This window comes from Paenibacillus sp. FSL K6-1558 (assembly GCF_038002565.1).
In the GTDB taxonomy this organism is placed as follows: Bacteria; Bacillota; Bacilli; order Paenibacillales; family Paenibacillaceae; genus Paenibacillus; species Paenibacillus polysaccharolyticus.
Genome location: NZ_JBBOCV010000001.1, coordinates 2306862 through 2364532, shown reverse-complemented (window position 1 = coordinate 2364532; position 57671 = coordinate 2306862). Strand labels below are relative to the sequence as shown.

The 57671-nt window shown below is 47.0% G+C and carries 49 protein-coding genes, 2 tRNA genes and 2 other annotated features (2 of these 53 cut by a window edge); of the genes, 47 read left to right on the top strand and 4 right to left on the bottom strand.

The window, feature by feature from the left end; genetic code table 11:
* Window positions 1-1068 carry the 5' portion of an asparagine synthase (glutamine-hydrolyzing) gene (gene asnB / locus MHI38_RS10140; protein ID WP_308723108.1) on the bottom strand. It extends 777 nt beyond the left edge of the window, so the window shows 1068 of its 1845 coding nt (coding positions 1-1068); its start codon is at window positions 1066-1068; the stop codon falls past the left edge of the window.
* A 193-nt stretch (window positions 1069-1261) separates the two neighbouring features.
* Here asnB and MHI38_RS10135 point away from each other — a divergent pair, with 193 nt between their 5' ends.
* Both MHI38_RS10135 and MHI38_RS10130 read left to right on the top strand, forming a co-directional pair.
* Window positions 1262-1561: a hypothetical protein gene (locus tag MHI38_RS10135; protein ID WP_341181227.1), complete on the top strand. Its 300-nt coding sequence runs from the start codon at window positions 1262-1264 to the stop codon at window positions 1559-1561.
* A 75-nt stretch (window positions 1562-1636) separates the two neighbouring features.
* On the top strand, window positions 1637-1993 hold the full coding sequence (locus MHI38_RS10130; RefSeq protein ID WP_253491729.1) for a hypothetical protein: 357 nt from the start codon (window positions 1637-1639) through the stop codon (window positions 1991-1993).
* 219 nt (window positions 1994-2212) lie between these two features.
* Here MHI38_RS10130 and MHI38_RS10125 read toward each other — a convergent pair whose 3' ends face one another.
* Window positions 2213-2506 (bottom strand): DUF4870 domain-containing protein, encoded by a 294-nt coding sequence (locus MHI38_RS10125; RefSeq protein ID WP_145335335.1) that lies wholly within the window; start codon window positions 2504-2506, stop codon window positions 2213-2215.
* Window positions 2507-2792: 286 nt separating this feature from the next.
* On the opposite strand from MHI38_RS10125, the gene MHI38_RS10120 reads away from it, so the two are divergent.
* From MHI38_RS10120 to MHI38_RS10110, 3 genes are all read left to right on the top strand, one after another.
* A tRNA-Arg gene (locus MHI38_RS10120) sits at window positions 2793-2866 on the top strand.
* 247 nt (window positions 2867-3113) lie between these two features.
* Window positions 3114-3908, top strand: coding sequence for a class I SAM-dependent methyltransferase (locus MHI38_RS10115; protein ID WP_341181226.1), 795 nt, complete (start codon window positions 3114-3116; stop codon window positions 3906-3908).
* Window positions 3909-4347: 439 nt separating this feature from the next.
* Window positions 4348-8208 carry a S8 family serine peptidase gene (locus tag MHI38_RS10110; protein ID WP_341181225.1) on the top strand — a complete coding sequence of 1287 codons (3861 nt, stop codon included), beginning with the start codon at window positions 4348-4350 and terminating at the stop codon, window positions 8206-8208.
* Between the two features lie 239 nt (window positions 8209-8447).
* Here MHI38_RS10110 and MHI38_RS10105 read toward each other — a convergent pair whose 3' ends face one another.
* Window positions 8448-9683, bottom strand: coding sequence for an MFS transporter (locus tag MHI38_RS10105; RefSeq protein ID WP_154890975.1), 1236 nt, complete (start codon window positions 9681-9683; stop codon window positions 8448-8450).
* Window positions 9684-10013: 330 nt separating this feature from the next.
* Window positions 10014-10087, bottom strand: a tRNA-Arg gene (locus tag MHI38_RS10100).
* A gap of 196 nt (window positions 10088-10283) precedes the next feature.
* Between MHI38_RS10100 and MHI38_RS10095 the strand changes: the two genes are divergently transcribed.
* The 42 genes from MHI38_RS10095 to pheA all read left to right on the top strand — a co-directional run.
* Window positions 10284-11255, top strand: coding sequence for a hypothetical protein (locus tag MHI38_RS10095; RefSeq protein ID WP_373323280.1), 972 nt, complete (start codon window positions 10284-10286; stop codon window positions 11253-11255).
* Between the two features lie 135 nt (window positions 11256-11390).
* Window positions 11391-12731, top strand: coding sequence for a trigger factor (gene tig, locus MHI38_RS10090; RefSeq protein ID WP_154890974.1), 1341 nt, complete (start codon window positions 11391-11393; stop codon window positions 12729-12731).
* Window positions 12732-13116: 385 nt separating this feature from the next.
* Window positions 13117-13707, top strand: coding sequence for an ATP-dependent Clp endopeptidase proteolytic subunit ClpP (gene clpP / locus MHI38_RS10085; protein ID WP_090919143.1), 591 nt, complete (start codon window positions 13117-13119; stop codon window positions 13705-13707).
* A gap of 12 nt (window positions 13708-13719) precedes the next feature.
* Complete coding sequence (clpX, locus tag MHI38_RS10080) at window positions 13720-14973, top strand: ATP-dependent protease ATP-binding subunit ClpX (protein WP_090919142.1); 1254 nt, start codon at window positions 13720-13722, stop codon at window positions 14971-14973.
* Window positions 14974-15092: 119 nt separating this feature from the next.
* On the top strand, window positions 15093-16190 hold the full coding sequence (gene ispG, locus MHI38_RS10075; protein WP_090919140.1) for a flavodoxin-dependent (E)-4-hydroxy-3-methylbut-2-enyl-diphosphate synthase: 1098 nt from the start codon (window positions 15093-15095) through the stop codon (window positions 16188-16190).
* Window positions 16191-16428: 238 nt separating this feature from the next.
* Window positions 16429-18186 (top strand): ATP-dependent protease LonB, encoded by a 1758-nt coding sequence (gene lonB, locus MHI38_RS10070; protein ID WP_090919138.1) that lies wholly within the window; start codon window positions 16429-16431, stop codon window positions 18184-18186.
* An 86-nt stretch (window positions 18187-18272) separates the two neighbouring features.
* Window positions 18273-20612, top strand: coding sequence for an endopeptidase La (gene lon / locus MHI38_RS10065; RefSeq protein ID WP_090919136.1), 2340 nt, complete (start codon window positions 18273-18275; stop codon window positions 20610-20612).
* A gap of 234 nt (window positions 20613-20846) precedes the next feature.
* The gene (gene yihA / locus MHI38_RS10060) at window positions 20847-21512 is read left to right on the top strand and encodes a ribosome biogenesis GTP-binding protein YihA/YsxC (protein ID WP_222592188.1); all 666 of its coding nucleotides are present in this window, start codon (window positions 20847-20849) and stop codon (window positions 21510-21512) included.
* A gap of 341 nt (window positions 21513-21853) precedes the next feature.
* Window positions 21854-23239, top strand: coding sequence for a glutamyl-tRNA reductase (hemA, locus tag MHI38_RS10055; RefSeq protein WP_154890973.1), 1386 nt, complete (start codon window positions 21854-21856; stop codon window positions 23237-23239).
* A gap of 14 nt (window positions 23240-23253) precedes the next feature.
* The gene (gene ccsA, locus MHI38_RS10050) at window positions 23254-24081 is read left to right on the top strand and encodes a cytochrome c biogenesis protein CcsA (protein WP_373323281.1); all 828 of its coding nucleotides are present in this window, start codon (window positions 23254-23256) and stop codon (window positions 24079-24081) included.
* Between the two features lie 5 nt (window positions 24082-24086).
* Window positions 24087-24737 carry a precorrin-2 dehydrogenase/sirohydrochlorin ferrochelatase family protein gene (locus MHI38_RS10045; RefSeq protein ID WP_341181224.1) on the top strand — a complete coding sequence of 217 codons (651 nt, stop codon included), beginning with the start codon at window positions 24087-24089 and terminating at the stop codon, window positions 24735-24737.
* Between the two features lie 2 nt (window positions 24738-24739).
* Window positions 24740-25690, top strand: a complete 951-nt coding sequence (gene hemC / locus MHI38_RS10040; RefSeq protein WP_154890971.1) for a hydroxymethylbilane synthase — start codon at window positions 24740-24742, stop codon at window positions 25688-25690.
* Window positions 25691-25694: 4 nt separating this feature from the next.
* Window positions 25695-27254, top strand: coding sequence for a uroporphyrinogen-III C-methyltransferase (cobA, locus tag MHI38_RS10035; RefSeq protein ID WP_341181223.1), 1560 nt, complete (start codon window positions 25695-25697; stop codon window positions 27252-27254).
* 100 nt (window positions 27255-27354) lie between these two features.
* Window positions 27355-28356, top strand: coding sequence for a porphobilinogen synthase (gene hemB / locus MHI38_RS10030; protein WP_090919123.1), 1002 nt, complete (start codon window positions 27355-27357; stop codon window positions 28354-28356).
* 382 nt (window positions 28357-28738) lie between these two features.
* Entirely contained in the window at window positions 28739-30043 is a 1305-nt protein-coding gene (hemL, locus tag MHI38_RS10025) for a glutamate-1-semialdehyde 2,1-aminomutase (protein ID WP_154890970.1), read from the top strand.
* Entirely contained in the window at window positions 30040-30960 is a 921-nt protein-coding gene (locus tag MHI38_RS10020) for an RluA family pseudouridine synthase (protein WP_154890969.1), read from the top strand. Before hemL ends, MHI38_RS10020 begins: the two co-directional genes overlap by 4 nt.
* Before the next feature lie 193 nt (window positions 30961-31153).
* Entirely contained in the window at window positions 31154-32716 is a 1563-nt protein-coding gene (locus MHI38_RS10015) for a LysM peptidoglycan-binding domain-containing protein (protein ID WP_154890968.1), read from the top strand.
* 166 nt (window positions 32717-32882) lie between these two features.
* Window positions 32883-33167 (top strand) — a binding site (T-box leader).
* Between the two features lie 59 nt (window positions 33168-33226).
* Window positions 33227-35890 carry a valine--tRNA ligase gene (locus MHI38_RS10010; protein ID WP_154890967.1) on the top strand — a complete coding sequence of 888 codons (2664 nt, stop codon included), beginning with the start codon at window positions 33227-33229 and terminating at the stop codon, window positions 35888-35890.
* 88 nt (window positions 35891-35978) lie between these two features.
* The gene (locus tag MHI38_RS10005) at window positions 35979-37355 is read left to right on the top strand and encodes a bifunctional folylpolyglutamate synthase/dihydrofolate synthase (RefSeq protein WP_090919739.1); all 1377 of its coding nucleotides are present in this window, start codon (window positions 35979-35981) and stop codon (window positions 37353-37355) included.
* A 56-nt stretch (window positions 37356-37411) separates the two neighbouring features.
* Entirely contained in the window at window positions 37412-38731 is a 1320-nt protein-coding gene (gene murC / locus MHI38_RS10000) for a UDP-N-acetylmuramate--L-alanine ligase (protein WP_244159299.1), read from the top strand.
* Between the two features lie 274 nt (window positions 38732-39005).
* Window positions 39006-40187, top strand: a complete 1182-nt coding sequence (locus MHI38_RS09995) for an SPOR domain-containing protein (protein WP_154890966.1) — start codon at window positions 39006-39008, stop codon at window positions 40185-40187.
* A gap of 146 nt (window positions 40188-40333) precedes the next feature.
* On the top strand, window positions 40334-40576 hold the full coding sequence (locus MHI38_RS09990; protein ID WP_154960646.1) for a DUF4321 domain-containing protein: 243 nt from the start codon (window positions 40334-40336) through the stop codon (window positions 40574-40576).
* Window positions 40577-40665: 89 nt separating this feature from the next.
* Window positions 40666-41280: a Maf family protein gene (locus tag MHI38_RS09985; RefSeq protein ID WP_123064555.1), complete on the top strand. Its 615-nt coding sequence runs from the start codon at window positions 40666-40668 to the stop codon at window positions 41278-41280.
* Between the two features lie 31 nt (window positions 41281-41311).
* Window positions 41312-42001, top strand: coding sequence for a RadC family protein (radC, locus tag MHI38_RS09980; RefSeq protein WP_154890965.1), 690 nt, complete (start codon window positions 41312-41314; stop codon window positions 41999-42001).
* A gap of 193 nt (window positions 42002-42194) precedes the next feature.
* Entirely contained in the window at window positions 42195-43229 is a 1035-nt protein-coding gene (locus tag MHI38_RS09975; RefSeq protein ID WP_090919103.1) for a rod shape-determining protein, read from the top strand.
* Window positions 43230-43409: 180 nt separating this feature from the next.
* Window positions 43410-44282 carry a rod shape-determining protein MreC gene (gene mreC / locus MHI38_RS09970; RefSeq protein ID WP_090919101.1) on the top strand — a complete coding sequence of 291 codons (873 nt, stop codon included), beginning with the start codon at window positions 43410-43412 and terminating at the stop codon, window positions 44280-44282.
* On the top strand, window positions 44282-44815 hold the full coding sequence (locus tag MHI38_RS09965; protein WP_090919098.1) for a rod shape-determining protein MreD: 534 nt from the start codon (window positions 44282-44284) through the stop codon (window positions 44813-44815). The genes mreC and MHI38_RS09965 overlap by 1 nt, the downstream gene beginning before the upstream one ends.
* A 74-nt stretch (window positions 44816-44889) precedes the next feature.
* On the top strand, window positions 44890-45552 hold the full coding sequence (gene minC, locus MHI38_RS09960; protein ID WP_090919095.1) for a septum site-determining protein MinC: 663 nt from the start codon (window positions 44890-44892) through the stop codon (window positions 45550-45552).
* A 3-nt stretch (window positions 45553-45555) separates the two neighbouring features.
* A complete protein-coding gene (gene minD, locus MHI38_RS09955; protein WP_090919093.1) occupies window positions 45556-46350 on the top strand; it encodes a septum site-determining protein MinD in 795 nt (264 codons plus the stop codon).
* Between the two features lie 304 nt (window positions 46351-46654).
* The gene (locus MHI38_RS09950; RefSeq protein WP_154890964.1) at window positions 46655-47596 is read left to right on the top strand and encodes a M23 family metallopeptidase; all 942 of its coding nucleotides are present in this window, start codon (window positions 46655-46657) and stop codon (window positions 47594-47596) included.
* Window positions 47589-48449: a M50 family metallopeptidase gene (locus MHI38_RS09945; protein ID WP_154890963.1), complete on the top strand. Its 861-nt coding sequence runs from the start codon at window positions 47589-47591 to the stop codon at window positions 48447-48449. Before MHI38_RS09950 ends, MHI38_RS09945 begins: the two co-directional genes overlap by 8 nt.
* A gap of 108 nt (window positions 48450-48557) precedes the next feature.
* Entirely contained in the window at window positions 48558-49808 is a 1251-nt protein-coding gene (locus MHI38_RS09940) for an Rne/Rng family ribonuclease (RefSeq protein WP_090919087.1), read from the top strand.
* Between the two features lie 57 nt (window positions 49809-49865).
* Window positions 49866-49949 (top strand) — a sequence feature (ribosomal protein L21 leader region).
* A 14-nt stretch (window positions 49950-49963) separates the two neighbouring features.
* Window positions 49964-50275 carry a 50S ribosomal protein L21 gene (rplU, locus tag MHI38_RS09935; protein ID WP_090919085.1) on the top strand — a complete coding sequence of 104 codons (312 nt, stop codon included), beginning with the start codon at window positions 49964-49966 and terminating at the stop codon, window positions 50273-50275.
* 13 nt (window positions 50276-50288) lie between these two features.
* Window positions 50289-50618, top strand: a complete 330-nt coding sequence (locus MHI38_RS09930) for a ribosomal-processing cysteine protease Prp (protein ID WP_090919083.1) — start codon at window positions 50289-50291, stop codon at window positions 50616-50618.
* A 23-nt stretch (window positions 50619-50641) separates the two neighbouring features.
* A complete protein-coding gene (gene rpmA, locus MHI38_RS09925; RefSeq protein ID WP_017692622.1) occupies window positions 50642-50953 on the top strand; it encodes a 50S ribosomal protein L27 in 312 nt (103 codons plus the stop codon).
* A 150-nt stretch (window positions 50954-51103) separates the two neighbouring features.
* Window positions 51104-51841, top strand: a complete 738-nt coding sequence (locus MHI38_RS09920) for a Spo0B domain-containing protein (protein WP_154890962.1) — start codon at window positions 51104-51106, stop codon at window positions 51839-51841.
* Window positions 51842-51857: 16 nt separating this feature from the next.
* Window positions 51858-53168 carry a GTPase ObgE gene (gene obgE, locus MHI38_RS09915; RefSeq protein WP_154890961.1) on the top strand — a complete coding sequence of 437 codons (1311 nt, stop codon included), beginning with the start codon at window positions 51858-51860 and terminating at the stop codon, window positions 53166-53168.
* A gap of 251 nt (window positions 53169-53419) precedes the next feature.
* Window positions 53420-53857, top strand: a complete 438-nt coding sequence (locus tag MHI38_RS09910) for an ACT domain-containing protein (RefSeq protein ID WP_110898886.1) — start codon at window positions 53420-53422, stop codon at window positions 53855-53857.
* A gap of 46 nt (window positions 53858-53903) precedes the next feature.
* Entirely contained in the window at window positions 53904-55190 is a 1287-nt protein-coding gene (locus MHI38_RS09905) for a homoserine dehydrogenase (RefSeq protein ID WP_154890960.1), read from the top strand.
* 102 nt (window positions 55191-55292) lie between these two features.
* Entirely contained in the window at window positions 55293-56363 is a 1071-nt protein-coding gene (gene thrC / locus MHI38_RS09900; protein WP_090919073.1) for a threonine synthase, read from the top strand.
* On the top strand, window positions 56360-57328 hold the full coding sequence (gene thrB / locus MHI38_RS09895) for a homoserine kinase (RefSeq protein ID WP_154890958.1): 969 nt from the start codon (window positions 56360-56362) through the stop codon (window positions 57326-57328). Before thrC ends, thrB begins: the two co-directional genes overlap by 4 nt.
* Window positions 57325-57671: the beginning of a prephenate dehydratase gene (pheA, locus tag MHI38_RS09890; RefSeq protein WP_154890957.1), read on the top strand. 529 nt of this gene lie beyond the right edge of the window; only the first 347 of its 876 coding nucleotides appear in the window; it begins with the start codon at window positions 57325-57327; its stop codon lies beyond the right edge, outside the window. Before thrB ends, pheA begins: the two co-directional genes overlap by 4 nt.

The window sequence follows — 57671 nt, the reverse complement described above, 5'->3', positions numbered from 1 at the left end:
ATCTGCCATACCCGGCAAATCTCTTACCAGCATAGCTTGAGTCAGTGCATGAACGAGTTCACCATTTTCAATCTCGATCCAGTGATGATCGGTTTTGAGCTCATCCACCATCCGCTGAATCCATGGGCCATCTGCCCCGGGCTGAAAGGAATGGGCCTGAAAGTGTTTCGCATTATCCACATAATCAACCGAATACGTACTCACTTGACCTTGCCCTGTTCGGTTATAATAATCGACAGCCAAAGCTGATAAAGCACTTGAGTCAAGGCCGCCGGATAAAAGAGAACATACAGGAACATCGGAAGCTAACTGGCGTTCTAGCGTATCCTGCAACAGACGGCGTACTTCAACTGCAGTCTCTTCCAGATTATGTTCGTGTTGCACGGATTCTAACTTCCAATAGGCATAGGTCTTGATCCCATTCCGGCTGTATATCATGGCGTGAGCGGGCTTCAGTTCATGAAGTGAAGAGTATACACCATGTCCTGGTGTTCGTGCAGGTCCTACAATAAATACTTCGGCGAGTCCTTCGGGTCCTACTGCAGCTTCCACATCCGGATGAAGGAGCAACGCTTTGGGTTCTGAACCAAATACAAGTGTATCTTTTGCATTACTGTAAAACAGAGGTTTGACGCCCAGCCGGTCACGGGCTAAGAAGACCTGTTCTCTTCCGCCGTCCCATATTGCAAAAGCAAAGATACCGTTAAACTTTTCAACACATACCGGTCCCCATTCGATATACGAGGCGAGCAGAACTTCTGTGTCACATTGGGTACGGAAATGGTGCCCACGCTGAAGCAACTCCTTTTTTAATTCGGGTGCATTGTATAGTTCTCCGTTATACACAACGGTATAGGAGGTGTCTCCTTGTAACGCATGCATGGGCTGTGCCCCGTTCTCCGGGTCCATTACGCTGAGGCGGCGATGTCCAAAAGCACAGGGATTGGAAATCCATGTACCCGAAGCGTCGGGGCCACGGTTCGTTAAGCTATTCGTCATCCGAACGAGCAACTCCGATTCCTGTGTCAAATCCCGATTCCACTGTACGAAGCCGGTTATACCGCACATGGTTTGTTCATCCTTTCTTGATCGAGTCATTCATCCGTATGCTTCCAAAAATCGAAAGCAGTTAGCAAATGTTGTCTTTTTCGTCAGAGGTCGTAACAAATATATGCCGAATGCAGGCATAAAATGTCTGTCCTCTTCCGAAACTACATGTAGGGATAACAGCTTTAAGCGCCTGTGAAGGGGAGTGCATGCAATGGACAGGACCAACTATTATGTGTCCGTCATGGGCCGCTCTGTCATACCGGATTCGTCTGTAACGTCATATGAATGGGTGATTCAGGCAACGCCGCAGGAAGCCGAACATTTACTGGGATTGCTATATCTTATGCAGGAAAAGGAAGAAGAAGCTTTTCCAGGAATAGTATTTCCTTGGCCGGACACGCCAGAACATGATGTGAATCGTGCTTATGAAACTGTTTTGCAACAGGTATACCGGGAAATTTACCGGTTGGGAACGCCAGAGACCAAGCACCAGATTGAACAAACGACATGAACAGAGTGAGCAACATGATGAAAACGAAGCAATTAATACAATTGCAAATGATCAGAACAAAAGGAGAAGATGACGATGTATGCCATTCAGGACGCTAAAATACGCAGATTAACGGAAGTGGACGGGTTATCTTGTGCAGAGGTTGAAGTACAGCCTGGCAATGCGGGAGATCCATCATTACTTGTATATGTAGCTAGTACTCAGCCCGCCAATGAACTGCAAGTGGTACGTATTGTGCGGAATCACTCGGATGGAGCCATTGACTGGTATAACAACAACATGCATACCGCCTTTGAAGATGCGACGGAAACAGCATTTGAAAATAGCGAGGGCATTACGGCAGAAGAGGATAAAACTCAATTTCAAAGTAATTTGTTTGCTTTTGGATTGCTTGGCCCTACGCTGCAACGGTACCTGATTGGTCAGGGGTAATCAGATAGCACAATTGTACAAGTGATAAGTGTTAGGGTAGTGAAGAAATGGGATGTGAAGTAGAGGAAGTTTCGAGTAACAGAAAACAACGTAGCGTAACGTATGCAGAATAAAGAGTAGTGTTGATAGACAAACAACCCGCCGTAACATCATAGCGGGTTGTTTGTGATAGGGTATATTTTGATATCGATGCGCTAGTATTAGTAACATTCAGTATTATCAGTAATATTCACGTAGAACTTGAATTCCTTTTACCACATTGTATACAAAACTCAAGCCGTATATGACAAAGAACAGAACGACAAACCCGATCGCTGATGCTAAGCTGTGGGCTGTTATGAAGAAATACAGTAGCGGGATCGCCGCAAGGAAAGGGAAGACATGGGAGAAAAGTGCTCGCTTCGCATGTCCTGCAATGTATTCATCTCTCGCCACAATCCATACAATAATGGGAAACAGAAACGGGGCAAAAAAAATGCTGAAATAGGATAGTGATGATAAAAGTTGTCTCATAAATATTCTCTCCTTCAATAGAATTTCATAATGTATGTATGCAACAGATTACCCAGATGGAAGGGCGCTGAATAAGTATACACTTGGTACGGGTACTATTAATAGTTCTCGTTATTACTTCAATATTACCTCAAAAAGATTAGCTTATTCGGCTTTTTGTCTAAGTATACATACTCATACGATACTGGTTGTTATTGGGATGCATTATTAATTTTTAATAAAACTATTGCTAAAAATAGAAATCGGAGTATAATAGAGATCGTGCCGAATTTTATTGTACATATTTGTCTCAGTAGCTCAGCAGGATAGAGCAACGGCCTTCTAAGCCGTCGGTCGGGGGTTCGAATCCCTCCTGGGACGTCAGTAGAAAAGCTTCCTTCGGGAAGCTTTTTGCGTTCTAGGGATGAGAACCTCGGGCGATTCGTCGGAACATCCACATCGATAGGATTCATGTGATGTGCATATTTCTCCTTCATCTTTTTCCTTCATCGAGCTAAGCATTGGTTCTGCTTACAATATTGTTGTTTAATTGGTTTTTCCTATAAGTGAAATAGAATATATATATTTTATCAATAAGAAAATCTGTGCCACAATGAGGATATCAACAGTGAAAGCGACGGTGGAGCAGATGAAATCAATTAATCAGTGGCAGGCGCAAGAGTATGACAATCAACTGGCTTTTGTATCGGAGTATGGAAAAAGTCTCATACCCTGGCTTCGTCCGACAGAAGGAGAATCTATCCTTGACCTTGGCTGTGGAACCGGTGATTTAACGCATGAGATTTCCCAATACGGGGTAGCAGTGACTGGCATAGATGCTTCCTCAGACATGATTGCTCAAGCGAAAAAAAAGTTTCCGGAATTGGAGTTCTGGGAAGCGGATGGTCAGCAGTTCGAAACAGAGCGACAGTACGATGCGGTCTTTTCTAACGCTGCGTTGCACTGGATGCGAAAGCCTCGAAATGTCGTAGACGGTGTGTGGCATGCACTGAAGCCTGGAGGACGATTTGTGGCTGAATTTGGCGGTAAAGGGAATGTGCAGATCATCGTTAACGCACTGGAGGAAGTGCTGGAACGGCATACAGGGATCAAGACTTCCGAACGTAATCCATGGTATTTTCCGACGATTGCACAATACAGCACTCTTTTGGAAGACGGAGGCTTTGTGGTTCGTCAGGCCTATCACTATGACCGTCCTACCAAACTAGCAGATGGGGAAGATGGAATCATAGGCTGGTTGGCTCATTTTGGAGATGACTATTTTGAGGGTTTCAGTTCTGAGCAGGTGAAGGAATGGTGTCAGGAAATTAGCGAGATCGTGATTCCTAAGCTGTGGAAAAACGATGCGATCTATGCCGATTACAAACGTATTCGTATTGAGGCATTCAAACCCGAAGTTTAAACATTGAATCGCTTAAATTTAATGTTATATGAATTTATATCACTCAACTGGTAACGATTCTCTCCCATTCTTACATCGGTGAAAATCGTATAAAACCAATCAAAACTGAAAATCCGCAATGGAAATCATAGAAAACCATGCCTTTCTTTCGTTCAGAAAAGCGTGGTTTTTTCCTGTTTTCATATTGGAAATTTAAAATTTAAATATCCAAACGACAAAAATATACAAATGCGAATATTCACCCTACTAAAGACCCATATAAGTAATTTCTATATCAAAATGTAAGTAATTAGAAGGAATTTGTGATATTTTGGTAGAATAATTTACCAGGGGTCAAACATCTTGCAGATTGGCGGTGAACTTGGTCGAAAGTATTGCAGTGCTTCTGGCAGCAAGATCCCATTGGTGAGGCATCTACACGAAGAAGGAGGGCATAGCCTTGAATAAACGATTGATATCTATGTTAATGAGTGTCCTTATGGTTTTTTCCCTTATCCTGCCTGCAGCTGGAGCTGCTTCTGCAGACTCCGCAATTCAACTGGATAACACATTAAACAGCACCAAAGCAAAGCAAATGAGAGAAGTGCTTGCCAATAGGGAAGCTCGAATTGCTGCCGATCCAGTTTTGGATAAAAGCCTGAATGGTCTCGGCGGAGAGAACACACGAGTCATTGTTGAGCTTTCTAACAAACCTGTTGCTGTAGCTCAAGGCGAATCAACCCTCTCAGGAAGATCATTTACCTCCTCTATGGAAACAAAGGCTGTGACTCAAGTTGAAAACCAACAACAGTCATTTGTACATAGCCTCACTCAGAAAAAAATCAAACACGAAGTGCTGGACAATTATGCATATGCTCTTAATGGTGTAGCCCTTGAAATAAAAGGGAACCAATTGGGACAATTGCTTCAAATACCAGGTGTAGTCAGTGTATATCCTGACTATGAAGTGACGCTTGCGCCTGACACAGGCGAAGTGAATCCGCACATGAAAGATACAGCCCCTTTTATCGGAGCTCCTGAAGTATGGGATCTGGGGTACAAAGGAAAAGGTGTGAAAGTTGGCGTTATTGATACCGGTATTGACTACAATCACCCGAATCTGCGCGATGCTTATAAAGGTGGATGGGATTTTGTAGATAACGATGATGACCCATATGAAGCGACTTATCAGGAATGGAAAGCATCAGGCCAGCCTGAGCTTAATGAAAGAGGAAGCTCTTATTATACTTCTCATGGTACACACGTTTCAGGTACGGTCGCTGCTCGTGAAGCGGGAGACTATGGGGTCGTCGGGATTGCTCCTGAAGCGGATATTTACGCTTACCGTGTTTTAGGACCTTATGGCAGTGGACAGACGTCATGGGTACTCGGCGGAATTGACCGCTCAGTAGCGGACGGAATGGATGTCATCAACCTGTCGCTTGGTGCTGAAGGTAATGATCCGAGCTATGTCACTTCGGTTGCATTGAACAACGCGATGCTGTCTGGTGTAACTGCGGTTGTATCCAGTGGTAACAGCGGGCCTAATCGTTATACCTTGGGTTCACCAGGGGCTTCCGCTATGGCAATTACCGTAGGTAACTCCACAGGGCCTAGTCAGGTCATTACGGCGAATACACATTTCTGGATCGGTGAAGAAGGTGAGGAAACTCCGGAATTGGGGAATGCACCTGAAACGCAGGAACCTGCCGTTACACCAGTAATCGCGCCAGAAGGTGGAGCGGAAGCGACTACATCGGAAGACGGAGTTGAAGATGCTGCATCAGCACAGCCTGAATCTGATCAAGCTGAAGCTCCAGTAGCCAATGCTGACAATGAAACAGCGGACGAAGTGACATCCTTATCTGTTACCGAATCTGTATATCGTCTGGATGTGATGGGATGGAGTCTTGCGGCTGATCCTGAAGCGGTTTTGACAGGTCGATATGATGTTAAATTTGCGGCTTTGGGTAAACCAGCTGACTTTGAAGGTGAAGATTTTACAGGCAAAATCGCGTTGATTCAACGCGGAGAACTTGCTTTTGTTGAGAAAATTGCCAATGCCAAAGCGGCAGGAGCCGTGGCAGTTATTGTGTATAACAATATTCCTGGTCCGATTGGCGTAAGTCTTGGTGATAACTTCGACCTGATTCCGACACTGAGCATGTCGAAGGAAGATGGTGAAGTCATTAAAGCTCAACTGGATGCGGGGCAACCTGTTGAAGTAAGCTTCAGTGATTTTGAACGCAGTCAAACACCTGGGGATGAGATGAGTTCTTCCAGTTCCCGCGGGCCTGCAAAAGTAACGTTGGATATCAAACCGGATGTTGTTGCACCGGGCTCCAACATTCTATCCACCGTCCCTGCTTATGGTAAAGATGAGCCAGGTGCCGATTATGCTCAATCGTACGATCGCAAAAGTGGAACAAGTATGGCTGCACCGCATGTAGCGGGTCTAGCTGCGCTGTTGCTTGAAAAGCACCCGGACTGGACACCTTTTGATGTTAAAGTTGCTTTGATGAATAATGCCAAAATCATGGACACAGCTAAATATGACGTGTTTGATCAAGGTGCAGGCCGCATTCAAGCGGTGAAATCCATTGATCCTGCCGCTTTTGTCAAAGTCATGGATGTGACTCAGTATACCGAGAGTGGATCGGTTGTTGAGAAAGAAAACATCACAGGAAGCATTAACTACGGTAACTTCTTAAGTACGAATGAGAAAACAGTAACCAAAACGATCAAGGTTCAGGCCTTGAACGGAAGCGGTGGCGAGTACACGGTGAATGTCAATCCGACTCGTACCGTGCCTGGGGTATCTGTTGCCGTTGATAAAACTTCATTCACTTTGAATGGGGAAGAAGAACTCGCTGTAACGGTTACGGTTCCTCGTGGTGTCACTGCACTAACCGAGGCACAGGGCTACATTGAAATTACAAATGGAACCAACACGTTTACAGTGCCGTATGTGGCTCACTTTAATGTGACTTCAAGCGGTGTGAAATATATTGAAACGGTAAAAGGAACTGCGAAAAATCCGTTCTATTATCCGTTGAAGGCAGACGGTTCCCTGGATACACTGAACGTTGCAATGGAATTCCATAATCCAATGACGTTTGCACTCATTGAAATTTATAACGGCCTTGATCCTGAAGGCGGTCACTATCAAGATGGATACATTGGCTCGATCTTTGGTAATTACTATAACTTCAACGCAAATGCCAGATACACGCTGGCTTGGGATGGTCAGTATTCGGATTACACAACGGAAGAAGTAACCGAACTTGCAGATGGCTTGTATACCGTAGATATCACGACCATCGGCACGGATGGCAAGACCTACAAAGAAGATACACCTCCGTTTTTGGTTAAAAAGACAGCTCCAGCAGTAACTGCTCCGCAATCATTGGACTTCAAAGCGGAGGATGCTATTGTTATTGGCGGTACGGTGGATGATTTGTATTTCCGCGTTGCGCCTGCACTGGCTAAAGGGTGGAGCATTACATTTGATCCGACGACAGCGCTTAAAGCATCCTATGTGGTGAAAAAAGAAGATGGCTCAACATTGAAAGAAGGCACGTTTAATGTTCAGGCGGACGGTAGCTTCCAATTCCCATTGGAAGGTGTTGAAGGTGGAACGTACACGGTGGAAACAATGGTAAAAGATGAGCAAGGTCTTGTTGGTACGGCTAGCACTACCATTAAAGTGGAATCTGCACAGACTGAACCTGAAACTCCGGCTACGAAAGCGCCTGGAACACCTAGTTTGTCCCACAATAACGGCTTTGTGAATGGTCTGTTAGGGGGCGATTACACGGTGTCCATGAACATGTGGTGGGGTGAGAATGCGACGAGTTACAAACTGTATGAGGATGGCGTGTTGGTTGATTCGCAAAAATTGACTTACAATGCACCTTGGGCTCAGTTCGCTCAAACGAAAATTAAAGGTAAAACCAATGGTACCTACACGTATGTTGCCGAGCTGGCCAATGACAAAGGCGTGACGCGCAGTCAGACGCTGACTGTACGAGTAACCGATGCATTGCCTGGCAAAGCAGTACTCTCCCATGATAACTGGGATGTAGACGGCAATTACAAAGTGATGATGAACTTGTGGTGGGGAACAAACGCAACAGAGTATCGTCTTTACGAGAATGATGAGTTGATCGATACACAGTCACTCAAAGCGACAACACCTCTGCCTCAATTTGCTATAACCGCGGTGAAAGGCAAAGCATCTGGTACGTATACGTACCGTGCCGAGCTGGTTAACGCTGCAGGGGTGACAACCACCAATACCATTACGGTGAAGGTGAAGTAAGGGCAGTACGCATTTATGGTAATGAGGTAAAAGTATCGGTTTTGAGCTAAAGCTTTTACTTCAAGCAGATAGTTTGGGAAAAGTAGTGCCTCGTCCCCTGACCGGCGTAAAGCCGGTAATCGGGACAAAGGATAAGAAACGGGCTCTCCCTGTTAAGCGGACAGGGGGAGCCCGTTTTTTGTTGTTGTTTCCAGGGAAGGATAGCTATCCGATCTCCTGGTGAACTTTTTTTTATAAAACTAAGAAACAGTTCGGTCTTTGCTCGCTTGGAGTCCTGTCATAAGCAGTCCGATCGCAAGAAGAACCTGTACGAGCAGAGGGAGAGACCATCCATGGGTCCAGTCATGCATTAAACCAAACAGTAAAGGGCCTCCTGCAGCAAGCATGTATCCAAAGGATTGAGCCATTCCCGAAAGACTTGCTGCCTCTCGCGCATGACGTGTGCGAAGGACAAAAAACATCGTGACCAGACCAAAGGAGGCCCCGGCACCAATCCCGGCTAGCGCAACCCCGGTGGTGACGAGAACAGGTGCAGTGCTGAATAGTAACGCATATCCGACGATGAGACATAAACACGTTAAGGTGGTGAGTAGCCGTTGATCTCGTGTTTTTCCAGCCAGAATCGGCACGATGAAGGTAGCAGGTACACTAACCATTTGCATCAAAGACAACATCCAGCCAGCTGAGGCAGCGCTAAAACCTTGATCCGCGAGGATCTCGGGAAGCCAAGTTATCGTTGTATAGAAGATTAACGACTGAATGCCCATGAACAACGTCACGAACCAAGCAAGAGAAGAAGTGCGTAGACGTGTGGGTGCCTTCTCGCTCTGGGAAGTGATATAGAGCATCTGTTTGCGCCCCCTCTGTGCCTGCGGAAGCCATAGAAAGACAGCCAGTAGGGATAGAATGGCCCATACCCCTAATGAAGCCCGCCAACCAAGCGAGGAGGCTTCTGCCACGGGTACACTAATACCTGAAGAGATTGAGGCGAACATATTCATCGAAACGGAATACAGTCCAGTGACAATGCCGACTCGTAACGGGAAATCACGTTTGATCAGACTTGGCAGCAGTACATTGCTAAGGGCGATACCGCATCCTAGAAGCGCTGTTCCCGCATAAAGAGACAAAACAGAAGGGAGTAGCCGCAAGGTGATTCCGCTGGTAACAATAATGACAGCAAGCAGTAGTGCAGTCTCCAGCCCAAAACGTTTGGCAAGACGCGGAGCAAAAGGTGAGACAGCTGCAAAAGCGATCAAAGGCAGTGACGTTAGTAATCCAGCCATCGTATGTCCGATACCGGTGTCTGAACGGATTAATTCCACGACAGGACCGGTGGCTGTGATGGGGGACCGCATCGTAGCGGCAATGACAATAATTCCAGCGAGTAACAACCCGAATTTTTGAGGGGTTTGTTGGGACTGTTGTTCTCCCCCGGCAGGGACGGAATGCTGTTGTTGTGTAGGTGAGGACATCATTAATCTCCTGTTTCTATATAAATATTTAAAGCCAGTTATTAAACCGACGAAGTACAGCTTCTATAGGAAGTTGATATGTATGAATTGGCACAATTCATTAAGCAAGCATAACATTCTGTGTCATATGGAGCAATGGAAAGCAAAACTTAACAGATACCTTCTCGTCCTGATAGCTTTAAATTAATGTTACTAGTTGAATTAAGTGTTGTGAAATGGCTTATTAGATTTCAGGGGGATGCTATCGAACTTAATGCTTCAACGAACTGCCCGAGGTTCTCATCCCCAGAACGCAAAAAAAGCTTCCCGGAGGAAGCTTTCCTTTTTTGACGTCCCAGGAGGGATTCGAACCCCCGACCGACGGCTTAGAAGGCCGTTGCTCTATCCTGCTGAGCTACTGAGACATGGAAATTTTTCAAGCAAAAATGATTATATCATAAGTAAAAAAATATATCAAACGTTTTATTTTAAGCTTGTTTTCATATATGATATTTGGCGGCCGCAACGTTTTTTTCTTTCTAATTAAGGTTATGTTAGAATATCAGAAGAAATCAGAAAATAGATCCGTATTTCCTTGATATATATCTATTCACGGTCGATATGGGCCGGAGATTCAGGAAAAGAGGAGGTGCTCCTATCAAGGAATCCACAACCCCGGAAACCGAGCAAAACAACAAAATTGTGCTGTTTCCAAAAACGCTGGACTATTACCAGATACAGCTGACAGTTATGCTTGAAAATGAACGTTACGGTGAAGCAATGGACTTGCTCCGCTTTTTGTTGCAATGCCAAGGACAGGAAGAACGTCACTATGACGAGTGGAGAGCGTTGCTGGAGTGGTTGCAGGCTGCTTTCCCTCAATATGAAGAATCAGAAATGCAGACCATTCGAGAAGAAGAGGAAGAAGACATCAGCGAAGAGGAGATGGCAAGGCAACACGCCAAGTCGAAACTTGCTCAGGACGATGGTTACGCAGATAAGTTGCTCGGGACAGTTATGGAAGGCCCGCTATCTGAACAGACAATGCTGGCTCTCGAACAACTGGCATTTTTGGACGTTCCGAAAGTGGATGAAGAACTGATTAGGTGGCTGCAAACGAAGGTGCTTCATCCACTATTACAGTTCAGAGTCATGCAAACCCTGCGTCGTCGAGGGGTACAAGACATCATTCATTTCACTAGAGGTGACGAAGAAGTAGAGGTTGATATCGCTAACGTTCCACTCAAACCGGAAGAATTCCCACTTCAGATTGTGCAGATTCTGGAACGAGTAGCAGACCAGACGGAGGTTCATGAACCTACGCTCTTTTATTTTGCCCAGGAACTGTGGATACAATATGTTATGGCGGTTTATGGAACCCGGGATTACCAGTCCATGCTCGAGCAAAATGATGATATGGCGGATATTTGGGCGGCCGCGCTACATATGACGGTTGCAGACAGCCTGGGTGGCTCGCACGATGAGGAAAATACGCGCTCGATGTACGCTGTGACAGGTGCAATGAGGTTTCGACTAGAGCAGGCATATCGCTCTATGAAACAGTTTGTTTCCGCCGGTTTGGACGGTCATTAAGAGGCGGAAACGTTTACCTTAAACCGTATCAAGGGATTCCCCTTGAAAAAGAATGTAAACTTGTTTATACTAAAATGGTTATTTTGTACGTGATCGCCTACGTGAACATGTGAATTTTGGAGGGGAAAGTATACAATGAAAGCAACTTGGGAAAAGATAGAGAAGAACCTTGGGGTTCTTGAGGTTGAAGTCGGTGCAGAGCGCGTAACAGAAGCACTCGACAAAGCTTTTAATAAAGTAGTAAAACAAGCAAACGTACCTGGATTCCGTAAAGGTAAAGTGCCACGTCCAATCTTTGAAGCTCGTTTCGGAGTGGAAAGCCTTTATCAAGAAGCAATCGACATCTTGCTTCCAGAAGCTTATACAGAAGCAATCGATCAAACGGATATCTTCCCGGTAGATCGTCCTGATGTGGACATCGAGCAATTCGGTAAAGGACAATCCTTCAAATTTAAAGCGAAAGTAACCGTGAAACCAGAAGTTACCCTGGGTGACTACAAAGGTATCGAAGTTGCTGTAGCTAAAGGTGAAGTAACGGATGCAGAAGTTGCAGAAGAGCTGGAGCGTTTGCAACAGCGTCATGCTGAACTGGTTGTAGTTGACGAAGGTGCTGCAGCGAACGGCGATGTTGCTGTAATCGACTTCGACGGTTCTGTTGATGGTGTACCTTTCGAAGGTGGACAAGCTGAGCGTTATTCCTTGGAACTGGGTTCCAACACATTCATTCCAGGATTTGAAGAGCAAGTAGTGGGCCTGTCCACTGGTGACTTCAAAGACGTTGAAGTGACTTTCCCAGAGAGCTACCATGCAACAGAGCTGGCTGGCAAACAAGCAGTATTCAAAGTGAAAGTTCATGAAATCAAACGCAAACAACTACCAGAACTGGATGATGAGTTTGCTAAAGATGTTAGTGAATTTGATACTCTGGAAGAGTACAAAGCTGACCTCAAAACACAACTGGATTCCCGTAAAGCAGATGAGTTCAAAGCTGCACAGGAAAACGCAGTTGTAGAAAAAGTAGCTGAAAACGCTGAAGTGGACATCCCTGCTGCAATGGTTGACAGCGAAGTACAGAACATGATGCGCGATTTCGACAACCGTCTTCGCAGCCAAGGCATGAACCTTGAAATGTTCATGAGCTTCTCCGGTCAGACTCAAGCTGACCTGAGAGCACAAATGCAAGACGATGCTTCGAAACGTGTTCGCAACAACCTGGTGCTTGAAGCAGTAGGAAAAGCGGAAAATATCGAAGTTTCTGATGAAGAAGTGAACCAAGAACTCGAGAAAATGGCTGAATCTTACAAGCGTCCTGCTGAAGAGATCCGTGGCATCCTCGAAGGTAACGGTTCCCTGGACAGCCTTCGTGATGAAGTTAAATTGCGCAAAACAATCGAAGTTCTCGTTGAGAACAGCAAAGTTGTTGAGCCAGTTGAAGCTCCAGCCGAAGAAGCTGCTGCAGAAGCTGACGAAAAATAAGACAAGCTGTGTGATTTTGACAGCTATATAAACGATAAGGCACGTGAGTCATTGCGTGCCTTATTTTTAAATTGCGACATCCATTTTATAGAAAAATGAGTGTTGATATGGATTCTCATTCATTTTATTGCAAGGTGCCCATTTTCCGTTGATTTCAAACCTTTGTTCTTGGACGGAAATAAAAAAACACCAAGACGGCATAGGATGGATGTAATTTGCACATACATAGAAAACATGGTTAAATATGATCAGGCTAAATCGTAAATATCCCTAAGATAACGTGTTTTCTGAAAAATGACATTGTCACAGGAACATGTTAAAATGATTTTGGGTTTGCTTTACAGTCAGCCTATGTCTAATTACATGTAGAAAAGAGGTTGGTCTCATGAGTCTGGTGCCAATGGTTGTTGAACAAACCAATCGAGGCGAGCGTTCTTACGATATATATTCACGTTTGCTGAAGGATCGCATTATTTTTCTGACCAGTGCGATTGATGACGATGTAGCCAATCTTGTCATAGCTCAGCTTTTGTTTTTGGCAGCCGACGATCCTGAGAAGGATATCAGCTTGTATATTAATTCACCTGGTGGTTCTGTTACGGCAGGGATGGGTATATACGATACGATGCAATTTATCAAGCCGGATGTATCGACCATTTGCGTAGGCATGGCAGCAAGCATGGGCTCTTTATTGCTGACCGCGGGCGCTCCAGGCAAAAGATATGCGCTTACGAACAGTGAAGTCATGATTCACCAGCCGCTTGGCGGCGTTCAAGGACAGGCTGCGGACATTAAAATTCACGCAGAATGGATCATTAAAACTCGTCAGAAACTGAATCAAATATATGTTGATCGTACAGGTCAGCCCCTTGATAAAATTGAGCGGGATACAGACCGTGACTTTTTCATGAGTGCGGAAGAAGCAAAAACGTACGGCATTATTGACCAGGTGCTCAGCAGACCGATCAATTCCTAAAGGGGTGGTTTCATGTTTAAATTTAACGATGAGAAAGGGCAGCTGAAATGCTCTTTTTGCGGTAAATCTCAGGAGCAAGTTCGCAAGCTGGTCGCTGGACCAGGCGTATACATCTGTGATGAATGTATTGAACTTTGCACCGAAATCGTAGAGGAAGAACTCGGTCACGATGAAGAAGTAGACCTGAAAGATATTCCGAAACCAAAAGAAATCCGTGATATTCTTGATCAATATGTTATCGGTCAGGAACAAGCAAAAAAATCTTTGTCTGTAGCTGTATACAACCACTACAAACGGATTAATACTCAAAGCAAGATTGAAGATGTAGAGCTGTCGAAGAGTAACATTTTGCTGTTAGGGCCTACGGGTTCCGGTAAAACGTTGCTTGCACAAACGATGGCGAAAATTCTGAACGTTCCTTTTGCTATTGCGGATGCAACTTCATTGACAGAAGCGGGATACGTGGGTGAGGATGTCGAGAACATTCTGCTTAAGCTGATCCAAGCGGCTGACTATGATGTAGAAAAAGCAGAACGCGGCATTATCTATATTGATGAGATTGATAAAGTAGCACGTAAATCGGAGAACCCGTCCATTACTCGTGACGTGTCCGGTGAAGGTGTTCAGCAAGCTTTGCTGAAAATTCTTGAAGGTACAGTTGCTTCGGTTCCGCCACAAGGTGGTCGCAAGCATCCACATCAAGAGTTCATTCAGATTGATACAACCAACATCTTGTTCATCTGCGGTGGTGCCTTTGATGGTCTGGAGCAAATGATCAAACGCCGGATCGGTAAAAAAGTTATTGGCTTTAACGCCGCAACGGAGCAAAAAGATCTGAAACCGGGTGAGTACCTCGGTATGGTGTTGCCAGAAGATTTGCTGAAATTCGGTTTGATTCCGGAATTCGTAGGTCGTCTGCCAGTAATCTCTACTTTGGAGCCGCTGGATGAGGATACATTGGTACGGATTCTGTCCGAACCGAAAAATGCGCTGACGAAGCAGTACCAAAAACTGCTTGAGCTGGACAATGTGAATCTGGTGTTTGAACCGGGTGCATTGCTGGCGATTGCCAAAGAAGCAATCAAGCGTAACACGGGTGCACGTGGTTTGCGTGCAATCATTGAAGGTATCATGCTGGAAATCATGTATGAAGTTCCTTCACGTGAAGACGTGACCAGCTGTGTCATTACTGAAGAAGTTGTTGAGAAAAAAGTTGTGCCTGAACTTGGCCAATCAAAGGACGATAAGCAGGAAGAGAGTGCCTAATTGGAATTCTTTCAGCTGAGCTTTGAAATAAGACTTGTCAGTTCTCCACTTGGGCAGAAGGCGTATATATGGTCTTTTGTCAGAGTGGAGCTTTGACGTTGTGGGGAGAGAAATCACTCATGTATTTAAGACAGGACACCCGTCCCGTAAAAGTAGGGAACTTGACAATTGGTGGCAGTAACGAAGTGATTATTCAAAGTATGTGTACGACCAAAACAGCAGACGTTGAAGCGACAGTTGCAGAGATTTTGCGATTGGAAGAAGCCGGATGCCAAGTGGTACGTGTAACGGTGAATAATGAGGAAGCTGCGGCAGCGATTAAGGAAATCAAGAAGCGGATTCACATCCCGCTCGTGGCAGATATTCATTTTAACTACAAGCTTGCCTTGCTTGCTATCGAGAATGGCATTGATAAAGTTCGGATCAATCCAGGTAACATCGGTAAACGTGCTAAAGTCGAAGAGGTCGTCAAGGCGTGTAAGGAAAAGGGGATTCCGATTCGAATCGGGGTAAACGCGGGTTCACTAGAGAATCATCTGCTTGAAAAGTATGGCTATCCTACTGCGGATGCTATGGTCGAAAGTGCGCTGTTCCACATTGGTATTTTGGAAGAACTGGATTTCCACGATATCATCGTTTCACTTAAAGCGTCGGATGTACCGATGGCTATTGAAGCTTATACAAAGGCAGCTCAGATTATTCCTTATCCGTTGCACCTCGGCATTACCGAGGCAGGAACTCTGTTTTCAGGCACGATCAAAAGTTCCGCGGGTATGGGCGCACTGCTCTCTATGGGAATTGGTTCAACGATGCGTATTTCGCTTAGTGCCGATCCAGTAGAAGAGATTAAAGTTGCGCGCGATCTGCTCAAAACTTTTGGACTCATCTCCAATGCGGCTACACTGATCTCTTGCCCAACTTGCGGGCGTTTGGATATTGATCTCTTCTCCATCGCCAACGAAGTGGAAGAGTATATCTCCAAGCTTAAGGTGCCGATCAAAGTATCTGTACTGGGCTGTGCGGTAAATGGCCCAGGAGAAGCCAAAGAAGCGGATATTGGCATTGCCGGTGCCCGTGGAGAAGGTCTTTTATTCCGTCATGGACAAATGATCCGTAAAGTGCCGGAAGAGATTATGGTAGAGGAATTGAAAAAAGAAATCGACAAAATTGTTGAAGCTTATGAAGAAACAGGGGTTATCCCTGGGCGTTCGCACTAATTTTTTTGTACAAGTGTTCCCAAAAAGAAATGGCTCCTATCATCCAAGCGATAGTGATACGTTTAAATAGTTGTAATGTGAAAGCCTGCCATACGTGGCGGGCTTTTTGCTTGCTCATGAATAAATTATCAAGCACAAATTCGTCTTGTTCCGTTTACGTCTCGTCGAAAAGGCTATACTACCAAGTATTAGCATGATTACAGATGAGAAGAAGGACAGAACAGGAGGATGTTGAGATATGGGTGAGTTTGGCATGGTATTCATGTTGATACAGTTATTTTTTGGCGTGGTGATCGGATTATACTTCTGGAACTTGCTACGAGGCCAGAAAACGAATCGAACTGCTGTTGAGCGTGAATCGCGAAAAGAACTGGAGAAGCTGCGCAAGCTACGTTCGATATCACTGACGAAGCCACTAGCGGAGAAGACACGTCCAGCCACCATTAACGATATTGTTGGGCAAAAAGACGGACTACGTGCACTCAAGGCCGCTTTATGTAGTGCCAATCCGCAACATGTGATTATATATGGCCCGCCGGGAGTAGGGAAAACAGCAGCCGCAAGGGTAGTGCTGGAAGAAGCGAAGAAAAACCCGACTTCTCCCTTCAAAGCCGATGCTAAATTTACGGAGCTGGATGCCACAACGGCTCGTTTTGATGAGCGAGGTATTGCGGACCCACTCATTGGTTCCGTTCATGATCCGATCTATCAGGGAGCAGGAGCTATGGGCGTGGCGGGAATTCCTCAACCGAAGCCGGGTGCGGTGACCAAGGCACATGGTGGTATGCTTTTTATTGATGAAATTGGAGAATTACATTCCATTCAGATGAATAAACTGCTCAAAGTGCTGGAAGACCGCAAGGTCTTTTTGGAAAGTGCGTACTATAACTCCGAAGACACGCATACTCCTGCTTATATCCATGATATTTTCCAGAATGGGTTGCCTGCTGATTTTCGTCTGGTTGGAGCAACGACACGTTCCCCGCATGAGCTTCCTCCTGCCTTACGTTCACGGTGTATGGAGGTCTATTTCCGTCCATTGTTACCAGAGGAGATTGGAAGGATTGCGGAAGATGCTGTTCAGAAAATCGGGTTCAGTCCTTGTCCGGATGCCGTTGATGTGGTCAAGCGATATGCGACCAATGGGCGTGAAGCGGTCAATATCATTCAGCTAGCCGCTGGACTTGCACTCACTGAAAAGCGTGAGACACTTCAGGCTTCTGATGTCGAGTGGGTTGCCGGGAGCAGTCAGATCCAGCCAAGGCCGGATCGTAAGGTGCCTTCACAGCCGCAGGTCGGGTTTGTCAATGGGCTCGCTGTTTACGGACCGAATATGGGTACCATTTTGGAGATTGAGGTGTCAGCGGTTCCTGCACCGAAAGACCAGGGCCGCATCAACATCACAGGCGTCGTGGATGAGGAAGAGATTGGAGGCGGTTCCCGTACACTACGGCGGAAAAGTATGGCTAAAGGTTCGGTTGAAAATGTGTTAACCGTCTTGAAAGCGATGGGTATCCGCACGAGTGATTATGATTTACATGTGAATTTTCCGGGAGGCACGCCGATTGATGGTCCATCGGCCGGAATTGCCATGGCTACAGCAATCGCTTCAGCCATTCAAGGACGCCCTGTAGACCACGAGATTGCTATGACAGGCGAGATTAGTATCCATGGCCGCGTTAAACCGATTGGCGGTGTACTGGCGAAGGTGGAGGCGGCTTTCCAGGCTGGGGCGAAGACGGTCATTATACCGGCGGAGAATTGGCAGTCCATTTTTGACAATCTGGATGGCTTGCGGGTGATCCCAGTAGATACGGTTCAGGATGTATTCCGTGAAGTCTTTGGTTGGGAACCGGGAGCGCAACAAGTGGAACAGCAGGTAGTTGCAGAAGAGACGGCATTACCTAAACCGGAGATCTTTCCTCCCGCATCCGCCTCCTTTTTAAGGGCAGAGTCACCTCGTCCAGGGCGAGTTACAGATTCGGGAAGCTGCTAAGCGCTTCCCTTCATTGGTTTTTTATGTGAACATTTGATAGAATAATGAATGACTACAACCTGAGAGCCATTGGAGGTGCGAAAGCGATGGGACCGAGCAAATCGAAAGGTCGTCGTTTTCCTTTACTGCCTTTAAGAGGACTTCTCGTCTACCCGAGTATGGTGCTGCATCTCGATGTGGGCCGGGAGAAATCGGTCAAGGCTTTAGAAAAAGCGATGGTAGAAGAACATTTGATTCTCCTATGTTCCCAAGCCGAGGTAAATATTGAGGAACCTACACGAGAGGATATTTTCCGCATTGGAACCGTAGCTAAGGTAAGACAGATGTTAAAGCTACCCAACGGAACGATCCGAGTACTTGTGGAAGGCTTGGAACGGGCTGAAATTATTGAATATACGGACAACGAAGAATACTACGAGGTGCTGGCGCTAGAACTGCCTGAGGAAGAGAACGCTCATCCCGAGACAGATGCCCTCATGCGTACCGTTCTGAACCAGTTCGAGAATTATATCAATCTGTCCAAAAAAGTAACCCCCGAGACACTGGCTGCCGTATCAGACATTGAAGAACCGGGGCGTCTTGCGGACGTTATTACAAGCCACTTGTCTCTGAAAATCAAGGACAAACAGGAAATTCTGGAGACCATCGACGTGCGGGAACGTCTGGAGAAACTGCTGGACATCCTGAATAATGAGCGTGAAGTGCTGGAGCTTGAACGCAAGATCAGCCAACGTGTGAAGAAACAGATGGAGAAAACCCAGAAAGAATACTATTTGCGTGAGCAGATGAAGGCGATTCAGAAGGAACTCGGTGAAAAAGAGGGCCGTGCGGGCGAAGTGGAAGAACTTCGTAATCAGATGGAAAGTCTGGGCCTGCCGGACAAGGTGAAGGAGAAGGTCGAGAAGGAAATTGATCGACTGGAGAAAATGCCTGCAAGTTCTGCCGAGGGTGGTGTCATCCGCAACTATGTGGATTGGCTACTTGCGTTACCTTGGAGCCAGGTGACGGATGATGATCTGGATATCCAGAAGGCCGAAGATGTGCTAAACGCCGACCATTACGGTCTGGAGAAACCCAAGGAACGTGTATTGGAGTATCTGGCCGTGCAGAAACTTGTCAAAAAACTCAAAGGTCCGATCCTTTGCCTAGTTGGCCCTCCAGGGGTAGGTAAAACCTCTCTGGCCCGTTCAATCGCAAGATCACTCGGTCGAGAATTTGTGCGTATCTCCCTCGGTGGCGTGCGGGATGAAGCAGAGATTCGTGGACACCGCCGTACCTACGTAGGTGCGATGCCTGGACGTATTATTCAGGGGATGAAAACAGCAGGATCACTTAACCCTGTATTTTTGCTGGATGAGATCGACAAAATGGCTTCAGACTTCCGTGGAGACCCTTCGTCTGCATTGCTGGAGGTGTTGGATCCGGAGCAGAACAATACGTTTAGTGATCACTTTGTGGAGTTGCCTTTTGACTTATCTAACGTTATGTTCATAACTACTGCGAACACGGTGCACAACATTCCGCGTCCATTATTGGATCGTATGGAAATGCTGAATATTCCGGGTTACACCGAGCTGGAGAAGTTGCAAATATCCAAAAACTATTTGCTTCCCAAACAGAAGAAGGATCACGGTCTCGAAGAAGACCAACTGGAAGTGCCAGAGGATAGCTTGCTAAAAGTCATTCGTGAGTATACGCGTGAATCGGGTGTGAGAAATCTGGAACAGCAAATGGCATCACTTTGCCGGAAGGCGGCTAAAAATATCGTATCCGGTGTAGAGGGTCAGATTGTGATCTTGCCGGATGATGTTAAGGACTATCTCGGTCCGGGCAAATTCCGCTATGGCATGGCTGAGCTGGAAGATCAGATTGGTACGGTGACCGGGCTTGCATGGACTGAGGTGGGCGGAGACACGCTTGTGATCGAAGTAACCGTGGTGCCGGGAACAGGCAAGCTGACGCTTACGGGTAAGTTGGGAGACGTTATGAAAGAATCTGCTCAGGCAGCTTTCAGTTATACGCGTTCGAAAGCAGCACAACTAGGCATTGCGTCTGATTTCCATGAGAAGAACGACATTCACATCCACGTACCGGAAGGTGCCATCCCTAAAGACGGCCCATCAGCCGGCATTACGATGGCAACAGCCTTGATCTCAGCTCTGACGAATAAACATGTGTCGAAAGACATTGCTATGACAGGTGAAATTACATTACGCGGACGGGTGTTGCCGATTGGCGGCTTGAAAGAAAAGTCACTTGCAGCCCACCGTGCGGGTTACAAAAAAATATTGTTACCTAAGGATAACGAAAGAGATCTGCGCGACATTCCGGATAGCATCAAGGAAGATGTGGAATTTGTGCCCGTAGCTCATATGGATCAGGTGTTGCAGCATGCTCTTGTGGAACAGGCAGGCATTCATCTGTAACCGACACTTATCCGCAAAGATTAAATGGAGAGTAGACCGTTCGGCGGGGGCTTCGGCGTCCGCTTGAACGGTTTTTTTCGTGATAATCTGATGTTTTTCGAGTACAAAAGTTGTTTTTTTGGGTACAGGAGAGGTTTTTTTTGATATGATAGAAGGAATGATGGCATAATACGGGATGAAAATGTGGAAATGTTATGCTTGCAAGACAGGAGTTCAAGAGAGGAAAGATGCAATTTGAAAGTCAATCAATCTGAATTTATAATTAGTGCCGTTCGGCCTGAACAATATCCAGATGACGGTCTGCCGGAGATTGCCCTGGCGGGGCGCTCCAATGTGGGCAAGTCATCACTGATCAACCGTTTGATCAATCGTAAAAATCTGGCGCGTACAAGTTCAACTCCGGGTAAAACCCAGCAACTGAACTATTATAAGATCAATCAGGATCTGTATTTTGTCGATTTTCCGGGTTACGGGTACGCCAAAGTATCCAAAGAGCAACGTTTTGCCTGGGGTAAAATGATGGAAAAGTACTTGCTACAACGGGATGAATTGAAGCTTGTGATGCAGATGGTGGACATGAGACATGAGCCATCCAAGGATGACAAAATGATGAATGAATGGCTACGCCATCATGGTCTGCCGCTGGTCGTTGTGGCTACGAAAATGGACAAGATTCCCAAGACACGCAGAGCCAAGCACATTAAAGTCATCAAGGAAGCACTGGGTCTTCGATCAGGCGACTTGTTTGTCCCTTTTTCATCCGAGGAAGGTCTGGGCAAGGAAGAACTGTGGGATATTATTACCCGCCACGCCCGCATAGACAAATACGCACCAGTTGAAGAAGAGGCGGATCACGAGGCTGGAGAAACTGTTCAAACAGCTGGGGATGACAATTACTAACCTATAATATTTGAAAAACACATCATGTATCCCGCACCTAGATAGTCATGGAATGATTCCATGACTATTTGTTATAAGCAGTCTTGAACAGGTTTGCAGAAATCTCCGTTTTCTCAAATATTCACTATTCGTTCCATATAACGAATAAGGGTGTACATTCGTGAGACACTACAATATATCACAATGCATATGATAATCATCATGTTGATTTCATAAACATTTCATAAAAATGGGCGAGTGATGGACTTGATGTGTGATATAATTAACTATGTCAATCTGAACTGGATAGAGATATACAGTAAGCACTTTGATTGGAAATTTATTAGGCAGGTGAACTTGCAATGCACATCGTTGTTGTTGGTTTGAATTATCGCACGGCGCCTGTAGAGGTCAGAGAACGATTCACATTTGCAGAAAAGGACTTGTCTGAAGCGCTGCAGCAGCTCAAGCTGACCAAGAGTGTATTGGAAGGTGTAATCGTAGCCACTTGTAATCGTACGGAATTGTACGTTGTGGTCGACCGTCTTCACATGTGCGGTTATTTTATTCGAACATTCATGGAGCAATGGTTTAACGTTCCGCGGGAAGAATTTACGCAACACTTATATATATATGAGGATGATCAAGCCATGCGCCATCTGTTCCGGGTCATTTGCGGACTGGATTCGATGGTCATTGGAGAGACTCAGATTCTCGGCCAAGTGAAACAGGCTTTTTTCAAAGCACAGGAAGAGAAAGCTACCGGAACTTGGTTTAACCAATTGTTTAAACAGGCGGTTACCTTGGGCAAGCGGGCACATTCGGAAACTTCCATCGGGGAGAGTGCCGTTTCTGTCAGCTATGCTGCGGTTGAACTGGGCAAGCGGATTTTTGGTATGTTCACAGACAAGAAGGTACTTATTTTGGGTGCCGGCAAAATGAGCGAACTTACCGTAAAACATCTGTATGCTAACGGTGCATCTGAAGTTATCGTGGCCAACCGGACGCTCGCCAGAGCCGAGGAACTTGCCAGCAAATTCCGGGGAACGCCGTGTACGATGGAGCAGGCACTCACGAGACTGGGTGAAGTAGACATCGTCATCAGCTCTACAGGAGCAGAACGTTATATTCTCGATGCAGGTATTGTCCGGGAGAGCATGAAGCGCCGGCAAGCACGTCCGCTGTTCCTGATTGATATTGCCGTACCACGCGATATTGATCCGGCAATTGGCGAAATCTCTAACGTATTTCTCTACGATATTGATGATCTGGAAGGCATTGTGGAGAGCAATCTGGAGATGCGTAAGGTCGAAGCTGCGAAGATTGAGAGAATGATTGAACTGGAGATGGAAGATTATTACCAGTGGCTCAGAACACTCGGCGTTCGCCCAGTTATTCGGGCGTTGCAAGAGAAAGGCGTATCCATTCATGAAGAAACAATGGATAGTCTGTTCAACAAGCTTCCGGAGCTGGATGAGCATCAGCGTAAAGTCATTCGTCGTTTGACCAAAAGCATTGTCAACCAAATGACAACCGATCCGATTAATCGGATCAAGGAAATGGCAGGTACGAAGCAAGGTGATGAAGCACTGCGCATGTTTACGCAGATTTTCGCGCTGGAGGATGCAGTGGAAATGGCTGCAGAAAAAGTGAATCAGAGCGATGCAACAGCTCTGGGCAAACCAGCGATTCACCTGAACGAAAACCGGCAAGACCCCGTGCCGGCTTATGTCCCGGCAGGCGTATAAGGCAGGTGGGCAACTTGACCCTTGCTGAACAAGTCTATGAAGCTTTAATTTATATGTATGCCCTGAGCCTACTGTTCTATTTCTCGGACTGCATTCGACGCAATGCGGGGGCGAAGCGGACAGGCACAGGGTTTCTTGTTGTTGTTTGGGGACTGCAAGTGACCCATGTTATCATGCGAATGTGGGCTGAAGGTCACTTCCCGATCTATACTACATTTGATTTTTTGTTTATTTTTTCGTTCAGCATTGTGCTGATGTCATTGATTATGACCCGGGTTCAACGCTCAGAGTTTGTTATCCTGCTACTCAATATCGTTGGATTCTCGGTAACGGTTTTGAACCGGTTGTGGTTTACAGCGGGCGAAATCTCGTTGCACAACTGGCAGACGGTTCACGGTTTGTTAATTATGCACATTACACTGGCTAATCTGGGCTTTGCAGCTTTAACGGTTGCTTCGGTCTTTGCGTTGTTGTACCTGTTCTTGCACCATAAGTTGAAAAACAAAAAATGGAATGATACGGTACGGCGTTTACCCAGCTTGGAGGTCATTGGAAAATATATGGATGGTGCCACATTGATTGGTACTCCGCTTCTGGGAGTATCCGTTGTACTGGCTGTATTGTCCATCGTTGCGGAACGACGGTGGCATCTGTTGCTTGATCTGAAGGTGATTGCGACGGGTCTCGCGATTGCCATCTATGTTGGTTATTTCGTAGTCAAGAGAAGAAAGCAATTTTCGATGATGATCATGTCCAGATGGACATTGATTGGATATGCACTTGTCATCATGAGCTTTTTATCCAATGCGTATTCGGCGTTTCATCGCTGGACGGGAGAGTGAAGGATATGGAACACTACACGCCGATTTATGTAAATACTTCAGACAAATCTGTTCTCGTGATCGGTGGAGGACGTGTTGCTGAGCGTAAAGTAAGAGGATTGTTGCAGACTGAGGCCCGAATTACGGTCGTCAGCCCTCTGCTTACGCCCACTCTCGAACAATTGCATCAGGAATCCCGAATCGAATGGATAGCCCGGTCCTACCGCAATGGAGATTTGCGGGGGGCCTTTCTCGTATATGCAGCAACGGACGATCCTCATGTTAATCAAGCAGTAGTTCAAGAAGCTGAAGCTGGGGCAATACTGGTGAACGATGCGATGTCTTCCGGTAATAGCAGTTTTATTACGCCGAGTGTGGTTAGACGAGGGCGGTTAAGCATTGCCATCTCGACTGCCGGTGCAGGACCTGCCGCGGCGGCCGAGATTCGTGCTTTGCTTGAACAACAGTTTGGAGATGAATACGAGACGTATCTTGATTTTTTACATCAGATGAGAATGGAGATTAAATCTCGCGGGCTGCCTCCAACTGTAAGAAGTACGCTACTGCGCCGTCTAACGGAAATGAACATTTTGGATACGATACGAACGGGTCAGTTTGAGTGGTGGAGCGAAGAAAAAATCGGGAACTGGATATCCCGTAATCAGGAGGAAATGTAGATATGCGGACAATTAAAGTGGGCAGCAGACAAAGCGCTCTGGCACTAACCCAGACCGGCTATGTGATTCAGGACTTACGCAATATTTGTGAGCGGGAAGGTTTAGCTTTTGACTTTGAGGTACATAAGATCGTGACAAAGGGAGATCTCATTCTGGATGTGACTTTGTCCAAAGTAGGTGGTAAAGGTTTGTTTGTTAAAGAGATTGAACAGGCAATGCTTGATCACACCATCGATATGGCCGTGCACAGTATGAAGGACATGCCTTCCGAGCTTCCTGAAGGGCTTGTTAACGGTGCCGTTCCCCGTCGAGCTGATCCTCGGGATGCGTTAGTCTCTCGCGGCGGACTTACGCTGGATCAACTGCCAGAGGGTGCCCGGGTTGGAACAAGCAGTCTGCGGAGATCAAGTCAGTTGAAGGCGTACCGACCTGATCTTCAGCTGGAATCGATTCGTGGCAATATCGACTCACGTCTGCGGAAGCTTGAAACCGAAGGCCTGGACGCCATTATTTTGGCAGCAGCAGGCTTGTATCGGATGGGCTGGGAGGATCGAATTACCGAATATTTGTCTGAGGAAGCCTGCCTTCCTGCTGTAGGCCAAGGAGCTCTTGGCATTGAGTGCCGTGAGGATGACGAGGAGCTACTACATTTGCTCAACCTCTATAACGATCCAGCAACAGCTGCGCCGGTCATGGCAGAGCGTCGTTTCCTGAGTGTGTTAAACGGAGGGTGTCAGGTGCCGATTGGCGCACATGCGGTGTGGATGCCAGGAGATGATTCCCTGAACAGTGAAAACAAGTTACAATTAACGGGAATGGTTGGGATGCCGGATGGCAGGCTGATTTTGAAAGAAACATTGAGCGGCAAAGATCCGGTTCGCCTGGGAGAAGAAGTGGCTTGGAAGTTAATTGATCGCGGGGCTGAACAGATACTGGCAGAAGTTAGGGGATGAAGGCATGGCGGGGAAAGTCTTTTTGGTAGGTGCGGGTCCTGGGGATGCAAGGCTGATTACGGTAAAAGGTTGGGAAAGCATAGGCAAGGCTGACGCCGTGGTTTATGATCGACTCGCGAGTCCGCGATTGTTGAAACTGATGAAACCCGGTGCGGTCAAAATTTATGTGGGGAAACGACCGGATCGACATACGATGAAACAGGAAGAGATTAACCAGCTACTTGTGGATTTGGCGCTTGAAGGCAAAGTGGTCGTGCGTTTGAAAGGCGGAGATCCGACCATATTCGGACGGGTAGGGGAAGAGGCAGAGTTGCTGCACAAAAACGGTATTCCGTTTGAGATTGTACCTGGAGTAACCGCAGCCATCAGCGTGCCGGCATATGCGGGTATTCCGGTGACGCACCGGGATTATGCTTCCTCCATCTCGATCATTACCGGACATGAAAGCCCGGACAAGCTGGATCGCAGTATTCAATGGGATAAAGTAACCAACGCTACGGGCACACTGGTGTTTATGATGGGGGTTGCCAAGATCGGCTATATTAGCGAACAGCTCATTCGTCATGGCCGTCCGGCTAGCACACCTGTGGCGCTTGTACGTTGGGGAACTCGGGCAGAACAGGATACCATCACGGGTACGCTGGAAGATATCGAAGCCAAAGTCATTGCGGCGAATTTTCAGCCACCAGCTGTCATCGTTGTTGGAGATGTGGTCAACCAGCGGGAGCAATTGAAATGGGCAGAGGTGCTGCCGCTGTTTGGCAAACGAATTCTGGTTACCCGTGCTCGCAGTCAGGCGAGTGAACTGGTGAATCGCATTGAAGAACTCGGTGGTGAACCCTATGAGTTCCCAGTCATTGAGACGGTTATGCCGTCCAGCGAATCCTCCAAACAAAGTGTCAAAGATGCACTACATGCGTTAAATACGTTTGATTGGGTCTTTTTCACAAGTGTCAATGGCGTGGAGTTTTTCTTCCGTCATCTGGAAAACGAAGGTAAGGACATTCGCTCGCTTCATCAGGCGAGAATTGCAGCAGTAGGACCATCTACGGCAGAAGCACTGCGCAAGCACGGTATTGCACCCGAAGTTGTCAAAGGGCCTTTTCAGGCAGAAGGCATGCTCGAAGCATTTGAAAGTGAGTTGAAGGCAGGCCAGAACGTGCTGATTCCACACGGTGATCTCGCACGGTCGTGGTTGCCGGAGCAATTGTCAGCATGCGGACTGCACGTTACCGAGGCGATCATCTATGACACCATTCTTGCAGGTGAGGATGATGATGAATTACTTAAGCTTCTTGAAGAGGGCGGTATTCATGCAGTGACCTTTACAAGCTCATCCACCGTGAAAAACTTCATGAAGATGCTGAAACGAATGGGTGTGGAAGATCCGTTGCCGTTGCTGAAGGGAGTAGAGGTTGCTTGTATTGGTCCGGTTACCGCGAAGACTGCGGAGGCTGCCGGACTGGAGGTTACTCTTATGGCGAAAGAAGCGACAATGACTAGCTTGATCGATGTTTTGTGTGAGTGGAAACGTGCTGGCAGTGTCGGTATTGTCAACAATTAAGTTGGACTAGCTTCGGCTGAACATATGAAGCGTGCTGAATTCGAGAAGAACCAGCGCGCTTCCCTTTTTACAAAATGAAATTCTAGGAGGTAAAAGATAGATGGGTTTTCCAATCGTACGTCATCGCCGTTTACGTCAATCGGCAGGTATTCGCAACATGGTAAGAGAGACACACTTGACTGTGGATGATTTTATTCAACCGATCTATGTCACATACGGTGAAAATGTAAAGTCCGAGATTAAATCGATGCCGGGTGTATTCCGTTTCTCGCTGGACCGTCTGCAGGAAGAAGTCACGGAAATCGCAGAGCTTGGCATTCCGGCTGTACTGCTGTTCGGGATTCCGGAAACAAAAGACAGTGTAGGTTCATCTGGTTTTGCAGAGGATGGCATTGTGCAGGAAGCGACGAGATTGATCAAATCCTGGTACCCCGAATTGCTGGTGATTGCAGACACTTGTCTATGTGAATTCACCGATCATGGTCACTGCGGAATGGTGCACACTACGGAGATTGATGGACATATCTGCGGCGATGTTCTGAATGACGAGTCCTTGGAACTGCTGGTGAAAACGGCCGTATCGCAAGCGAAGGCAGGCGCAGATATTATCGCACCGTCTAATATGATGGATGGATTTGTACAGGCTATTCGTGCAGGGCTGGATGAGAATGGATTTAATCATATTCCGATTATGTCTTATTCCGTCAAATACGCTTCAGCATTTTATGGCCCGTTCCGTGAAGCAGCAGATTCCACACCGCAATTCGGAGACCGGAAATCCTATCAGATGGACCCGGCGAATGCTCGAGAAGCGTTGCGCGAAGCGGAAACGGATGTGCTGGAGGGAGCGGACATGCTGATGGTGAAACCATCACTTTCCTATCTCGATATTATGCGTACCATCAAGGATCAGTTTGATCTTCCGCTCGTTGCTTATAATGTAAGCGGGGAGTATGCAATGGTGAAGGCGGCCGCAATTCAAGGATGGATTGATGAGAAAAAGGTGGCCATGGAAATCTTGCTCAGCATGAAACGTGCCGGGGCAGATATGATTATTACGTATTACGCCAAAGATGCATCAAGATGGCTGGCTGAAAAGTAAACCAATGACTACCAACGAGTAACCATATATGTTCTTTATCTATGCCAATAAAACCCATAGGCCTTGCTTTTTTAAGAGAGTGGTGCGGCAGACTATATAAGTTGAACAGATCATTTACACTGAAACGGAGAGGACAGAAAAAACCTGGAAAAGCGGAGCTGAAAGCTTTCTGAAAGAAAGCTACTTCGGAAGCATTGGCTCAGTCTTTATCACCGGATTTTCCCCTTATGAAAAATAAAATCAAAAAATCTGGGGATAACAGCGATTGTAAGGTTATTCTGTCATCGGAGTGTCTGTGTAAACATCTTTAGTTCAACTTATCTAGTCATTAAATGCATCAGTCTCTCTGCAAGCGAGGCCTTTACAATAAGGAGGATGTTCATTGACTGCACAACAAGGCAATCGTCGCAATGATGAGCGCTCACGCAGCGCATTTGAGGAAGCCAAGCAGTACATACCTGGAGGAGTGAATAGTCCGGTTCGGGCATTCAAATCTGTCGGACTCACACCGATCTATGTCGAACGCGGTGAGGGCTCCAAAATCTACGATATTGATGGCAATGTGTTCATTGATTACGTAGGTTCATGGGGCCCGCTGATTATGGGACATGCTCATCCTGAAGTTGTGGAAGCACTCCGGGAGACAGCTCTTAAGGGCACAAGTTTCGGTGCACCAACCCTGCTTGAGACAGAGATGGCAAAGCTGGTGTGCGAGCGTGTGCCTTCCATCGATATCGTGCGCATGGTGAATTCCGGTACGGAAGCAACGATGAGTGCCATTCGATTGGCGCGCGGGTCAACGGGACGTAGTAAAATTTTGAAATTTGAAGGTTCCTACCATGGCCATGCCGACAGTTTGCTGATCAAAGCTGGATCAGGGGTAGCCACCCTTGGACTGCCGGACAGTCCTGGAGTGCCCGAAGGTGTGGCCGTGAATACAATTACGGTTCCTTACAATGATTTGCAGTCCGTGCGTCTTGCCTTTGAACGATACGGAGAAGAAATTGCGGGTGTAATCGTGGAGCCAGTTGCTGGCAATATGGGTGTCGTACCTCCAGCTGCCGGTTTTCTGGAAGGATTGCGTAGTGTGACTACGGAGTATGGAAGCCTGCTCATCTTTGATGAGGTGATGACGGGTTTCCGTGTAGGACTTCACTGTGCACAAGGTCGTTTTGGCGTTACACCGGATTTAACGTGTCTGGGTAAAGTTATCGGCGGCGGTCTTCCTGTAGGAGCATATGGCGGTCGCCGGGATCTGATGGAACAGATTGCGCCGACAGGCCCAATCTATCAGGCGGGTACACTAAGTGGTAATCCGCTGGCTATGGCTGCAGGTTATACGACGTTGAAACTTTTGACACCGGAAGTTTATGATCGTTTGGAGATGTTGTCTGCACGTTTGCAGGCTGGATTCGAGAAAAATGCAACAGAAGCAGGTGTGGCGGTAACAATTAACCGTGTCGGTTCAATGGTGTGCCCATTCTTCAGTGCTGTACCGGTAACGAATTATGATATTGCCAAAGAAAGCAACCTGGATCAGTTCCGCCGTTATTTTGCAGCGATGATTGATCAAGGCGTTAGCGTGGCGCCGTCCCAGTATGAAGGGATGTTTGTGTCCGGTGTGCATACGGAGCAGGATATCGAGGATACCATTGAGGCCAACCGTAAGGCTTTGCAGTCGCTATGAGTATAAAAAGCTGGAAACGTCGCGGTCAATGGCTTGAGCTGATGCCAGGCAAGGCGGTGACTGGAAAAGAGGACAGACAAGCTGCTGCTGAACAGTGGCTCCTGTCTGAACTCAAGTTCCCGGAGAAGTTGCTGCGTCAGCTCAAGGCAACCCAGGGAGTACAGCTAGCAGGGGACCGGCTTCGGCTGGCCCTTTTTGCTGTGCAACCGCTGGGTGTGGAGACACGCTGGGCTGATCTGGATGTATTGTATGAGGATGATTTCTGTCTCGTCGTGCACAAACCGGCCGGTATGAAGCTTCATCCGGATGGAAGTCGTGAAGAACAGGTCGTTACGCTGGATCATGCGGTAGCTTCGTATTATGAGATCAATGGGATCGAGACCAGTGTACGTCATGTTCATCGTCTGGATGAAGATACGACCGGTCCTGTTTTATATGCCAAAAATGCTTTTGCGCTCGCGAAACTGGATGAAGCGATGCGTCTCAAAGCAATTGATCGTCAGTATGTTGCTATCACAGGCGGACAAGTACCCAGTGATCTCCGCAAGATTGATGCGCCGATTGGTAAGGACAGGCACCACAAGCAACGCAGACGTGTCTCCGAAGGAGGCCAGGATGCAATTACTCATGTGGACATCGTGCATGTATGGGAGAGGGCAACGCTGGTACGTCTGAAGCTGGAAACAGGGCGTACACATCAGATTCGCGTGCATCTCAGCTATGCTGGCTACCCTCTTGTCGGTGACAAACTGTACGGGGGGCGTTCGGACATCATAGGCAGGCAGGCATTGCATGGCGAAGTGCTGAGCTTTAACCATCCTTTAACCGGAGCCTTAATTGAAGTACAAGACCCCTGGCCAGCGGATTTTGAACAATTGGCAGCGAGGGAGAGTCATAGCGTAGAAGGACAGACCTGATTTACTGGGTCTGTTTTTTTGTTTTTGGCTTTCTAAGGTGTTTAAAAAGTGTAGCAAACAGAACGGGCTTTTTTAACAAAGGTGGCATGCCCACCCTAGTTCAGGCATATAGATGGGTAACGAAGGATTGGACCATGGATCAGTCCCATGAGAAGGATCATGGTGAACATATGCCGAAAGGAGGACGCCACCTTTGTTGAATCAACCATACGGTTTGCGGTTCGATATTTATGAGCGCGTTCATTTGTCTGAGGGAGTGCCTGCCATTGAGGAATTGGAGGAAATTGAACTCTATCCGCGTATTCAGGTGATTGGACAGGACGACCATGCTACCTTGAGGGGGCATCTGCTACTTACAGGAACATACCGGGGGGAGAGCGAGGATTCGGAGGAATTAAAGCATTTTATTCCAGTCGAAATTACCGTGCCATTGAACCGGGTTAGATCCATTGATGATATTTCAATCGAGATTGAAAATTTCGATGTAGACCTGTTATCTAGCCGAAGTCTGAACATTACAGGTGTATTGTCCCTGCGAGGGATTGAAGGTTTCCCGGTAGAAGAGCCACAAGTGTGGTCGGCAGATGAATTCACGGTTGTTCATTCCCCCGAGGCTCAGCCTGACAGCAGAGAGAACGAATTGAGTCAGACAGAGCAGTCCGAGCTGTTGGAGCTGTCGGAACAAGCCGGGTTGCGTAACGAAGAGCAAGAGCTGGCGAATGCGGCTGAGCTTGTTGCATATGGTTCTCCGGAATCTGCTGATTTGTTGCCAAGAATAGAACAGCAATCAGGGTATGAAGAACTATCGCAAGCCTACTGGAACCAGTCATCTGCCGAGCCACTACCATCTGATGTTGCTTCAACGGATGAATCGGATGAAAATAGATTGCCTGATTCAGATGAGGGGATTGTACCATCACAGGCATCACATGAAATGCATGAAGTCCCTTCTCCAATCTCGTCATTCATGGCTGAAACGGCTGACAGACTAGCTTCTTATCCTGAAGCGGAGCCATTGCTTCCGATAGAAGATGAAGCCTCAGCATGGTCTGAACCTTCGGTAAATAGTGTATCCGAAAATTCAGGATTATGGAGTTCAGAGGCTTCTGAGCAGGCGCGTTCTGAAGCAGCATGGAAACCTCTTGAAGAAACTACGCCTGAGGTATGGCACTTTGAAGAAGCGCGGTCAGGTGGTTCGCAAGGAGAGCAGTTCATTTCGAATGCTGTGGCACAGCCGCAGACAGAGAACTGGCAAGATGTATTTGCTGGATCTGAACCGGCTCAGCCCGAAGAAGATCGGCCTTCACTGGAAGTGGCAGAGGAAGCCTCGCTGTTACAGAATGAGGAATTCCTCCCTGAGGCAATAGCTGAGGCGGAAGACAAGCCAGAGCTTAAGGTTGCTTTTGGTAGCAAGAAAGAATCGTCACGAAGAGAAGAAGAAGGCGTGGGCATTTCTTCTCTGTTATCATCCGGCCGGGCCGTCCGTGAAGTTGAGGGTGAACGCAGTGAGGAGGTTTCAGATGGAGTTGTTTCGGAAGAGGATCGTCAGGCAGAAGATGTAGAATGGAAAAATCTGTTCCTGGGTACGATTGTGGATCAGACGCCATTCCGCAAAGTCAAGCTGTGCATCGTACAGCGCGAAGAAACACTCGATGCCATTGCAGACAGATATCAGCTTAGCACCAGGGAGCTTCAGTTATATAATCGATTAACTGAACAGGTTGTTGAAGAAGGACAGATTCTATATATTCCTTAGTCTCCCGGTTCAGGATACCGTATCCTATAAAACAGCCCGTAATTCCTCATAGGAATTGCGGGTTGTACCTGTTTTTGAACATTTTGGTTGTCTAATAACCTCGTTCCGCTGTTGTCAGGTTGACTATCACGCACGAGCAAGGTATGATGTGTTTAGGATTTTTTGAATAATGACGTGGATCGGGAGTAGTAGACAGTATGACCTTTCAGAGAGTGGGATCGATGCGCTGTGAGATTCCGCAGGAACCAACTGATCGAAGTCGCCCGGGAGTTGCCTGTTTGAGTACTGGAGGTGGATGTAATACATTCATTAACCTCGGAGGTAGGATAGGCCGGTCGCAGCCGTTATCTGCTTGAAGTGTCACGCCGTCCGATTGAGAGCATGAACCATGATCTCTGTTATCAGCGTGAAACAAAGGTGGTACCGCGAAAGCTAACCTTTCGTCCTTTGATGGATGAAAGGTTTTTTTGTTTTTTTAGCGATGAAGATGACGTAACGGAGGAATGAAACATGTCTGAACAAAAAAAAGCAACAACTGAAATGCCGACGACTTACGACCCGAAGGCGGCAGAAGATAAATGGTACTCCACCTGGACGGAGCGCGGGTATTTCCAAGCGGGTAAACGCAAGGATGCCGAGCCATATACCATTGTAATTCCACCACCGAACGTAACAGGTATGCTTCACATCGGTCATGCACTTGACTTTACCCTACAGGATATCCTTATTCGTACAAAACGGATGCAGGGATATGACGCACTTTGGTTGCCAGGTTCTGACCACGCAGGTATTGCGACCCAGACGAAAGTGGAACAGAAGCTGCGTGAAGATGGATTAACGCGTTATGATCTGGGACGTGAGAAGTTTCTGGAGAAAGTCTGGGATTGGAAAGACCAGTACGCTACAACCATTCGTCAGCAATGGGGCAAAATGGGTCTGTCTCTCGACTACTCCCGTGAACGTTTTACGCTGGATGAAGGTCTATCCAAAGCGGTGCGTAAAGTATTTGTGCAGTTATATGAGAAAGGACTTATTTATCGCGGTAAACGTATCATTAACTGGGATCCGGTGAATCGTACGGCGCTCTCGGATATTGAGGTTGAATATAAGGAAGTTCAGGGTCATCTCTATCATCTGCGTTATCCGCTCAAAGACGGGAGTGGTCACATTACTGTGGCAACGACACGTCCAGAAACGATGCTGGGTGATTCTGCTGTTGCCGTTCATCCTAAAGATGAACGTTATGCAGACATGATCGGTAAAACACTCGTATTGCCTATCATCGGTCGTGAGATTCCAGTCATTGCGGATGACTACGTAGACAAAGAGTTCGGTAGCGGTGCAGTGAAAATCACACCTGCGCATGATCCGAATGACTTTGAAGTAGGTTTACGTCATGACTTGCCTCAAATTACCGTTATGGATGAAAGTGGAACAATGAATGCGGAAGCTGGCAAATATCAGGGGCTGGATCGTAGCGAATGCCGCAAACAGATCGTGGCTGATCTGAAAGAACAAGGTGTCCTGATTAATATTGAAGATCATATGCACCAGGTTGGACACAGTGAGCGCACCGGAGCAGTAGTGGAGCCTTACTTGTCCACACAATGGTTCGTAGAGATGAAACCACTCGCGGAGAGAGCAATCAAAAAGCAGCAAAGCGGCGAAGGGGTTAACTTTGTTCCCGATCGTTTTGAGAAAACGTATCTGAACTGGATTGAAAACGTTCGTGACTGGTGTATTTCCCGTCAACTGTGGTGGGGACATCGTATTCCTGCTTGGTACGACGAAGAAACAGGTGAAGTGATTGTATCCGCAGAAGATCCAACAACATTGCCTGAATATGCAGGGCGCAAGCTGAAACAGGATGAGGACGTTCTGGATACGTGGTTTAGCTCGGCACTATGGCCGTTCTCTACATTGGGCTGGCCTGAAAATACAGATGATCTGAAGCGTTATTATCCAACAAATGTACTCGTTACAGGTTATGACATCATTTATTTCTGGGTGGCGCGTATGATCTTCACTGCCCTGGAATTTACGGATGAAATTCCGTTCAAGGATGTACTGATGCACGGTCTTGTACGTGACGCTGATGGACGTAAGATGTCCAAGTCTCTTGGGAACGGTGTAGACCCGCTGGATGTTATCGAGAAGTACGGTGCAGATGCGATGCGTTACATGATCTCGACCAGCAGTACTCCGGGACAGGATTTGCGTTTCCGCTGGGAGCGGGTCGAGCAGGCTCGTAACTTCGCCAACAAAATCTGGAATGCTTCCCGCTTTGCGTTGATGAATCTGGAAGGTTTCACTTATGAAGATCGTGACATCAGCGGTGAGCTCGGAACAGCGGATTATTGGATTTTGCACCGCCTCAACGAAACTTCCCGAGATATTACGCGTCTAATCGATGCGTATGAGTTTGGGGAAACAGGGCGTGTATTGTACAACTTTATCTGGGATGATCTGTGTGACTGGTACATCGAATTCGCCAAGCTGTCATTCTACGGAGAAGATCCGGTTGCGAAAAAGAAAACACAATCGGTGCTGGCCTACGTGCTGGATCAGACCATGCGCCTGATTCATCCGTTTATGCCATACATCTCTGAAGAGATCTGGCAACATCTGCCTCATGAGGGAGAGACCATTACACTTGCTTCCTGGCCAGTATACGACCCTGCGCTGGAGAATCCGGGAGCTGTTGCGGAGATGAACTTGCTGATGGATACCATTCGTGCTGTTCGGAACATCCGTGCCGAAGTGAATGTGCCGATGAGCAAAAAGATCGAATTAATGGTCAAAGCGAACAGTGAGGAAGCATCTAGTATTATCGAACGCAACAGTCATTACATCAAACGCTTCTGTAATACATCCGAATTCGAGAGCGGATTGGATCTGAGTTCACCAGACAAAGCCATGACAGCGATCATCACGGGAGCGGAATTGTACTTGCCGCTCGCAGGTCTGATTGATATTGAGCAGGAAGTAGCTCGTCTGGAGAAAGAACTTCAGAACCTTGAAGGTGAAGTACTCCGTGTGGAGAAAAAACTGGCGAATGAGGGATTCGTAGCGAAGGCTCCTGCTAAAGTTATCGAGGAAGAACGCGCCAAACAAGCGGATTATTCGGATAAACGGGATAAAGTCATCGCACGAATCAAAGAGCTCAAAGGTTAATATCAAAAAGGGTCGGATGGAACGCTTTTGGCGCCATCCGGCTGCTTTTTTCAATCTTCAATCAAACAGGGAACTGAAGGTGAATCAGATGACGGAATTAAACGGGACAGATAAAGCTACTCCTTTACAGACGTATGACGAGGCCGTGGATTGGATCAATGGCCTTATTCCTTTTGGTATCAGGCCTGGGCTTGAACGTATTGAAAGCCTGATGTCACAGCTTGGCAATCCGCACCAACGGCTCAAATTCATTCATGTCGCGGGAACGAACGGTAAAGGTTCGACTTGCGCTTTTTTGACGTCAGTACTGCTTCAAGCGGGATATGACGTTGGAACGTTTACATCACCTTATATCACCAAATTTACAAACCGTTTTCAATATAACGGTGAAGACATCCCAGAAGAGACATTGTTAAAGCTGTCGAATCGTTTGCTTCCTCTCGTAAAAGAAATGGCGTCAACACCGCTCGGATCACCGACGATGTTTGAAGTATCGACGGCACTGGCACTGCTATATTACGCGGAAGAGTGTTACCCCGATATTGTAGTATGGGAGACTGGGCTTGGGGGAAGGATGGACGTAACGAATATTGTTACTCCCGTTGTGTCCGTCATCACCAATATCGGTATGGATCATACGGATATCCTTGGAGATACCGTTGAGCAGATTGCACATGAAAAGGCGGGCATCATTAAGCCGGGTGTACCCGTTGTAACCTGTGCCGTACAACCTGAAGCCGTAAAGGTCATTCAGGAGAGAGCGAAGCGATTGCGATCAACGGTGTACTTGGCTGGGGACCAATTTTCATACCAAAGGCTTGAAAGTAGCAAGGATGGACAAACGCTTCAGTTCTCCGGTCCATTCCGTGATCTGAATATTCACATTCGTATGCAAGGTGTATATCAATGTGATAATGCTGTTGCTGCATTAATGTCTCTTGAATTACTAAGACAATATATGGCATTTATGCTGGATGAAGACGATATTAAACTTGGTTTTGAGAATGCCTTCTGGGCGGGAAGATTTGAGAAAGTCAGTGACAATCCACTGATTGTACTCGATGGAGCGCATAATCCTGAAGGGGCAGAATCGCTTGCCAAGAGCATTATCGACGGTTATCCTCAAAAAAAGTTAATTTTGATGATGGGTATGCTGGCGAATAAGCATCACGAAGCATATTTGCAGCATATACTGCCACTAGTGGATACGCTGATCCTGACCGAGCCAGATTTCCGCCGTAAAATGGCTGCAACCGAATTGTTGCAGATTGTCGAACGGGTACGACCCGCCATTGCGAAGCAGGAACTGGATATCATCGTCGAGCCGAACTGGGCAAAGGCACTTGATCTATTGAAGTCACGGACGGAAGCGGAGGATCTGGGGGTGGTTTCCGGCACGCTTTATCTGATTGCGGACGTGCGGGCGGCCCTTTTGCATCAAACCGATTCTGAAAAAGGTTGGTGAAAGTTTTGTTAAACACATCGGAACATGTTCATTTTATAGGGATTGGCGGTTATGGCATGAGTGCCATCGCCCGGGTTATGCTGGAGATGGGATATACCGTTACCGGATCGGATGTCGCTTCACAGGAGTTGACAGAGAAGTTGGCAGCCAAAGGGGCGAAAATATATATTGGACATACCGCGGAGCATGTGAACGGAGCGGATCTTGTCGTTTATTCTACAGCAGCTCCTGCGGATAATGTGGAACGTGTAGCTGCGGAGCAGCTAAACATACCTATCCTTCATCGCGCTCAAATGCTGGCACGTTTGTTAAACGAGCGCAAAGGCGTGGCCGTTGCAGGTGCGCATGGCAAAACGACAACTTCTTCCATGATCGCACTGGTTATGGAGCAATGTGAAATAGATCCTACCTATATTATAGGTGGAGAAATCATGAATTTGGGAACCAATGCCAAAGCAGGTCAAGGCGAGTGGGTTGTCGCGGAAGCGGACGAGAGCGATGGCTCTTTTTTACAGTACCATCCTTGGCTTGGCATCGTAACGAACATTGAAGCTGACCATCTAGAGAATTATAACAGTGACTTCGAGGAACTAAAGAAAGCTTATGTACAGTTCCTCAGTCAGATTCGTCCAGAGGGCACAGCCATTGTATGCGCTGATGATGAAAATGTGCAGGCTATTTTGCCGCATCTCAAGTCTCGCATTACAACTTACGGCATCGAGCAGGTTGCTGATTACACAGCAACAGATATCGTTCTCGGGGATCGCCGTATCTCGTTCACCATGAATCATCGAGGTACAGCGATGGGAACAGTGGAGTTGTCAGTACCTGGTAAACACAACGTCTACAATGCGATGGCTACGGTTATTACTTGTCTTGAAGCAGGCATTCCGTTTGAGAAGATTACAGCAGCTATCGTGCAATTCCATGGGGCGAAACGCAGATTTCAGGTGTTGGGTGAGGCGCGTGATATGCTCATTATTGACGATTACGCTCACCACCCTACAGAAATTGAAGCTACAATCAGTGCGGCGAAAGCGACAGGTAAACGGATTATTGCTGTATTTCAGCCGCAGCGTTATACAAGGACATTTTTCCTGCTGGATGCGTTCAGCCGGGCTTTTGCCGAGGCGGATGAGGTGCTGATTACCGATATCTATTCTCCTGCCGGTGAAAAGCAGATTGAAGGTGTCCACTCCGCAAGACTCGTTGAACTGATCGTGCAGAACAGCAATGCATCAGCAAGATACCTGCCGACCAAAGAGGAAGTTGTGGCTGATCTAGAGCCGCGGCTACAGCCAGGAGATCTTGTGCTTACGATGGGCGCAGGGGATATTTGGAAAGTGGGCGATATACTCGCCAAAGGTTTGAAATAATTTTGTGATTTCAAAATGATGCAAGTTGAACTTAGGGATCAACAAATTGGGGAACAATCGCTACTATTCTTGTGATTTCTCATCGGAGTATATGTTCCATGGACCTTTTGATCAACGGGTACCGTACTTAAAACGTCTGTCTTCTTCATGGAGCCAGGCGTTTTTGGCTTGGGATTCATATGATTAGAAAGTCTGAAGATTTAATCATTCCGTGGAATGTTATCCTCCATCTCAACATATAGATGATATAAATGGGACAAAGGAGAGGGTACGGGTGAGCAACGCCAGAATGACGTTTCGCTTCGGAGATCAGGAGTCGGACAAGCTGGAAAAGCAGGGGATGACGGCATCCAGTACACTGGTCACAATGAACGAAAATTTGCCTAATACAGTACAGTCGTTGCCGAAGCCTGAACCAGACACAAACAACACCTCTGGTTCATCAATGGCAGTAGAGGACATGCCTATGGATTGGGGAGGGACGATTCTGGCAGATGCTTCCCGTTCACCCCATACAAACTACGCCTCAGATCGGAATATGCAGGATGATAAATATGAATTTGATTCGGAAAGAAGTCAAGATCTGGATCAGGGCCATAACTGGATGGTTGAATCGGAGAACTATTCATATAAACGAAATCGTCCTCCCAGAGGCTGGAAGATGATCGGCTCTGTTTCAGGGGCATTAGTAACCGGAGCTCTGTTCGGTATGGTTATTTTGTCCCTTTTTAACAAGGAGAACGTGGTAAAACCGGATGAAATGCTACCTGTGAATCAGAGTGTTTCTACTGTGTCAGGTCAGGACGGAGTTGCTGGAACTGCAGGGCAACTTGAAGTATCATCTGCAGGTGGTACATACTATGCCCTGCAATACGGGGTATTCAGTTCCCCGGAACGAGCGGAGCAAGCGAAGCTTGAACTCACCCAAACGGGCTTGGCTGCGAGTTCGGACCCTGAAGATGGCAATCGCGTATATGCCGGCATCTCAGCGGATCGTGAGGAGGCCAAGCTCCTCAGTACCAGACTAAAGTCTCAGGGAGTGGAATTATATGTCAAAGAGATCGTCAATCCGGCGGTGGATCCGGCGATCTTTGGTAATAAGCAGGAGGACGTTGCTCTTTTCTTCAAAAACAGCTCCGCGCTTGTCGATCAGTTATCAACACTCTCGATCCAGCAATTGGGTCAGTCAGTACAAGCAGCCATTTCACCAGAGATGATGGAAGCACTACAGACGCAGCATCAAACGTGGTTGACCGGCATAAAAAGCCTTGCGCCTGGAATGGCGGTAGACGTTCAACCGGTTGTGACCAGCATGGAGAAATCGATGAACAGTGCGATAACAGCCATTGCAGAGTATAATAAAAATCCGGACGCTGTTCACATGTGGGCGGTACAGTCAGATTTGATGGAGTATGTGCTCCAACAGAAAAAGTGGCTTGAGTCTATAAAGCAATAAAGCTCCTATTCCCATAACAACGCCTCAAAACTCCTATCCGGCAAGGAACTGGAAATAGTTCCCCCTGCCGGATTTGTGTTTGTATTGACGTACAAAACCCCGTATAATAATGTGGGTGTCAAAAAATGGCGAGGGAAGATTAACCGATGAAAAAAAACTTCGGCGTGTTATTATTGTTTCTGCTGCTTGGCTGGATGGCCGGAGCGTGGATCGCCAAGGCACTGCAGCCTGTTAAAGCTGTAGCCTTTTTAACCAAGGTCACGACGATTCGCTGGTCGCCCCAGGCTGATCTCGATATTTTCAGATATGACCTTTCATTTCAATTTCAAATGAGCCTCCTGAGTCTGATTGGTATTATTGCGGCTGTGTGGCTGTATCGAAGACTGTAGGAGAATGACGAATGTTGACCAAAAAAATAAACTAGTGACATCTATTATTGTGATTCGGACAGGTGTTGCCGTAGTATAAGGAGCCGTTAATGTCGAATAACACAGAACAGCGCCCGATTATTCTGGCCTCCACATCGCCGCGGCGCAAGGAACTGATCGCGTCACTCCATTTAGCGTTTGAAGTTATACCGAGTTATGCCGATGAGAATACACCATCAGACTGGACCCCAGAACAGACCGTGCAAGAATTGGCTCTTCGCAAGGCGCTTGCTGTGTATCGTGGACTGGAAGGTAGCAGTAAGGATGCCATTATCGTCGGCAGTGATACCGTTGTTGTGCTTGACAATGAGATTCTGGGCAAGCCTGTGGATGAGTCTGATGCTGAGCAGATGTTGTCACGTCTGCAAGGACGGGAACATCGTGTGTTTACGGGTGTTGCTTGTATCGATGCAGCTACCGGACATTCGGTGGTGCATTATCGTCAGACGGATGTAACGATGAAGGAACTGTCTGAAGCTACGATTCGTGCGTACGTGAAGACGGGAGAACCTTCAGACAAAGCAGGGTCATATGCTATTCAAGGCATTGGCGCTTCACTGATCGACCGCATTGAAGGATGTTATTTTAATGTGGTAGGCTTGCCACTATCTCTGCTCAGTGACATGCTGGAGGGATTTGGCGTGTACGTGTTGCCACAAACATAATCAAAACGGATGCTGTGAAAAGAGGGAACGTATGGAGTCGCCTCAATACATGATGCGCGACATCCCCCAGGAAGATCGCCCGAGAGAACGCATGATGGAATATGGGGCGGGCGCCTTGAGTCATACCGAATTGCTTGCTATATTACTTCGAACAGGAACGAGAAAGGAATCCGCCATGCATATGGCACAGCGGATACTGAATCAAGCAGGTGGCATCCGTTCGTTGATGGATCTGAGCCTTGAAGAGATGACAGCTATGAAGGGCATTGGACAAGCCAAAGCGGTTCAGCTTAAAGCAGGTATTGAACTGGGCCATCGGATTGCCAAGAGTCGGCTTGCTCCATCGACATCGATCCGTACACCGCGTGATGCTGCGGATATTCTAATGGAACAACTGCGTTATTTGCAGAAAGAACATTTTGTGTGTCTTTTTTTGAATAGCAAAAATCATATCATAGCTCAGGAAACACTCTCCATGGGCAGCCTGAATGCTTCAATTGTACATCCGCGTGAAGTATTTCGTGCCGCCATCAAATGTAGCAGTGCCTCAATTGTGTGCGCACATAACCATCCCAGCGGTGATCCAACGCCTAGTCCGGAAGATATTCAGATAACCAAAAGACTGATTGAAGCCGGCGCAATCGTGGGCATTGACGTTCTGGACCACCTTGTTATTGGTGATGGAACATACGTAAGTTTGAAGGAGAAGGGCTTGGTATAATATAATGGTTGGCGTTGATGTTTTCCTATGAATGATAACGGACGTGTCCGTCAAAGATAGGTTCACTTTACTTTGCAGATTCAGATTCAAAATACTACATGCGAATATTAGCTCCACGGTTTCGTGGGAATGAAAGTTATGCTCTTGTAATGAAACAGGAGCAGCAATATGAGGCAGAAAAGGAGAATACGTCATGTTTGGTGGTTTTACGAAAGATTTGGGTATTGATTTGGGGACAGCGAATACGCTGGTTTATGTACGTGGAAAAGGAATTGTGGTGCGCGAGCCTTCGGTTGTCGCACTGCGTACGGATACAAAAAGTATCGAGGCTGTGGGTGAGTCCGCTAAAAAAATGATTGGACGTACACCTGGCAATATCCGCGCTATTCGTCCAATGAAAGATGGCGTAATTGCTGACTTCGATACTACTGCAACGATGATCAAATACTTTATTCGTCAGGCACAGAAGCAACGCTCTATGTTTCAGCGTCATCCTAACGTGATGGTATGTGTACCATCCGGAATTACGGCCGTGGAACAACGTGCAGTTGAAGATGCGACCAAACAGGCAGGAGCACGTGAGGCTTACACGATCGAAGAACCATTTGCAGCCGCTATTGGTGCAGATCTGCCCGTATGGGAACCGACAGGCAGTATGGTCGTTGATATTGGTGGCGGTACAACTGAAGTGGCAGTCATTTCTCTAGGTGGTATCGTAACCAGCCGTTCGGTGCGTGTAGCAGGTGACGAGATGGATGAATCCGTGATTCAGTACATCAAACGCCAATACAATCTGATGATCGGTGAACGTACATCCGAACAGTTGAAGATGGATATCGGTTCAGCTATGCCGCTGGAACAAGTGGAAACGATGGAAATTCGCGGACGTGATCTGGTAACAGGTCTGCCGAAGACGATTACCATTACTTCTGATGAGATCAGCGAAGCTCTGGCAGACACCGTGAATGCTATTGTTGAAGCGGTAAAAGTAACACTTGAGAAGTGCCCTCCTGAGCTTGCAGCAGACATTATGGATCGGGGAATTGTCCTGACAGGCGGCGGAGCTCTGCTTCGCAATCTGGATAAGCTGCTGGCTGGAGAGACAGGAATGCCTGTCATTGTTGCGGAGAATCCGCTAGATTGCGTAGCGATCGGCACAGGTAAAGCACTGGAAAATATTCATATGTTCAAGAGCAGAAGCAGTTCAGCAGTTCGTTCCAAGCGTTAATGGATTGCTTGCCGTCTGATCCTTGATTGGGCGGCAACACTTCAATGTAGAGTACCCGGATATCCCGGGAGAGCTATAACCCGCTTAACAGGGGAGGATCGATTGATATTCTCGCAGGGACTTCAGGTCTGATATCTCCCCGCCGGGCTGGGCTCGGAAGAGAATAATGGATGTTAGAGGGTGTTGGAACTGTTTAAACTGCTTGGCAACAAAAGACTTTTTGTTTTGCTGGTGGGCCTTGTTACATTTATCGCGCTGATGGGCTTTACGCTTAGTCCGCGAGCCAATTTATCCTGGCCGGAGAAATTCCTCAAGGATTCAGTTGGATTTGTACAATACGTATTTTACAAGCCCGCTTCTTATGTAGCGGGCTTTTTCAAAGATGTAGCGAACATGCGTGCGGTATACGAGGAAAATGAAGAGCTTCGCATCGCGATGGGACACTATACGCGTGACCGATTGAAATACAATGACTTAGAGCAAAAAAACAAGCAACTCGAGCAAGCGCTCAATTTTACAAAAGAACAACAGAATCGATACAACTATGGTTCTCGAATTGCCCAAGTAATAAGTGCCAATTCCGATCCAAACAGTAGAACGATTAACATAGACATCGGGGAGAATGCAGGCATCAAACCAGGTATGGCTGTTACATCACAGGAAGGTTTGGTTGGGGTGATCAGCCATGTCAGTTCGTATACATCAACGGTGAACTTGCTAACTTCAATGGATGCTAATGACCCAACATCGAATGCGATTGCGGCTACGGCTGTAGGCAAAGAGAAAGTGTTTGGTATGATCGAGAGTTATGATCCGAAGAGCGGTATGTTAAAGATGACCAAGATTGCAGAGGATTCCAATATCGCAAAAGGTGATGAAATTATCTCATCTGGTATCATCAACAATTTTCCAAAGTACATGCGTATTGGAGAAGTGAAAAGCGTCGAGAAGAGCGAATACGGTTTAACACAGACGGCTACAATTAAACCCTATGCCAACTTCCTCGATTGGAAAGAACTGATTGTGATCATTCCGCCTGAGGTTAAACAATAATGGTTACGCGCAAACAGGTTCTGTTTCTGTTACTGTTCATTCTGTTCATTGCTGAAGATACGATTCTGCCGCAGATCATTCCTTCAGCCTGGCAAATGCGTATATCAGCCAACCTGGTTTATATCGTTATTTTATTTTTTGCTGTGTATTATCACAGGCATACAGCCCTTGTGCTCGGCATATTATTTGGACTCTTGCATGATGTCGTCTTCTACGGGGAGATGATTGGCCCTTACGGATTCTCCATGGGATTATCTGCTTATATGATGGGACTTATATTTCAAGCACCGCGTGCACCGATGCCCATCATGGTTTCAGTTGTCCTGCTTGGAAGTTTGCTGAATGATACGATGTTATTTTTCTTATACAAGCTCTTCCAGCTCAATCATGTGACCTTTGACTGGGCACTGATTGAATACATGATCCCTAATCTGTTTGTTCACTTTGTGTTTACCCTGATCATTTATGTGCCTCTACGCAAACAGCTGGAGAAGATCGGCACACCTAAAAGTAAAGCAGATGAAGCTTCCTGATGACATTTATGGAGCGAGAAGCAGGAACTTGGGAACCGGGGCACGAAATGTAATGAGATGGGAGGGACAGGCTTATGACGGTAAAATCGAATCACGTAACGATTAAAGGCATCCGAGACGGCTTGGTTTTCCTGTTGGACGATCAATGTGAATTCGAGGAATTGCTCTATGAGCTCCGCTATAAGCTGGAACACAGCCATCAAAACATTTTGACCGGACCGATTGTTCATGTGGATATCAAGCTTGGAGCGCGAGAAATTACGGAAGATCAGAAAGAAGAGATTCTGGATATATTGAAGCAAAAAGGGAATCTACTGATCCGATCCTTTGACTCGCCTGCACTTGTACAGGAGGTCAAAGGTCCCCCGCCGATTGTGACGATGTGCGGCATGGTACGATCAGGTCAGGTGCTTCATCATGAGGGGAATCTCCTGTTTCTCGGAGATATCAATCCAGGGGGCACGGTGACGTGTACTGGGGATATATATGTTTTGGGTTCACTCAGAGGTATGGCTCATGCTGGAATCAGCGGGGACGAAGAGGCTATTATCGCAGCATCGGTATTTGCGCCAACACAGTTGCGTATTGCTGATGTAATCAGTCGTCCTCCAGATGAATGGGAGAGTCATGAAACCGGAATGGAATTTGCTTATTTGCAGGACAATCAGATGCAGATCGACAAGATGAGCAATATCGTTCGGTTGCGCCGAGATTTTAATGTGTTTAAAGGAGTGTAGCTCATGGGAGAGGCGATCGTGATCACTTCGGGTAAAGGCGGCGTGGGTAAGACGACCACCTCGGCAAACATCGGGACAGCCCTGGCGCTGCTAGGCAAAAAGGTTTGTTTGGTCGATACCGATATCGGCCTTCGTAATCTGGATGTTGTGATGGGACTCGAGAACCGCATTATTTACGATCTGTGCGATGTTGCGGACGGCCGTTGCCGTTTGAATCAGGCTTTGGTAAAAGACAAGCGTTTCGAAGAATTATACATGTTGCCTGCAGCGCAGACGAGAGACAAAAACTCTGTATCGCCAGAACAGGTGAAAGATATCATCCTGGAACTCAAAAAAGATTTTGAATACGTCATTATTGACTGCCCGGCAGGGATTGAGCAGGGATTCAAAAATGCGGTAGCAGGAGCAGATCAGGCCATCGTGGTCACTACACCGGAAAATGCAGCAGTGCGTGATGCGGACCGTGTCATCGGCTTGCTGGAGAGTTCACACATTCAGTCTCCTAAGCTGGTAGTGAACCGGATTCGCAACAATATGGTGAAGTCAGGTGACATGCTTGATATCGATGGTATTTTACAAGTACTTAACATCGACCTGATTGGCATCGTGCCAGATGATGAACTTGTCATCAAGGCTGCCAATTCTGGCGAACCTACAGTGATGAACCCAGATTCACTTGCAGCCATTGCTTATCGCAATATTGCAAGACGAATTTTGGGGGATACCGTGCCATTAATGCAGATGGAGCAGAAGAAGGGCGCATTTTCCCGTTTCAAGAAATTTTTCGGGATGGGTTAAAGGGTATGTAGAGCGTGAAATAAATTTCGTTAAATTGAACTTCAAGTAACAGCCGGGGCAGCGTGTCCGGCTGTTTTTTTTGTGTATGCCTCGTTTACTCACTGCTCACAGGCATTGCTTTGCTTTATTACGTGTAATTACGTGGTCAGCTATTTGGTAAACTGCCGTAGTGACACTCCCACACACAACATTCGTAATTTAAAGCTAAAGCTTATTTTCGGTTCAGTTAGTATGGAGGCTTGTTCATATTCTTTGCTGTTGATTCATAGGATGTAGTAAACAAGCCTCGGCGGGAGGACATGGCATGAATACAAAACGGAGAATCAAACAGAGACGAGAAGAGCGGATACGGCGGCTTATGGATGGGGCAGTGCATGAAGTGTTGCAAGAACAAAAGCCGGTTTTTCGATGGGATCGTGGAAGAGAAAGCGATCAGGGCAGTGAAAGAGAGAGAAACGCAGACATAAGCATAGACGGAAGTAAAGATCAAGGTAGAAATAGCGAGTATGATGAAACGAACCGGCAGAAGCCGTTTGTTTTTGTAGAGGAACCAGCGGAAAGAGACCCGGAATGGTTGTGGAAGAAGGAAAATGGACATTTCGGCCCTACAGGGCGTTCTGGTTTTAATTTGATTCGATCGTTCCTACGGCGTACGGTAGTCAGTGCAGTACTATTTGCAGGCGTGTGGGGACTGTTTCAATTAAATGCATCATGGACGATAGCACCTAAAACCGTTATTGCTGAAGTACTTCATAACGACATGGATTTTGCTGCGGCTACGGCATGGTATGAACGGAATTTCGGTGGGACACCTTCTTTCCTGCCGGTACTTGGACATACCACTGATGTAGTAAACGGCTCAGGAATCCGGCAGCTTCTCGGTAAACCAATTTCAGGTACGGTCGTTCAGCCATTTGCTTTAAGTATGAAGGGAATTGAGATTGTTCCAGATGCCGCTACTACAGGAGGGCTCGTGCAAGTCGTCAGCTCAGGTGCCGGGCGTGTGCTTGAGGTTCTGGGGGATGCAACCAGCGGGTATACCGTCGTTATCCAGCACGCTGGTAAGGTGACCGCCATATACGGCCGGATGAACGAGAGTGACGTTCAGGTGAATGATTGGGTCGAAGCGGGGAATGTGGTGGGACGCTTAAAGGGTGGAAGCACGGATCAGCCTGCTACGCTTTATTTTGCGATAAAAGAAGGAGAAGAGTACGTAGACCCTGCGGAAGTCGTTGCCCTTGATTAGGGTGTGGGGAGTGCGAATCTCGCTTCATCCGTTTTTTGTCATCATCATGATGACCTCCCTGCTAACTGGACATTTTATCGAACTGATCACGCTGTTTGCCATCGTATTTATTCATGAATGCGGACATGCTGCCGCGGCGGCCCTTCTGGGCTGCCGTGTATTGTCTATACAGATGCTTCCCTTTGGGGGAGTGGCTGTTATTGAAGATGGAGGCAAACTGACGGCTTACCGCGAGATTGTCATTGCCTTGGCTGGACCGTTGCAGAACATTCTGATGGTTGGCATAGTACTGCTTCTAAGCCGATTTCAGTTGGGGGACCCACTGTTTCTGGATTATATCATCCAAGCCAACCTGCTCATTGCTTTGTTTAATCTGTTGCCAGTACTGCCTTTGGACGGGGGAAAGATCGTTCAGGCGATTGTCAGCCTGTGGGCTCCTTACTATACTACACTCATGTGGACTTATCGCATCAGTATCCTGTGTAGCGCAGGGGTTATTTTGGTTGCGATTAGCCGGTGGCTTTCCGGCGATTACGGGCTACCGTTGAACCTTTTATTAATAGGCCTTTTTTTGTTTTACTCCAATTTTACCGATTATCGGAACGTGCCTTATCGTTTTATCCGTTTTCTGATGAACCGGGAAGCTGTTTTTGTCCGGTATGCAACTACAGGTGGCTTGGCCCAACCGATAATCTCGTTCCCAGCGAAACCTTTGGACACTATTTTGCGTCTATTAAAAAGGGAACAGTACCATATGGTATACGTGATGAATAAGCAGGGACGTATCCTGGCGGTTTTGCCTGAACAGAGAGTGATTGGCTCGTACTTTCAACAAAATACCGACAAATTGTGAAGCCTACTGATGAACCTGCTCTCAAACGGGGTAATACATTTATGATCGTTATTGCCTATAATATGAAATGGATGTGGATAAATTGAAGGGTCTTCTAGAGGTGAAGCCATGAAACAAATGATTGTACATAATGAACATAACCTCATGCAAATGGCGCTTCTGGAAGAAGGCAAAGCTGTGGAGTTCACGGCAGAGCGTACACGCGAGCGCGGGTTGCTAGGTTCCTTTTTCAAGGGACGGGTAGTGAATGTGTTACCGGGTATGCAGGCTGCCTTTGTGGATATTGGTCAGAGAAAGAATGCGTTTCTGTATGTGGATGATGTGCTCCACCCCCATCTGGAGAAGCAACCTAAAATAAAACCTTCCATCTCGGAGTTGCTGCGTCCGGGTCAGGAATTAATTGTACAGGTTCTGAAGGAACCGGTAGGAAGCAAAGGAGCCCGGGTGACGACTCATTATTCACTTCCGGGCCGCTGGCTTGTCTACATGCCTGTAGCGGGTTATGTGGCTGTTTCCAAAAAGATTGCCCGGGAGGGGGATCGTTCCCGCCTCAAAGGGATGGGAGAGCGGTTGCTTCGGGACGAAGAAGGGCTGATTATTCGTACCGTATCTGCGGAAGAAGCGAATGAGGCGATTCAGACTGATTTGGAGGCATTACGAGCTCAGTGGCTTCTGATTCGAGAAAAAGCAGACAGTTTGCCTTCTCCAAGCTTGTTGCACCAAGACCAAAGCATGATTCAGCGAGTGATTAGAGATGTGTATACTCCTGGTAGTGACGAGGTGATCACGGATAGTGAAGGACAGGCTCGCGTAATACGGACGTTGCTTGAAGAGATCTGTCCAGGGCATGAGCCTCGAGTTCAGGTGTATTCCGGAACGGAATCTATCTTTGATGCTTACGGTGTACAGGAACAGCTGAACAAAGATTTTGCCCGCAAAGTTTGGCTACCCGGAGGTGGGTATATCGTTATTGATCATACCGAAGCGCTGACCGTGATTGATGTGAATACAGGCAAGTATACCGGAGCAGGTGGAGATAGTCTGGAAGAGACGGTAACCGAAACCAACATGCAGGCTGCAGTGGAGATTGCTCGGTTAATGCGACTACGGGACATTGGCGGCATGATTATCGTTGACTTCATCGATATGGAAGAGGCATCGAATCGGCATGATGTAGCGTCTGTGCTGGAGCAGGAGCTACGTAAGGATCGGACCAAAGCTTTTGTAATGGGATGGACGAAACTCGGGTTGCTTGAACTGACTCGCAAAAAAGTAAGAGAAGAAAGTACCTTGCCCTACGTGGAAGCTTGTTCTTCCTGTCATGGCACGGGGAAAAGATATATTTCACCTTTGCATTGATTTTTAATATACTGCGTGATATAATCATCAAGTATGTGTTTAAGCCTATTGGTCTTGCACATGCTGTAACCGCACTGACCAGGTTTAAGAACAGTTCCGCAAGGTACTGTCACCTGAGAACGGGCGAGTCTGAGACATGAGGAGGTGCAAGGCAAATGTACGCAATTATTGAAACAGGCGGCAAACAGTACAAAGTCCAAGAGGGCGATGTTCTGTTCATCGAGAAATTGAATGCGAACGACGGCGAAAGCGTAACGTTCGACCGTGTCCTGGCTGTATCTAACGATCAAGGTTTGACAGCAGGTACACCATTGGTTTCCGGAGCTACTGTAACGGCTAAGGTTGAGAAACATGGCAAAGGTCAAAAGGTTGTTGTATACAAATACAAACCGAAAAAGAACTACCATGTGAAGCAAGGTCACCGTCAACCGTACACTAAAGTAACTATCGAAAAAATCAAAGCGTAAGAAGGTGCGATAAGTGATTATCGTTCAAATCTTTCGTGATGAGGACGGGAACATCGAACGCTTTTCTATCGAAGGGCATGCCAATTTTGCCAAGCGTGGAGAAGATATCGTATGTGCCGGGGTATCTGCTGTTACAGTAGGTACAGTGAACTCGATTGAAGCATTAACTGGTATCGAGATGGATGCCAAGATGAAGAATGGTTTTTTAAGCGGTTCTTTACCGGTGCTGGCAAAAGGGGAAACTTTTTCTCAGGTACAGTTGTTGCTCGAATCCATGGTAGTTATGCTCTCTAATATTGCAGAGTCATACGGGAAGTATATTCAAATACAGCAACACCAATAAGCAAAGAAGGAGGAAAACCAATCATGTTGAAATTAAATCTTCAGTTGTTCGCATCGAAAAAAGGTGTAGGTTCCACGAAGAACGGACGTGACAGTAATGCACAACGTCTGGGTGTTAAACGTGCAGATGGCCAAACTGTAACTGGTGGTAGCATTCTCGTTCGCCAACGCGGAACGAAAATTCACCCAGGAACAAACGTAGGTATCGGTAAAGATGACACTTTGTTCGCGAAAATCGACGGCGTTGTTAAATTCGAACGTTGGGGTCGCGATCGCAAAAAAGTAAGCATCTACCCTGTAAACGTTGCTCCAGTAGCAGCTGCAGTAGAAGCTTAATATCGGCATTCCGCCTAAGGAGCCTTCGGCATTTTTGCCGGAGGTTTTTTGCATTCTGCGACTATTCGATAATGAACTGGCAGAAAAGACATGTTATACTTGGTTACGGTGGGTTGAAACCAACCTAGTTTGGTAGAACGGGGAGAAGCCATGAAATCCTGGAAAAGAGTGCCGTGGATTGCGGCATGTTCACTTGTGATTCCTTTGGTTTTCGTTATGTTGTATCCAGCGTCTTTTGCGAGCGTTGTGTGCGCATTTTGGTCCGTCGCAGTGATGTTAGTATCAGGATATGCGATGAAAAAGCAGGCGGAGGCGGAACGCAGAATCATCATTCAATCCATGGAAAAAACAGCAATAGCTTCATTAAATCATCATCGGCATGACTGGATGAACGATCTCCAAGTGTTATATGGATATCTTAGGCTGGGCAAACTTGATAAATCCCTGCAATGTGTGGAAAGAATAAAAGAGCGGGTAACGGAAGAAAGCCGTATATCTAAATTAGGTATACCTTCTCTCGTCTTTTATTTGCAATCTTTTCGGGCCAGTGGAGCTGCACTGGAATTGCATGTGGAAGTAGAAGAAGAGCTGCAGCTCAGTGCTCTGGTCTCTCCCGAGGATGGCGAGTCGCTTACGGGGGCGATTGCGGATGCAATTCGGGCCTATCAGTATGGCGGTGGCCGGTCGTCTTGGGGAGAGGTACGCAAACTGACCTTGAACTTCGGACAGGATCACGGAGATGTCGTCGTCCGGTTGGACGGAGATCAAACCCCGGATCCAGAAACGCTGCGGCAATTAACAGCTGTACTCAAAGGTAAAAAAGTCAGAACGGAGCAGCTTCCGTCTGGGGATACGTTTGTACAATTCAGAATGCCTTGTGGAATATAGGAAGAAGGGGTAACCAATGTTTGTTGATAAAGCGAAGATTTATGTAAAAGCAGGAGATGGAGGAGACGGTATCGTCTCTTTCCGTCGTGAGAAATATGTACCGGAGGGTGGCCCTGCCGGCGGCGATGGCGGCCGGGGAGCCGATATTATTTTCCGGGTAGATGAAGGTCTGCGGACATTGATGGACTTTCGTTATCAGCGTCACTTCAAAGCCCCACGTGGTGAGAAGGGACGTAACAAAAGCCAGCATGGTGCGAATGCAGAGAACATGATTGTGCGTATCCCGCCGGGCACGACGATCGTGGATGAAGACAGTGGCGAAGTGTTAGCTGATCTAACGCGTCATGGTCAGCAGGTGGTTGTAGCCAAAGGTGGCCGCGGCGGGCGTGGTAACATCCGCTTTGCAACGCCAAGAAACCCGGCACCTGAACTTGCCGAGAACGGTGAGGAAGGCGAAGAGCGTTATATCGTGCTTGAGCTTAAAGTCATGGCGGATGTGGGACTAGTCGGGTTCCCGAGTGTGGGTAAATCTACGTTACTGTCCGTTGTATCTGCTGCTAAGCCGAAGATTGGGGCATACCACTTCACAACCATTACCCCTAACTTGGGTGTCGTTGATGTGGGTGAGGGCCGCGGTTTTGTTATGGCCGATTTGCCGGGTCTGATTGAAGGGGCACATGAGGGTGTCGGACTGGGACATGAGTTCCTGCGACATGTTGAGCGGACACGAGTTATTATTCATGTTGTGGATATGTCGGGTTCTGAAGGGCGTGATCCTTTCGAAGACTGGCAGAAAATTAATGATGAGCTGCGACTATACAATCCGGTGCTTGCCGAGAGACCGCAGGTTGTAGCTGCGAACAAAATGGATATGCCGGATTCCGAAGCTAATCTGGAGCAATTTTTGCAACAGGTTCGTGAAGTGAAGCCAGATATTGAAATCATGCCTATTTCGTCGCTGACTCGTCAAGGTATTCAGGAACTGTTGTACCGAGCGGCTGATCTGCTGGATCAGATTCCGGATGAGCCTGAGGTAGAAGAAGTAGCCGATCTTTCCGAGCGTAAAGTATACAGTTTGGAGAAAAAAGAGGACGAAGGTTTCCGTATTGTGCGTGAGAACGATACATTCATTGTGGAGAGTGTCAAGATTGATCGCATGATGAAACGGATGCAGTTGAATTCACACGAGGCTATTCTGAAGTTGGCTCGTACACTTCGTCACATGGGTGTGGATGATGAGCTTCGTAAACGCGGTGCCGTGGAAGGTACGATTGTGCGTATTGGAGATTTCGAGTTTGAATTTGTGGAAAGCAGCAGTTACTACTAAGCCGCTAGGCCAAAAAAAATTGTGAACATCATCGGCTGACGATTGCTTAATAAAAATGAGAAACGCAGTGAAGCGGGAAGTTACCGTGAGGCTGCGTTTTTTTTGTTTGTTTTCTGACATGAGAGAGAGAAGTCTGTATAATGTGAGAAACAGTTTTTGAAAAATAGACATGTCACGTATTGCCCTTTTGTGATTCATCCTATATAATGTCCACTATATGAATACATGAGTCTTTGAGGAGAGGACGTTCTGTGAATGAACGCTATTACTTAGTACGGGAAGATATTTTGCCTGAAGCTGTGGTAAAAACGATGCAGGTGAAAGAGTTGCTTGCTTCCGGTGATGTTAAAACAGTGCATGAGGCCGTCGAGCAGGTTGGATTAAGCCGAAGTGCCTTTTACAAGTACAAAGATGGAATCCATCTGATCAATCAGCTGGAGCGTGAGCGAATCGTAACGATCTCGATTGACCTGGAGCATCAGTCTGGTATTCTGTCTCGTGTGCTTGGACATTTTGCAGGTTATGGAGCCAACGTGCTTACGATTAATCAGAGTATTCCACTTCAGGGCAGAGCCAATGTTGTCATTTCCGTGGAAACGACGCATCTGCATGGAGAGATTGGAGAAATGCTGGATCGAATGCAAGATATGCCTGGGGTGAAGCGTACACGGATCGTAGGCCAAGGTTAATCGGGCTTAGAGAATATAGGATTAGACAATAGGGGGTAGGTCGTTAGTGAAACCGGTAAAAGTCGGATTGTTGGGCCTGGGCACGGTTGGAACGGGCGTTGTCCGAATTGTGGAAGGGAATCAGGAGGATCTGAGCAGCCAGGTGGGGTCGCCAATTATCATTGAGAAGATAGCGGTGAAGAACACGGAGAAGGATCGTGTTATTCCTATTGACCGGGCGAAGCTAACAGAGAACCCTTGGGATGTCATTCGTCACCCGGACATTGATATTATCGTTGAAGTGATGGGCGGCATCGATCAGACGAAAGAATATATTCTTGAAGCACTGGAACGTGGGAAACATATTGTAACAGCGAACAAGGATCTTATGGCATTGCATGGTTCAGAGATTCTGGCTAAAGCGCAGGAAAAGCAATGTGATGTGTTTTATGAGGCCAGTGTGGCTGGAGGTATCCCGATCATCCGCACGCTGATTGAAGGTTTCTCTTCGGACCGGATCACGCGGATTATGGGGATTGTGAACGGCACAACGAACTATATTTTGACGAAAATGAGTCAGGAAGGCGCATCCTATGAAGAGGTGCTAGCGGAAGCTCAAGCTTTAGGGTACGCGGAAACAGACCCGACCTCAGATGTAGAAGGACTCGATGCTGCTCGAAAAATGGCAATCTTGGGTACCCTCGGTTTCCGGACGAATGTGGAATTGAAGGATGTTACCGTTAAGGGGATCTCCTCCGTCACGCGTGAAGATATAACGTATGCGAAAAGACTGGGATATGAGTTGAAGTTACTTGGCATCGCAGATCGCATCGATGATGAGATTACGATTAGTGTGCAACCAACGATGGTGAGAAAGAACCACCCAATCGCATCGGTAAACGGTGTGTTCAATGCAGTGTATGTACACGGTGAGGCGGTAGGCGAGACGATGTTTTACGGAGCAGGGGCGGGTGAATTGCCAACAGCTACTTCCGTAGTTGCTGACATTGTTGCCGTAACGAAAAACCTCAAGCTTGGTGTAAACGGAGTAAAAGCAATCGTGCCGTATAAACAGAAGAGACTGCAGAGTGATGAGCAAATTTTTTCGAAAAATTTTATATTACTGCACGTGGACGACAAAGCAGGGGTGCTGGCGCAGATTACGCAGATTTTTGCCGAATATGAAGTCAGTCTCGCTTCCGTTGTGCAACAGCCGAATGAGCACAATCCAGACGCTGAGATCATTATCGTTACACATAATGCAAGTAAGGCGAGCATGGACAAGGTGCTTAAGCATTTTGAATCACTCAACGTGATTCGCCGCATTAAGAGTGTTTATCGTGTAGAAGGTTAGTTGTTGAGTCATTTTAAAATATAATTAGTTTATATTTTTGTTTTGCAAGCAAATCGTCATTTCATGAATCTAGATCATTAAACCTAAAGGAGTTTACCTACAATGAGATATCAAGGATTACTGCAAACTTACAAAGAACACCTTCCAGTCAATGAAAATACGCCACAGCTTACACTTCAGGAAGGAAATACGCCGCTGATTCATGCAGAGAATCTGTCGAAGGAACTCGGATTGAATCTGTATTTCAAATATGAAGGCTTGAATCCTACAGGTTCTTTCAAGGACCGCGGAATGGTTATGGCTGTTGCCAAAGCAATGGAAGAAGGCAGCCGTACGATTATGTGTGCATCTACTGGTAATACATCCGCAGCTGCTGCAGCCTATGCCGCACGTGGTGGGTTGAATTGTATCGTATTGATTCCAAATAACAATATTGCATTGGGTAAACTCGCTCAAGCGATGATCTATGGTGCCAAAGTCATCGCGATCAATGGTAACTTTGACCGTGCCCTTGAGATTGTACGTGAAATTACGGCTAAACACCCGATTACACTCGTAAACTCTGTGAATCCATACCGGATTGAAGGACAGAAGACAGCTGCTTTTGAATTGGTTGAGCAATTGGGAGATGCACCGGATGTTCTGGCTATTCCGGTTGGTAATGCGGGTAATATTTCAGCATACTGGAAAGGATTTAAAGAGTATAAAGAGGCAGGGAAATCGAACACATTGCCGCGTATGGTCGGGTTTGAGGCAGAAGGAGCTATGGCAATTGTTAAGGGAGAACCCATTCTTGAGCCAGAAACTGTAGCTACAGCGATTCGAATCGGTAACCCTGCCAGCTGGAAAACAGCAGTGGCTGCAGCTGAAGAGTCAAATGGTCAGATTAACTACGTTACGGATGACGAAATTTTGGCGGCATACCGCACCATTGCGGCACGTGAAGGGGTATTTGCTGAACCGGCTTCTGCTGCATCCGTGGCTGGTGTGTACAAATTGCATAGTGAGGGCTACTTCAAAGGCGGAGAAACGGTTGTATGCGTGTTAACAGGTAACGGCCTGAAAGATCCGAATGTAGCAATTAAAACGGCTGCTGTGGAGCCGCTGGTCGTTGAAGATACAGAAGAGGCAGTTATGGCAGCTATTGCCCAACTGGAACAACAGTCTGTATGAGCTTGCGTGATAAAGTAACCGTAAAAATCCCGGCAAGCACAGCCAATCTGGGTCCAGGGTTTGATACCCTGGGTATGGCCTTGTCTCTGTATGCCTGGCTTGAGATCAAACCGGCAACACAGACAACATTCCATCTTTTTGGAGAACATCTGACAGGTCTGCCTGTAGATAAATCAAATCTCCTTTATGAAGTTGCACAAATGGTATTTGGTGAGGCAGGAGTCTCTGTGCCTGAGCTTGAATTTTCGATGTATTCCGACATCCCCCTCACTCGAGGCCTTGGAAGCAGTGCATCAGCAATTGTTGGTGCGCTTGTTGGTGCCAATGCATTGATCGGCAGTCCGTTATCTAATGATAAGCTGCTAGACATGGCTACAGCACTGGAGAAACATCCAGACAACGTTGGTGCATCGTTATATGGGGGTATCATTACAGCAGCTTGGGATGGTCAACGCGTCGACTATCTTCGCATTGAGCCTCACCAGGATTTGCAGGCTTTGGTTATCGTGCCAGACTTCCAGTTGTCCACATCTAAAGCGAGGGATATCGTTCCCAAGCAGTTTGGCATGCCTGATGTCGTACACAATGTGAGTCGTTCTTCATTGCTCGTTGCTGCATTAGCCAGCGGGCGACTCGATATGATCCAAAAGGCGATGTCGGACCGGATTCACCAGCCTTATCGTGCCTCGTTGGTACCCGGCATGACGGAGATTTTAGATCATGCTACTGAACATGGTGCACTGGGTGCTGCGCTAAGCGGAGCTGGACCAACTGTTCTTACACTGGTAGATCGTCACGATACCCGGAAGGAAGAACTGGAACAGTACTTGCTGGGTATTATGAAGCAGGAGGGAATCGCGGCCTCTGCCTTATGGCTGGACCCGGACCTGGACGGCGCCCTCATACTGCCGGATCAAGATGAACGTCCTTTTTTGGACAGGATCAAAGGGGAAGTTAACGCATGAAACGAATTGCAGTTTTACCAGAAGGATCAGTCTCACACGAAGCAATCGATTTTCTTTTCGATGGGGAAGCCCTCGATTTGCAGCACTCCAAACTCATTTCGGACATTTTTCGTGCGGTTGATAGCGGGAGTGTGCAGTACAGTGTGATTCCGATTGAAAATACAATTGAAGGCTCCGTTAGTCTGCATATGGACTGGCTTGTCAATGAAGTGGATATCCCAATGCAGGCGGAGTGGGTGTATCCCTCCATCCAGAATGTTATCGGACATGGGAATGAATTTGTCACGGACGATGGCACATATGATTTTGGTAAAATTACCAAGATTCTATCCCATCCTGTGGC

Excerpts from the sequence above, each read along its gene's own strand:
- MHI38_RS10045 (WP_341181224.1), top strand. The coding sequence starts at position 24,087 with ATGGAACACTACACGCCGATTTATGTAAATACTTCAGACAAATCTGTT.
- MHI38_RS10125 (WP_145335335.1), bottom strand. The coding sequence starts at position 2,506 with ATGAGACAACTTTTATCATCACTATCCTATTTCAGCATTTTTTTTGCC.
- minC (WP_090919095.1), top strand. The coding sequence starts at position 44,890 with ATGACGGTAAAATCGAATCACGTAACGATTAAAGGCATCCGAGACGGC.
- MHI38_RS10135 (WP_341181227.1), top strand. The coding sequence starts at position 1,262 with ATGGACAGGACCAACTATTATGTGTCCGTCATGGGCCGCTCTGTCATA.
- MHI38_RS09965 (WP_090919098.1), top strand. The coding sequence starts at position 44,282 with ATGGTTACGCGCAAACAGGTTCTGTTTCTGTTACTGTTCATTCTGTTC.
- MHI38_RS10130 (WP_253491729.1), top strand. The coding sequence starts at position 1,637 with ATGTATGCCATTCAGGACGCTAAAATACGCAGATTAACGGAAGTGGAC.
- rplU (WP_090919085.1), top strand. The coding sequence starts at position 49,964 with ATGTACGCAATTATTGAAACAGGCGGCAAACAGTACAAAGTCCAAGAG.
- MHI38_RS09990 (WP_154960646.1), top strand. The coding sequence starts at position 40,334 with ATGAAAAAAAACTTCGGCGTGTTATTATTGTTTCTGCTGCTTGGCTGG.
- radC (WP_154890965.1), top strand. The coding sequence starts at position 41,312 with ATGGAGTCGCCTCAATACATGATGCGCGACATCCCCCAGGAAGATCGC.
- MHI38_RS09985 (WP_123064555.1), top strand. The coding sequence starts at position 40,666 with ATGTCGAATAACACAGAACAGCGCCCGATTATTCTGGCCTCCACATCG.
- MHI38_RS09950 (WP_154890964.1), top strand. The coding sequence starts at position 46,655 with ATGAATACAAAACGGAGAATCAAACAGAGACGAGAAGAGCGGATACGG.
- MHI38_RS10095 (WP_373323280.1), top strand. The coding sequence starts at position 10,284 with ATGGGCCGGAGATTCAGGAAAAGAGGAGGTGCTCCTATCAAGGAATCC.
- MHI38_RS09940 (WP_090919087.1), top strand. The coding sequence starts at position 48,558 with ATGAAACAAATGATTGTACATAATGAACATAACCTCATGCAAATGGCG.
- thrB (WP_154890958.1), top strand. The coding sequence starts at position 56,360 with ATGAGCTTGCGTGATAAAGTAACCGTAAAAATCCCGGCAAGCACAGCC.
- lon (WP_090919136.1), top strand. The coding sequence starts at position 18,273 with ATGGGACCGAGCAAATCGAAAGGTCGTCGTTTTCCTTTACTGCCTTTA.
- MHI38_RS09920 (WP_154890962.1), top strand. The coding sequence starts at position 51,104 with ATGAAATCCTGGAAAAGAGTGCCGTGGATTGCGGCATGTTCACTTGTG.
- murC (WP_244159299.1), top strand. The coding sequence starts at position 37,412 with ATGAGTGCCATCGCCCGGGTTATGCTGGAGATGGGATATACCGTTACC.
- MHI38_RS10005 (WP_090919739.1), top strand. The coding sequence starts at position 35,979 with ATGACGGAATTAAACGGGACAGATAAAGCTACTCCTTTACAGACGTAT.
- minD (WP_090919093.1), top strand. The coding sequence starts at position 45,556 with ATGGGAGAGGCGATCGTGATCACTTCGGGTAAAGGCGGCGTGGGTAAG.
- clpP (WP_090919143.1), top strand. The coding sequence starts at position 13,117 with ATGAGTCTGGTGCCAATGGTTGTTGAACAAACCAATCGAGGCGAGCGT.
- MHI38_RS10010 (WP_154890967.1), top strand. The coding sequence starts at position 33,227 with ATGTCTGAACAAAAAAAAGCAACAACTGAAATGCCGACGACTTACGAC.
- clpX (WP_090919142.1), top strand. The coding sequence starts at position 13,720 with ATGTTTAAATTTAACGATGAGAAAGGGCAGCTGAAATGCTCTTTTTGC.
- cobA (WP_341181223.1), top strand. The coding sequence starts at position 25,695 with ATGGCGGGGAAAGTCTTTTTGGTAGGTGCGGGTCCTGGGGATGCAAGG.
- obgE (WP_154890961.1), top strand. The coding sequence starts at position 51,858 with ATGTTTGTTGATAAAGCGAAGATTTATGTAAAAGCAGGAGATGGAGGA.
- hemC (WP_154890971.1), top strand. The coding sequence starts at position 24,740 with ATGCGGACAATTAAAGTGGGCAGCAGACAAAGCGCTCTGGCACTAACC.
- tig (WP_154890974.1), top strand. The coding sequence starts at position 11,391 with ATGAAAGCAACTTGGGAAAAGATAGAGAAGAACCTTGGGGTTCTTGAG.
- hemA (WP_154890973.1), top strand. The coding sequence starts at position 21,854 with ATGCACATCGTTGTTGTTGGTTTGAATTATCGCACGGCGCCTGTAGAG.
- lonB (WP_090919138.1), top strand. The coding sequence starts at position 16,429 with ATGGGTGAGTTTGGCATGGTATTCATGTTGATACAGTTATTTTTTGGC.
- ispG (WP_090919140.1), top strand. The coding sequence starts at position 15,093 with ATGTATTTAAGACAGGACACCCGTCCCGTAAAAGTAGGGAACTTGACA.
- hemB (WP_090919123.1), top strand. The coding sequence starts at position 27,355 with ATGGGTTTTCCAATCGTACGTCATCGCCGTTTACGTCAATCGGCAGGT.
- MHI38_RS10105 (WP_154890975.1), bottom strand. The coding sequence starts at position 9,683 with ATGTCCTCACCTACACAACAACAGCATTCCGTCCCTGCCGGGGGAGAA.
- rpmA (WP_017692622.1), top strand. The coding sequence starts at position 50,642 with ATGTTGAAATTAAATCTTCAGTTGTTCGCATCGAAAAAAGGTGTAGGT.
- MHI38_RS10020 (WP_154890969.1), top strand. The coding sequence starts at position 30,040 with ATGAGTATAAAAAGCTGGAAACGTCGCGGTCAATGGCTTGAGCTGATG.
- MHI38_RS09975 (WP_090919103.1), top strand. The coding sequence starts at position 42,195 with ATGTTTGGTGGTTTTACGAAAGATTTGGGTATTGATTTGGGGACAGCG.
- thrC (WP_090919073.1), top strand. The coding sequence starts at position 55,293 with ATGAGATATCAAGGATTACTGCAAACTTACAAAGAACACCTTCCAGTC.